The organism is Phenylobacterium sp. NIBR 498073, assembly GCF_027286305.1.
Classification (GTDB): Bacteria; Pseudomonadota; Alphaproteobacteria; order Caulobacterales; family Caulobacteraceae; genus Phenylobacterium.
The window spans coordinates 384,707-439,126 of the sequence record NZ_CP114599.1; the positions used below are offsets into that span (position 1 = coordinate 384,707).

55 protein-coding genes and 2 tRNA genes (2 of these 57 only partly in view) are annotated in these 54,420 nt (G+C 69.6%); 33 read left to right on the plus strand and 24 right to left on the minus strand.

The genetic code is table 11. From position 1 onward, the window contains the following. Positions 1 to 149, minus strand: the 5' end (the start) of a protein-coding gene (locus O4N75_RS01960; protein WP_269627722.1) for an SRPBCC family protein. 331 nt of this gene lie to the left of the window's left edge; 149 of the gene's 480 nt are visible here — the first part of the coding sequence; the start codon lies at positions 147 to 149; its stop codon lies beyond the left edge, outside the window. A gap of 59 nt (positions 150 to 208) precedes the next feature. Here O4N75_RS01960 and O4N75_RS01965 point away from each other — a divergent pair, with 59 nt between their 5' ends. From O4N75_RS01965 to O4N75_RS01975, 3 genes are all read left to right on the plus strand, one after another. Beyond that, positions 209 to 532: a metalloregulator ArsR/SmtB family transcription factor gene (locus tag O4N75_RS01965; RefSeq protein WP_269627723.1), complete on the plus strand. Its 324-nt coding sequence runs from the start codon at positions 209 to 211 to the stop codon at positions 530 to 532. A 96-nt stretch (positions 533 to 628) separates the two neighbouring features. Then, positions 629 to 1,192, plus strand: a complete 564-nt coding sequence (locus O4N75_RS01970; protein WP_269627724.1) for a carboxymuconolactone decarboxylase family protein — start codon at positions 629 to 631, stop codon at positions 1,190 to 1,192. A 2-nt stretch (positions 1,193 to 1,194) separates the two neighbouring features. Further along, positions 1,195 to 1,992, plus strand: coding sequence for an SDR family NAD(P)-dependent oxidoreductase (locus tag O4N75_RS01975; protein WP_269627725.1), 798 nt, complete (start codon positions 1,195 to 1,197; stop codon positions 1,990 to 1,992). A gap of 150 nt (positions 1,993 to 2,142) precedes the next feature. On the opposite strand, the gene O4N75_RS01980 is transcribed toward O4N75_RS01975, so the two are convergent. The 4 genes from O4N75_RS01980 to purU all read right to left on the minus strand — a co-directional run bounded on the left by O4N75_RS01980 (position 2,143) and on the right by purU (position 5,390). Beyond that, entirely contained in the window at positions 2,143 to 2,592 is a 450-nt protein-coding gene (locus O4N75_RS01980) for a DUF2214 family protein (protein ID WP_269627726.1), read from the minus strand. Between the two features lie 71 nt (positions 2,593 to 2,663). Then, positions 2,664 to 3,491, minus strand: a complete 828-nt coding sequence (locus tag O4N75_RS01985) for an enoyl-CoA hydratase-related protein (protein ID WP_269627727.1) — start codon at positions 3,489 to 3,491, stop codon at positions 2,664 to 2,666. 63 nt (positions 3,492 to 3,554) lie between these two features. Next, positions 3,555 to 4,388 carry an SMR family transporter gene (locus tag O4N75_RS01990; protein ID WP_269627728.1) on the minus strand — a complete coding sequence of 278 codons (834 nt, stop codon included), beginning with the start codon at positions 4,386 to 4,388 and terminating at the stop codon, positions 3,555 to 3,557. Positions 4,389 to 4,547: 159 nt separating this feature from the next. Then, a complete protein-coding gene (gene purU, locus O4N75_RS01995; protein WP_269627729.1) occupies positions 4,548 to 5,390 on the minus strand; it encodes a formyltetrahydrofolate deformylase in 843 nt (280 codons plus the stop codon). A 91-nt stretch (positions 5,391 to 5,481) separates the two neighbouring features. On the opposite strand from purU, the gene argE reads away from it, so the two are divergent. Then, a complete protein-coding gene (argE, locus tag O4N75_RS02000; RefSeq protein WP_269627730.1) occupies positions 5,482 to 6,663 on the plus strand; it encodes an acetylornithine deacetylase in 1,182 nt (393 codons plus the stop codon). Here the strand turns inward: argE and O4N75_RS02005 are convergent. After that, positions 6,623 to 7,711 carry a glycosyltransferase family 2 protein gene (locus O4N75_RS02005; RefSeq protein WP_269627731.1) on the minus strand — a complete coding sequence of 363 codons (1,089 nt, stop codon included), beginning with the start codon at positions 7,709 to 7,711 and terminating at the stop codon, positions 6,623 to 6,625. The genes argE and O4N75_RS02005 overlap by 41 nt on opposite strands. Positions 7,712 to 7,741: 30 nt before the next feature. Between O4N75_RS02005 and rfbC the strand changes: the two genes are divergently transcribed. Both rfbC and O4N75_RS02015 read left to right on the plus strand, forming a co-directional pair. After that, a complete protein-coding gene (rfbC, locus tag O4N75_RS02010) occupies positions 7,742 to 8,296 on the plus strand; it encodes a dTDP-4-dehydrorhamnose 3,5-epimerase (RefSeq protein WP_269627732.1) in 555 nt (184 codons plus the stop codon). 13 nt (positions 8,297 to 8,309) lie between these two features. Then, entirely contained in the window at positions 8,310 to 9,149 is an 840-nt protein-coding gene (locus O4N75_RS02015) for an acyl-CoA thioesterase II (protein ID WP_348649552.1), read from the plus strand. A 131-nt stretch (positions 9,150 to 9,280) separates the two neighbouring features. Here the strand turns inward: O4N75_RS02015 and O4N75_RS02020 are convergent, their stop codons facing one another. After that, complete coding sequence (locus O4N75_RS02020) at positions 9,281 to 10,369, minus strand: NADH:flavin oxidoreductase (RefSeq protein WP_269627734.1); 1,089 nt, start codon at positions 10,367 to 10,369, stop codon at positions 9,281 to 9,283. Continuing rightward, positions 10,366 to 11,517 (minus strand): saccharopine dehydrogenase NADP-binding domain-containing protein, encoded by a 1,152-nt coding sequence (locus tag O4N75_RS02025; RefSeq protein WP_269627735.1) that lies wholly within the window; start codon positions 11,515 to 11,517, stop codon positions 10,366 to 10,368. The genes O4N75_RS02020 and O4N75_RS02025 overlap by 4 nt, the downstream gene beginning before the upstream one ends. A 213-nt stretch (positions 11,518 to 11,730) precedes the next feature. Between O4N75_RS02025 and O4N75_RS02030 the strand changes: the two genes are divergently transcribed. The 4 genes from O4N75_RS02030 to O4N75_RS02045 all read left to right on the plus strand — a co-directional run bounded on the left by O4N75_RS02030 (position 11,731) and on the right by O4N75_RS02045 (position 15,610). Further along, positions 11,731 to 13,155 (plus strand): MFS transporter, encoded by a 1,425-nt coding sequence (locus O4N75_RS02030; RefSeq protein ID WP_269627736.1) that lies wholly within the window; start codon positions 11,731 to 11,733, stop codon positions 13,153 to 13,155. Positions 13,156 to 13,238: 83 nt separating this feature from the next. Continuing rightward, positions 13,239 to 14,141 (plus strand): glutathione S-transferase family protein, encoded by a 903-nt coding sequence (locus tag O4N75_RS02035; protein WP_269627737.1) that lies wholly within the window; start codon positions 13,239 to 13,241, stop codon positions 14,139 to 14,141. Between the two features lie 12 nt (positions 14,142 to 14,153). Beyond that, positions 14,154 to 14,972, plus strand: coding sequence for a crotonase/enoyl-CoA hydratase family protein (locus tag O4N75_RS02040; RefSeq protein WP_269627738.1), 819 nt, complete (start codon positions 14,154 to 14,156; stop codon positions 14,970 to 14,972). Beyond that, positions 14,972 to 15,610 (plus strand): glutathione S-transferase family protein, encoded by a 639-nt coding sequence (locus O4N75_RS02045; RefSeq protein WP_269627739.1) that lies wholly within the window; start codon positions 14,972 to 14,974, stop codon positions 15,608 to 15,610. Before O4N75_RS02040 ends, O4N75_RS02045 begins: the two co-directional genes overlap by 1 nt. 176 nt (positions 15,611 to 15,786) lie before the next feature. On the opposite strand, the gene queG is transcribed toward O4N75_RS02045, so the two are convergent. The 4 genes from queG to O4N75_RS02065 form a co-directional block, all read right to left on the minus strand. Next, positions 15,787 to 16,911: a tRNA epoxyqueuosine(34) reductase QueG gene (gene queG, locus O4N75_RS02050; RefSeq protein ID WP_269627740.1), complete on the minus strand. Its 1,125-nt coding sequence runs from the start codon at positions 16,909 to 16,911 to the stop codon at positions 15,787 to 15,789. Continuing rightward, the gene (locus O4N75_RS02055) at positions 16,892 to 17,578 is read right to left on the minus strand and encodes a glutathione S-transferase family protein (RefSeq protein ID WP_269627741.1); all 687 of its coding nucleotides are present in this window, start codon (positions 17,576 to 17,578) and stop codon (positions 16,892 to 16,894) included. The genes queG and O4N75_RS02055 overlap by 20 nt, the downstream gene beginning before the upstream one ends. A 17-nt stretch (positions 17,579 to 17,595) precedes the next feature. Next, on the minus strand, positions 17,596 to 18,549 hold the full coding sequence (locus O4N75_RS02060; RefSeq protein ID WP_269627742.1) for a cation diffusion facilitator family transporter: 954 nt from the start codon (positions 18,547 to 18,549) through the stop codon (positions 17,596 to 17,598). 92 nt (positions 18,550 to 18,641) lie between these two features. Then, the gene (locus O4N75_RS02065; protein WP_269627743.1) at positions 18,642 to 20,207 is read right to left on the minus strand and encodes an ATP-binding protein; all 1,566 of its coding nucleotides are present in this window, start codon (positions 20,205 to 20,207) and stop codon (positions 18,642 to 18,644) included. A 130-nt stretch (positions 20,208 to 20,337) separates the two neighbouring features. Between O4N75_RS02065 and O4N75_RS02070 the strand changes: the two genes are divergently transcribed. Next, positions 20,338 to 20,832, plus strand: a complete 495-nt coding sequence (locus tag O4N75_RS02070) for a LysR family transcriptional regulator (RefSeq protein ID WP_269627744.1) — start codon at positions 20,338 to 20,340, stop codon at positions 20,830 to 20,832. Here the strand turns inward: O4N75_RS02070 and O4N75_RS02075 are convergent. Further along, on the minus strand, positions 20,829 to 21,914 hold the full coding sequence (locus O4N75_RS02075; protein WP_269627745.1) for a citrate synthase/methylcitrate synthase: 1,086 nt from the start codon (positions 21,912 to 21,914) through the stop codon (positions 20,829 to 20,831). The two genes, O4N75_RS02070 and O4N75_RS02075, sit on opposite strands and share 4 nt — an antisense overlap. Before the next feature lie 76 nt (positions 21,915 to 21,990). Between O4N75_RS02075 and O4N75_RS02080 the strand changes: the two genes are divergently transcribed. Further along, positions 21,991 to 23,166, plus strand: a complete 1,176-nt coding sequence (locus O4N75_RS02080) for a citrate synthase (protein ID WP_269627746.1) — start codon at positions 21,991 to 21,993, stop codon at positions 23,164 to 23,166. A gap of 116 nt (positions 23,167 to 23,282) precedes the next feature. Here the strand turns inward: O4N75_RS02080 and O4N75_RS02085 are convergent, their stop codons facing one another. From O4N75_RS02085 to O4N75_RS02095, 3 genes are all read right to left on the minus strand, one after another. Beyond that, positions 23,283 to 23,642, minus strand: coding sequence for a DUF559 domain-containing protein (locus O4N75_RS02085; RefSeq protein ID WP_269627747.1), 360 nt, complete (start codon positions 23,640 to 23,642; stop codon positions 23,283 to 23,285). A gap of 170 nt (positions 23,643 to 23,812) precedes the next feature. Next, positions 23,813 to 28,354: a glutamate synthase large subunit gene (gene gltB / locus O4N75_RS02090; RefSeq protein ID WP_269629422.1), complete on the minus strand. Its 4,542-nt coding sequence runs from the start codon at positions 28,352 to 28,354 to the stop codon at positions 23,813 to 23,815. Between the two features lie 106 nt (positions 28,355 to 28,460). Next, positions 28,461 to 29,897, minus strand: a complete 1,437-nt coding sequence (locus O4N75_RS02095) for an NAD(P)-dependent oxidoreductase (RefSeq protein ID WP_269627748.1) — start codon at positions 29,895 to 29,897, stop codon at positions 28,461 to 28,463. 224 nt (positions 29,898 to 30,121) lie between these two features. On the opposite strand from O4N75_RS02095, the gene O4N75_RS02100 reads away from it, so the two are divergent. Further along, positions 30,122 to 30,928, plus strand: coding sequence for an undecaprenyl-diphosphate phosphatase (locus tag O4N75_RS02100; RefSeq protein ID WP_269627749.1), 807 nt, complete (start codon positions 30,122 to 30,124; stop codon positions 30,926 to 30,928). Positions 30,929 to 31,093: 165 nt separating this feature from the next. Here the strand turns inward: O4N75_RS02100 and O4N75_RS02105 are convergent, their stop codons facing one another. After that, a complete protein-coding gene (locus O4N75_RS02105; protein WP_269627750.1) occupies positions 31,094 to 32,062 on the minus strand; it encodes a complex I NDUFA9 subunit family protein in 969 nt (322 codons plus the stop codon). Between the two features lie 157 nt (positions 32,063 to 32,219). Between O4N75_RS02105 and O4N75_RS02110 the strand changes: the two genes are divergently transcribed. From O4N75_RS02110 to O4N75_RS02135, 6 genes are all read left to right on the plus strand, one after another. Then, positions 32,220 to 32,306, plus strand: a tRNA-Leu gene (locus O4N75_RS02110). 168 nt (positions 32,307 to 32,474) lie between these two features. Continuing rightward, positions 32,475 to 33,092, plus strand: coding sequence for a ribonuclease D (locus O4N75_RS02115; RefSeq protein ID WP_267230900.1), 618 nt, complete (start codon positions 32,475 to 32,477; stop codon positions 33,090 to 33,092). Positions 33,093 to 33,099: 7 nt separating this feature from the next. After that, a complete protein-coding gene (gene lptC / locus O4N75_RS02120; RefSeq protein ID WP_267230899.1) occupies positions 33,100 to 33,717 on the plus strand; it encodes an LPS export ABC transporter periplasmic protein LptC in 618 nt (205 codons plus the stop codon). An 81-nt stretch (positions 33,718 to 33,798) separates the two neighbouring features. Continuing rightward, positions 33,799 to 34,341, plus strand: a complete 543-nt coding sequence (locus O4N75_RS02125; protein ID WP_267230898.1) for an LptA/OstA family protein — start codon at positions 33,799 to 33,801, stop codon at positions 34,339 to 34,341. A gap of 29 nt (positions 34,342 to 34,370) precedes the next feature. Further along, positions 34,371 to 35,111: an LPS export ABC transporter ATP-binding protein gene (gene lptB, locus O4N75_RS02130; protein ID WP_183772402.1), complete on the plus strand. Its 741-nt coding sequence runs from the start codon at positions 34,371 to 34,373 to the stop codon at positions 35,109 to 35,111. Between the two features lie 101 nt (positions 35,112 to 35,212). Further along, positions 35,213 to 37,255 (plus strand): S9 family peptidase, encoded by a 2,043-nt coding sequence (locus O4N75_RS02135; RefSeq protein WP_269627751.1) that lies wholly within the window; start codon positions 35,213 to 35,215, stop codon positions 37,253 to 37,255. A 16-nt stretch (positions 37,256 to 37,271) separates the two neighbouring features. Here the strand turns inward: O4N75_RS02135 and O4N75_RS02140 are convergent, their stop codons facing one another. Continuing rightward, positions 37,272 to 38,018, minus strand: coding sequence for a YafY family protein (locus O4N75_RS02140; protein WP_269627752.1), 747 nt, complete (start codon positions 38,016 to 38,018; stop codon positions 37,272 to 37,274). A 102-nt stretch (positions 38,019 to 38,120) separates the two neighbouring features. On the opposite strand from O4N75_RS02140, the gene O4N75_RS02145 reads away from it, so the two are divergent. The 3 genes from O4N75_RS02145 (at position 38,121) to O4N75_RS02155 (ending at position 40,660) form a co-directional block, all read left to right on the plus strand. Next, positions 38,121 to 38,864, plus strand: coding sequence for a glutathione S-transferase family protein (locus O4N75_RS02145; protein WP_269627753.1), 744 nt, complete (start codon positions 38,121 to 38,123; stop codon positions 38,862 to 38,864). 81 nt (positions 38,865 to 38,945) lie between these two features. Beyond that, a complete protein-coding gene (rpoN, locus tag O4N75_RS02150; protein WP_269627754.1) occupies positions 38,946 to 40,436 on the plus strand; it encodes an RNA polymerase factor sigma-54 in 1,491 nt (496 codons plus the stop codon). A 29-nt stretch (positions 40,437 to 40,465) separates the two neighbouring features. Further along, positions 40,466 to 40,660, plus strand: coding sequence for a hypothetical protein (locus O4N75_RS02155; RefSeq protein WP_269627755.1), 195 nt, complete (start codon positions 40,466 to 40,468; stop codon positions 40,658 to 40,660). 4 nt (positions 40,661 to 40,664) lie between these two features. On the opposite strand, the gene O4N75_RS02160 is transcribed toward O4N75_RS02155, so the two are convergent. Further along, entirely contained in the window at positions 40,665 to 41,216 is a 552-nt protein-coding gene (locus O4N75_RS02160) for a TetR/AcrR family transcriptional regulator (RefSeq protein WP_348649516.1), read from the minus strand. A 156-nt stretch (positions 41,217 to 41,372) separates the two neighbouring features. On the opposite strand from O4N75_RS02160, the gene O4N75_RS02165 reads away from it, so the two are divergent. The 4 genes from O4N75_RS02165 to O4N75_RS02180 all read left to right on the plus strand — a co-directional run bounded on the left by O4N75_RS02165 (position 41,373) and on the right by O4N75_RS02180 (position 45,241). Next, positions 41,373 to 42,698: an oxygenase MpaB family protein gene (locus tag O4N75_RS02165; protein WP_269627757.1), complete on the plus strand. Its 1,326-nt coding sequence runs from the start codon at positions 41,373 to 41,375 to the stop codon at positions 42,696 to 42,698. A gap of 84 nt (positions 42,699 to 42,782) precedes the next feature. After that, positions 42,783 to 43,760, plus strand: coding sequence for an ATP-binding cassette domain-containing protein (locus O4N75_RS02170; RefSeq protein WP_269627758.1), 978 nt, complete (start codon positions 42,783 to 42,785; stop codon positions 43,758 to 43,760). A gap of 2 nt (positions 43,761 to 43,762) precedes the next feature. Further along, on the plus strand, positions 43,763 to 44,419 hold the full coding sequence (locus O4N75_RS02175; protein WP_269627759.1) for a methionine ABC transporter permease: 657 nt from the start codon (positions 43,763 to 43,765) through the stop codon (positions 44,417 to 44,419). Positions 44,420 to 44,437: 18 nt separating this feature from the next. Next, the gene (locus O4N75_RS02180; protein WP_269627760.1) at positions 44,438 to 45,241 is read left to right on the plus strand and encodes a MetQ/NlpA family ABC transporter substrate-binding protein; all 804 of its coding nucleotides are present in this window, start codon (positions 44,438 to 44,440) and stop codon (positions 45,239 to 45,241) included. 256 nt (positions 45,242 to 45,497) lie between these two features. Here O4N75_RS02180 and O4N75_RS02185 read toward each other — a convergent pair whose 3' ends face one another. Continuing rightward, positions 45,498 to 46,541 (minus strand): aspartate-semialdehyde dehydrogenase, encoded by a 1,044-nt coding sequence (locus tag O4N75_RS02185; protein WP_269627762.1) that lies wholly within the window; start codon positions 46,539 to 46,541, stop codon positions 45,498 to 45,500. A gap of 294 nt (positions 46,542 to 46,835) precedes the next feature. Between O4N75_RS02185 and O4N75_RS02190 the strand changes: the two genes are divergently transcribed. The 3 genes from O4N75_RS02190 (at position 46,836) to ptsN (ending at position 48,657) form a co-directional block, all read left to right on the plus strand. Continuing rightward, positions 46,836 to 47,453, plus strand: coding sequence for an exopolysaccharide biosynthesis protein (locus O4N75_RS02190; RefSeq protein ID WP_269627763.1), 618 nt, complete (start codon positions 46,836 to 46,838; stop codon positions 47,451 to 47,453). A 31-nt stretch (positions 47,454 to 47,484) separates the two neighbouring features. Then, on the plus strand, positions 47,485 to 48,123 hold the full coding sequence (gene raiA / locus O4N75_RS02195; RefSeq protein WP_267230885.1) for a ribosome-associated translation inhibitor RaiA: 639 nt from the start codon (positions 47,485 to 47,487) through the stop codon (positions 48,121 to 48,123). A gap of 69 nt (positions 48,124 to 48,192) precedes the next feature. Next, positions 48,193 to 48,657, plus strand: a complete 465-nt coding sequence (ptsN, locus tag O4N75_RS02200) for a PTS IIA-like nitrogen regulatory protein PtsN (protein ID WP_269627764.1) — start codon at positions 48,193 to 48,195, stop codon at positions 48,655 to 48,657. Between the two features lie 56 nt (positions 48,658 to 48,713). On the opposite strand, the gene O4N75_RS02205 is transcribed toward ptsN, so the two are convergent. Both O4N75_RS02205 and O4N75_RS02210 read right to left on the minus strand, forming a co-directional pair. Beyond that, complete coding sequence (locus tag O4N75_RS02205) at positions 48,714 to 48,968, minus strand: DUF1150 family protein (RefSeq protein WP_183772404.1); 255 nt, start codon at positions 48,966 to 48,968, stop codon at positions 48,714 to 48,716. A 44-nt stretch (positions 48,969 to 49,012) separates the two neighbouring features. Beyond that, complete coding sequence (locus O4N75_RS02210; protein WP_269627765.1) at positions 49,013 to 49,429, minus strand: Hsp20 family protein; 417 nt, start codon at positions 49,427 to 49,429, stop codon at positions 49,013 to 49,015. 187 nt (positions 49,430 to 49,616) lie between these two features. On the opposite strand from O4N75_RS02210, the gene O4N75_RS02215 reads away from it, so the two are divergent. After that, entirely contained in the window at positions 49,617 to 50,018 is a 402-nt protein-coding gene (locus O4N75_RS02215; protein ID WP_269627766.1) for an aldehyde-activating protein, read from the plus strand. Between the two features lie 64 nt (positions 50,019 to 50,082). Here the strand turns inward: O4N75_RS02215 and O4N75_RS02220 are convergent. Then, positions 50,083 to 50,158, minus strand: a tRNA-Ala gene (locus tag O4N75_RS02220). A 119-nt stretch (positions 50,159 to 50,277) separates the two neighbouring features. Further along, a complete protein-coding gene (locus O4N75_RS02225) occupies positions 50,278 to 50,745 on the minus strand; it encodes a TIGR02300 family protein (protein ID WP_269627767.1) in 468 nt (155 codons plus the stop codon). A gap of 122 nt (positions 50,746 to 50,867) precedes the next feature. Between O4N75_RS02225 and aroA the strand changes: the two genes are divergently transcribed. The 3 genes from aroA to rpsA form a co-directional block, all read left to right on the plus strand. Continuing rightward, positions 50,868 to 52,190 (plus strand): 3-phosphoshikimate 1-carboxyvinyltransferase, encoded by a 1,323-nt coding sequence (gene aroA, locus O4N75_RS02230; RefSeq protein WP_269627768.1) that lies wholly within the window; start codon positions 50,868 to 50,870, stop codon positions 52,188 to 52,190. Next, on the plus strand, positions 52,187 to 52,837 hold the full coding sequence (cmk, locus tag O4N75_RS02235) for a (d)CMP kinase (protein ID WP_269627769.1): 651 nt from the start codon (positions 52,187 to 52,189) through the stop codon (positions 52,835 to 52,837). The genes aroA and cmk overlap by 4 nt, the downstream gene beginning before the upstream one ends. A 178-nt stretch (positions 52,838 to 53,015) precedes the next feature. Further along, positions 53,016 to 54,420 carry the 5' portion of a 30S ribosomal protein S1 gene (rpsA, locus tag O4N75_RS02240; protein ID WP_269627770.1) on the plus strand. The gene runs 305 nt beyond the window's last position, so the window shows 1,405 of its 1,710 coding nt (coding positions 1-1,405); the start codon lies at positions 53,016 to 53,018; its stop codon lies off the right edge, out of view.

A 54,420-nucleotide genomic window follows, 5' to 3' on the forward strand; every position in this document is an offset into this window, starting at 1 on the left:
TCCCAGTAGACCGTGGCGCCGGTCTCCAGCCGGCCCTTGGCGCCGCCGGTGGTGAAGTACTGCGACAGCTGGTCCGGATTGGCGACGGCCTCGAACACCTCGGCGAGCGGCTTGGCGATGCGGGCGGTCACGCGAAAGGTCAGATCCATGGTCCTGCTCCTGTGAGCTTTCACTTGTCTGACGGGCATTTGTGTTATAAATTTATAACATGTCAAGCGACGACGAAAACGACCTGATTTTCAAGGCCTTGGCGTCGTCTACGCGGCGGCGGATGCTGGACGAGATCAAGGATCAGCCGCTGACCACCGGCGAGCTGTGCCTGCGCTTTCCGCAGCTCGACCGCTGCACGGTGATGCAGCATCTGAAGGTGCTGGAGGCCGCCGACCTGGTGATCGCCCGGCGCGAGGGGCGCGAGCGCTGGAACCACCTGAACTCGATGCCGATCAAGCAGATCCACGACCGCTGGCTGGGTCCCTATGCGGAACGCGCGGTCACCCTGCTGGAGCGGCTGAAGACCGACCTCGAGGCCTAAGCATACCGCCTGCTTGAAGGCTTGCGCCCAGGCGCTGAGCCCTGTTTGCTGGTCGCCAAACCAGAACCGAAAAACAGAACCCAAGGGGGAAACGCCATGCGCCTCACCAAGCCGCGAATCGCGCCGGTCCAGGACGCTCAGCTGAACGACGAGCAAAAGGAGATCCTGGCGCCGATGGGCGATCGGGTGCTCAACATCTTCCGCACCATGGTGGGGGCGCCGAAGGCGGCCAAGGGCTTCCTGGCCTGGGGCAACTATGTGCTGTCGAAGAAGAACGACCTGCCGGCCCGCGAGCGGGAGATCGTGATCCTGCGCATCGGCTATCTCTGCAAGTCCGGCTACGAGTGGACCCAGCACGTGCCGATCGGCCAGCGGGCCGGGCTGACCGACGACGAGGTCGCGCGCATCAAAGGCGGGGCCGACGCCGGCGGCTGGAGCGCGGCCGACCAGGCGCTGCTGGCGGCCAGCGACGAACTGCACCACGACCAGTTCATCACCGATGCGACCTGGAGCGCGCTGAAGGCGCACTTCAGCGACAAGCAGTGCATGGACGTGGTGTTCACCGCCGGCCAGTACACCCAGGTCTCGATGATCCTGAATTCGTTCGGGGTGCAGCTGGACGCCGGCCAGACCCTCGATCCCGACCTGAAGGGCTTTTAGGCGTGCGGCTGGCGGGCAAGAGCGCCATCGTCGTCGGGGCCGGCCAGACGCCGGGCGAGACGATCGGCAACGGCCGGGCGATCGCCATGCTGTTCGCCCGCGAGGGCGCGCAGGTGCTGTGCGTCGACCGGCTGATCGACCGGGCGCAGGAGACGGTAGCGCTGATCGAGGCCGATGGCGGCCGGGCCAGCGCCGTGGGGGCCAACATCACCAAGGCGGCCGACTGCGAGGCGATGGTGGCGACGGCGCGCGAGCGGTTGGGCGCCATCGACATCGTGGTCAACAATGTCGGCATCGGCGGGGGCGGCGACGGTCCGGCGCACAGGCTGACCGAGGAGGCCTTCGACCGCATCCTGGCGGTGAACCTGAAGGGCGCCTGGCAGGTCTCCAAGGCCGTGCTGCCGACCCTGCGCGAGCAGGGCAGGGGCTCGATCGTCAACATCTCGTCGCTGGCCTCGATCGCCGGCGGGAACCAGACCGCCTACGAGATCTCCAAGGCGGCGCTGAACCGGCTGACCACCAGCGTCGCCCAGGCCAATGCGGGCAAGGGCGTGCGCTGCAACGCCATCGCCATGGGGCTGCTGGACACGCCGATGGCGGTGGCCGGCATCGCGGCGGCCAGCGGCCAGGAGCAGCAGGCGGTGCGCGAGGCCCGCAACGCCCGGGTGCCGCTGGGCGGCCAGATGGGCACGGCCTGGGACACCGCCTATGCGGCGCTGTTCCTGGCCAGCGACGAGGCGCGGTTCATCACCGGGACCGTGCTGTTCGTCGACGGCGGGATGTCGAGCCGGGTGGGCTGAAGCAAGACATTTGCTCCCTCGCCCCCTTGGGGGAGAGGGTTGGGGTGAGGGGGTTGCGGCCTTAGCAGCAGTGCGCCGCTTCGCGCCGCTGACCCCTCACCTAACCTCTCCCCTCGAGCGGGGAGAGGGACGGTCCCAGGCAGGCGGCTCCTACAGCCCGATCCCGCGGGCCATCATCGCGGCGAAGACCGGGATCAGGGCGAAGACCGCGAGTTCGGCGATCAGGAACGGGCGGACGGCCTTCACGTCGGCCGCGCCGAGGGCGAAGCCCGGCTCGGCGCGGGCGCGCTTGCGCCATTGCAGGATGCGCAGGGTCGGCGGGGCCGACAGCAGGCCGACGAGGGCGAAGGCCCCGACCTTGGCCCAGAACGTCCAGGCGCCGAGATAGGCCTCCGGGCCCTTCACGCCCATGTAGACGCGCGCGAAGCCGACGATGAGGATCAGCGCCGCGATCAGCCCGTAGTGCAGGTCGACGATCCCCAGCCGGCGCAAGGACGCCCCGCCCAGGCCGGGACGGATCGTGGCGAGCTCGACGGCCAGGATGGCGGCGAGGCTGAAGACCAGCAGGTGGTGGGCGATGGCGAGGAGGAGGTCGGTCACGGCGCGCTCCGATCGATTGCGCCGCGACTGTGGAACCTTTGACTTACAATGTAAATACTAAGTCTCGAACCCTAGGTCTTGGGGCCGGTCCGGTAGTCGTCGAACTTGCCGTCGCGCTCGCTGAGGGCGGCGGTGACGCCCTCGCGCAGCCGGGCCATGTAGTCGCGCGAGGCCCTGGTGCTCCAGCCGAGGGCGTGAAGGTCGGTGCCGGCGCGGATGCCCTGGCGCATGCCCATCACCTCCATCTGGCGATGCACGAGGCGCTTGTTGAGCTGGGCCAGCTCCGGATCGACCTTGGCGATGCGCTGGGCCATGGCCAGGACCGCCGGCTCCAGGTCGTCCAGGGGGTAGGCGCGGTTGGCGAAGCCGAGGCGGACCGCCTCGTTTCCGTCGATGGAATCTCCGGTCAGCATCTGCTCCATGGCCGCGCGCATGCCCATCAGCCAGACGTGATAGTGGTTGTCGGGCGGGCTCATGGTGCGCACGGCGGGATAGCCGATCTGGGCGTCCTCGGCGACGTAGACCAGGTCGCAGGCGACGGCGAGTTCGGAGCCGCCGGCCAGGCACCAGCCGTGCACCTGGGCGATCACCGGCTTGGCCAGGTCCCAGACCCGGAAGCAGCCGTCGACGACATGGCGCGCCCACTGGCCCTGGTTCCCGGCCGTGTGCCAGGGGAGCTCGCCGACCCCGGCCAGGTCGTAGCCGGACGAAAAGCAGGTCCCCGCCCCGCGAATGATCATCACCCGCACGTCGGGGTCGGCGTCGCCAGCCTCCAGCGCTGCGAAGATCTCGGCCCGGAGCGCATTGGAGAGGGCGTTGCGCTTGGCGGGGCGGTTGAGGGTGATGCGGCGCACGTGCGGCGCCGGATCGTCGGTCAGCAGGATCGGCGCGTCGGCCATGGGGTCCTCCTCCGGGTTTCGGAGGAGGGTCGGCGCTTGACGCCGCGACAGTCAAAGCCGTGCTCAGGCCAGGCGCAGGACCACGGCGCCGGCGGCGATCAGCAGGGCCGCGAGAATGCGGCCAGGGGTCGGACGCTCGCGCAGCACGAAGACCGCGATGGCGGTGGCGAACAGGATCGAGGTCTCGCGCAAGGCGGCGATCACCGCCACCGGCGCGTAGGTCATCGCCCATAGCGCCAGGCCGTAGGAGGTCAGCGTCCCCAGCCCGCCGACCACGCCGAGCGCAAGGTGCGTGCGGGCATAGGGGATGAAGGTGCGCCAGCGGGCGGCCAGCACCCAGATCAGCAGCGGCGCGCCCGAGAGCAGGTTGAGCCAGAGGGTGTAGGCGGCGGGCGTCCCCGAGGCCCGGACCCCGGCCCCGTCGATCAGGGTGTAGCTGGCGATGACCACCGCGTTGAGCAGGGCCGCGCGCACGCCGGCGCCGCTGGTCCCGCGCGCGCCGAGCGCCAGGCTGAGCACCCCGCCGCAGATCAGGGCTATCCCGACGGTCGCGACGGCGGACAGCTGCTCGCCCAGCCAGAAGCGGCTGACCAGGGCGACGATCAGCGGCGCGGTCCCGCGCATCAGCGGATAGGCCTGGCTCATGTCGGCGCCGCGATAGGCGCGGGCGACCAGCAGGTAGTAGCCGACCTGCAGCACGGTGGAGGCGGCCAGGAACGGCCAGCTCTCGCGCGCCGGCTGGGCCAGGAACGGCAGGGCCAGCGCCGAGATCACCGCCGCGGCGGCGGCGACCAGGATGGTGGTCAGCAGCTTGTCCGGCGCCAGCTTGACGATGGCGTTCCAGCTCGCATGCAGCAGGGCCGCGAAGAGAACGATGCCGAAGACGCTGAGGGGCATGGGGCGCGCGTGTCATCCCGGTTTCGGCCGCAGGCCGAAGACCGGGACCCATGAACACCAGATCCTACAGGATGCGGCGCCGGCCCGGCCAAGATTTCCTTCGCCGACGCAAATGGGTCCCGGTCTTGCTTCGCAAACCGGGATGACACGTGATGCAGTTTAGTCCGTGAACACCACGGTCTTGGCGCCGTTCAGCAGCACGCGGTCTTCCAGCCGCCAGCGGACGGCTCTCGCCAGGACCCGGCGCTCGATGTCGCGGCCCTTGCGGATCAGGGCGGCGGGGGTGTCGCGGTGGCTGATGCGCTCGACGTCCTGCTCGATGATCGGGCCTTCGTCGAGGTCGGCGGTGACGTAGTGGGCGGTGGCCCCGATCACCTTCACGCCGCGCTCGTGGGCCTGGTGGTAGGGCCGCGCGCCCTTGAAGCCGGGCAGGAACGAGTGGTGGATGTTGATGCACCGCTCCTCAAGCTTGGCCGCCAGGCCGTCGGACAGCACCTGCATGTAGCGGGCGAGGACGACGAGTTCGGTGTCGGTGTCCTGGATCAGCTTCCAGATCGCCGCTTCCTGCTCCAGCTTGGTCGAGCGCTTGACCGGGAGGTGGTGGAACGGCACGTCCGAGAGGTCGAGGTTGGCGTAGGTCTCGATCGGGTGGTTGGAGACCACGGCGGTGATCTCCATCGGCAGTTCGCCGCGCCGCCAGCGATAGAGCAGGTCGGCCAGGCAGTGGTCCTGCTGGCTGGCCAGGATCATGACCTTGCGCTTGACCTTCGGGTCACGCAGCGACCAGCGCATGGAAAAGCCCTTGGCCAGTTCCTCGAACTGTCCGCGCAGGGCGGGCAGGTCCGCGCCCTTGGCGTCGAAGACGACGCGCATGAAGAACTTGCCGGTCTCCTGGTCGTCGTACTGCTGGGCGTCGAGGATGTTGGCGCCGCGCTCGAACAGGAAGGCCGAGACGCGCGCGACGATGCCCGGCTGGTCGGGGCAGGAGAGGGTCAGGATCATGGCGCCTGTCTAGGCCGCGATCATGATCAATACGTCAAGGCTGGAGGCTCGCGGCTTGGAGGTCGGCGGCGGGCGGGCTTAGGTTGCGCCCATGCCCACGCCCCAAGCCCTGACCGCCCGCGCGCTGGAGATCCTCGAGACGCTCGTGGCCTTCGACACCACCTCGCGCCTGTCCAACTTGGCCCTCATCGAGTGGGTGGAGGCCTATCTCGACGGTCACGGGGTCGCGCACCGGCGGGTTCCGAACCATGACGGCAGCAAGTCGAACCTGATCGCCAGCATTGGGCCAGCCGAGGCCGGCGGGGTGGTGCTGTCGGGCCATACCGACGTGGTGCCGGTCGACGGCCAGGCCTGGACCAGCGATCCCTTCGTGCTGACGCCCAAGGACGACGGGCGGATCTATGGCCGCGGGACGTGCGACATGAAGGGGTTCCTGGCCCTGGCGCTGGCGGCGGTTCCGGGCCTGGCCGCGGCGAACGCGAAGAAGCCGGTGCACCTGGCGTTTTCCTACGACGAGGAGATCGGCTGCCTGGGCGCGCCGGACATGATCGCGGTGATCGCCCGCGAACTGCCGCGCCCGGCGCTGGTGGTGGTCGGCGAGCCGACGATGATGGAGGCGGTGCGCGGCCATAAGGGCATCTCGACCTTCACCGTCACGGTGACCGGCAAGGAGGCCCATTCCAGCCAGACTCAGCTGGGGGTCTCGGCGATCATGGAGGCGATCCCGCTGCTGGCGTCGCTGAAGGCGCTGGCCGCCCGGCTGGAGGAGGAGGCCGATCCGGCCTCGCCGTTCACGCCCAGGCACGCGACCCTGACCGTCGGCCTGCTGAACGGCGGCACGGCCGGCAACATCCTGGCGCGGGAGTGCGCGTTCCAGTTCGACCTGCGCTGCCCGCCCGGCCAGGACCCGCTGGCGCTGCTGGCCCCGTTCCGGGCGCAGGTGGCGGGGCTGGACGCGCGGCTGAAGGCGCTGTTCCCGCAGGCCGGGGCGAAGATCGTGCAGCGCTCGGGCACCCCGCCGCTGTCGCCGGAGGAGGACGGAGCGGCCGAACTGTTCGCCCGGCGGCTGGCCGGCGACAACGGCCCGGCCCGGGTGGTGCCCTATGCGGCCGAAGCCGGGCAGTTCCAGGAGGCGGGCTTCTCGACCGTCATCTGCGGCCCCGGCTCGATCGACCAGGCCCACCAGGCCGACGAGTATGTCGACCGCGCCCAGATGGAGCGCGGCGCGGCGTTCATGGCGCGGTTGATCGATTGGGCCGCAGCGGGCGAATGACCGCCCGCCGCCCGAACAGGTCGTAGGGGTTCCAGGTCATGGCCCGGGCGATCTGGGCCGTCGAGGCGCGCCGCCGCTTCTGGACCTGTCGGCGGCTCTTGAGGATGGTCGGCAGCCCCTTGAGGGACTCGGTGAACGCCCGCCAGACGATGTGGGCGTGCGGATGGTTCTCGCGCCGGCTGGAGATGTAGGCGACCGCCACCAGGTGCAGCGGCACGACGATCGGCAGCAGCGGCCAGGGCGTGTCCTTGTAGACCACGTAGAAGCGGTTGCGGGTGCCGTGGAAGACGGCGAACTCCGACTTGCGCCCGCCGGTAGAGGCCGAGCCGACATGGTGGATGGTGGCGGCTGGGACCAGCACGGTCGGCTCGCCGGCCAGCTGCAACCGGTAGCCGAGGTCGACGTCCTCGGAATAGCAGAAGAAGAACTCGTCGAAGCCGCCGAGCTCTAGGAACAGCTCCCGGTCGATCATCATCGCCGCGCCGCAGGGCGAGAACACCTCGCCCTCGGGGGTGTTTCCGGGATCGGGGGCCAGATAGCCGCCGCGGTAGGGGATGCCGTAGCCGCTCATGACGTCGCCCAGGCCGTCGAGATGGGTCGGGTCCTCGGCCATCACCTGGCGCGAGGTGAAGGAGCGCACCTGCGGATGGCGCCCGGCGGCCGCGACCAATTGTTCCAGCCAGTCGGGCTCGGCGTAGGCGTCGGGGTTGAGCAGCACGAACCAGCGGCCGCGCCCCAGCCGCGCGGCCTGGTTGCCGGCCCCGGAGAAGCCGAGGTTCTCGGCGTTCTCGATCAGCCGCACGAACGGAAACTCGCGCGCGATCGCGCCGTCGCCGGGATCGGGCGAGGCGTTGTCGATCACCAGGGTCTCGAAGTCGCGATAGGTCTGGTCGGCCAGGTGCTGCAGGCAGGCGCGCAGGGTCGGGCCGGAATTGTAGGCGATGACGCAGACTGTGATCTGAACCGCGGTCTCGACTGATGATGCGACTGGGGACTTGGCTGGGCTTTGCGGCGCTGGCGACTTGTGTTCCTGCGCGTGGTCGTTCATGCGGGGGCGGTTCCAAACTTGCAGGCAGCCATGACGTCGATCACGCCGCTCTCCATTCCTGAGGTCCTGCTTATCACGCCCAAGCGCCATGGCGATGCGCGCGGCTGGTTCGCCGAGACCTGGAGCCGCCGTTCGCTGGCGGCGGCCGGCGCCGACCACGACTTCGTGCAGGACAACCAGGCCTTCAACGCCAAGGCCGGCACAGTGCGCGGGCTGCACTTTCAGAACGCGCCGCATCCCCAGGCCAAGCTGGTGCGGGCGCTGCGCGGCGAGATCTTCGACGTGGCGGTCGACATCCGTCCCGGCTCGCCGACCTTCGGCCAGTGGGTGGGCGCGAGACTGACCGCCGAGGGCGGCGAGCAGCTGCTGGTGCCGCGCGGCTTCGCGCACGGCTACCAGACCCTGACCGACGGCTGTGAGCTGGCCTACAAGGTCGACGGCGACTACGCGCCGCAGACCGAGGGTTCGCTGCTGTGGAACGACCCCGAGGTCGCCATCGCCTGGCCGTGGGACGGAGAGGTCATCCTCTCCGACAAGGACCGCGTGGCGCCGCGGCTGAAGGACATGCCGGCGGCGTCGTTCTGAACGACCGCCCGGACTGAAACGAGTGACGGAAATGAGTGAGCTGGTCCGCATCCTCGACATCGAGGCGATCGACCTGGACATGTTCCGGGGCCACACGCCCCCGGGCGAGACGCGGCGCATCTATGGCGGCCAGGTGGTGGCCCAGGCGCTGGCCGCGGCCTATCGCACCGTCGACGGGCGGGTCTGCCACTCGATGCACGCCTATTTCATCCGCGGCGGCGATCCGAAGATTCCGATCCTGCTGAAGGTCGAGCGGGTGCGCGACGGCGGCAGCTTCACCATGCGGCGGGTCACCGCCCTGCAGCACGGCCAGCAGATCTTCAACCTGTCGGCCTCGTTCCAGGTCCCGGAGGCGGGGCTGGAGCACCAGATCGCGATGCCGGCCCTGCCGGGACCGGACGGCCTGCTCGACGAGGACGAACTGCGCGCGGCCGGCGGCGAGACCGAGACGCGGCGGACCTGGCCGGTCGAGGTGCGGCCGATCGATCCGCCGCCCTATGGCACCGCGCCGGTGATGGACCCCGAGCAGGCGATCTGGTTCCGGGCCCGTGAGCCGCTGGGCGCCGACCCGATGATCCACCAGTGCGCCCTGGCCTATGCCACCGACATGACCCTGCTGGACACCTCGCTGCGCCCGCACGGCATTCCGTGGAGCGAGGGGCGGCTGCAGGTCGCCAGCCTCGACCATGCGCTGTGGTTCCATCACGCCACCGACTTCACCCAGTGGCACCTCTATGTGCAGGACAGCCCTTCGGCCTCGGGCGGGCGCGGCTTCAACCGCGGCTCGATCTTCGACCAGAGCGGCAAACTGGTGGCCTCGGCCACGCAGGAAGCGCTGATCCGCTATCGGTAGCAGCAAATCCTCCCCTCTTGGGGGAGGTGGCGTCCCGTGAGGGACGACGGAGGGGGACCGCTCCTGGAGTCCAAGTCCCCCTCAGTCAGCTTCGCTGACAGCTCCCCCAGAGGGGGAGCAACTCGTGGGCGCTAGACCGTCTCTTGCTGGGCGACGAAGCCCTTCCAGCCGTTCATGTAGTCGACGAAGGCCGGGCCCAGGCGCTCGTTTCGCAGGTGCTCGCGCGTGACCGGCAGGGCGATCGAGACGAAGTCCGGGTCGGCGGCGACCTTCTGCGGGAAGTCGTGGTGCAGGATGGCGGCGCGGCCGATCAGGACGTAGTCGGCGCCGTCCGCCAGGCACTGGCGCGCGGTCGCGCCGGACATGATCTTGCCGGCGACCCCGAGCCGGACCTGCCCGCGGTCAAGTTCGGTGAAGTAGGACATCAGGCTGCGGCCCTGGAACGCTTCCTCGACCGGCTCCTTGGCCACGTCCCACAGCGACATGTCGAGATAGTCGATCTTGCCGTCGGCCAACACCTGGCGGGCGACCTCGATGATCTCGGCCAGCTCCAGGCCGAAACGCTCGGGCGACAGGCGCAGGCCGAGCTGGAAGTTCGCGCCGCAGCGGGCGCGGATCCCGTCGATGATCTCGAAGACAAGGCGGGCGCGGTTCTCCGGCGAGCCGCCGTAGCGGTCCTCGCGCCGGTTGAGGGTCGGCGACAGGAACTGGCAGAGCACGTAGCCGTGGGCGCCATGGATCTCGACCCCGTCGAAGCCGGCCTTCTCGGCGCGGACGGCGGCGGCGATGAAGTCCTCGCGCAGCTGCTCGACCTCGGCCAGGGTCAGGGCTCGGGCGCCGGTCTCCGGATCGTCCGAAGGGCAGACCGGCGCCTGGCCGATGAGCTCCTGGGGCGAGCGGTTGCCGGCGTGGTGCAGCTGCAGGGCCGCGATGCTGCCCTTGGCCTTGATCGCCGCGGCCAGGCGGGTGAGGCCGGGCAGGTGCTGGTCGCCGAACACGCCGAGCTGGCCGGGAAAGCCCTGGCCGATGGCCTGGACGTGGGCGGCGCAGGTCATGGTCAGGCCGAAGCCGCCCTCGGCCCGATAGGTCAGCCAGGCGAACTCGTCGTCGGACAGCGTGCCGTCGGGGTGGCTCTGGGTGTTGGTCAGCGGAGCCAGCATGAAGCGGTTCTTCATCGCCGGGCCGTGCTGGAAGCTAAGGGGGGTGAACAGGTCGGTCATGCTTCCACCTCGAACTTGAGGCCTGCGTTCTTCTGCAGGCGCGCGATCAGCTTGTCGCCCAGGGCCGCGCCCGGGACCCAGAGGCCGCCGGGAACGTCGGCGGCTTCCTTGACGAGACAGATGGCGGTCTCGGCGATCATTTTCGAGGTCGAGCCGTAGCCAGGGTCCTTGTCGCCCTTGACCGAGACCACGACCTTGCGGCCGTCGGCGGCGATGCCGATGAAGGCCGCGTCATAGAAGCCGGTCTCGCGCTCTTCCTTGCTGGGGCCCTCGCCCGGCTGCGGGCCGGCACCTTCCTCGAGGGCGAAGCTGGCCGGAGCCTTGGGGTCGACCACGGCCATTTCGTCATAGACGAAGTCCTGCCCGTAGGCGTGGCCCTGCAGGAAGTTCGAGCGGTGGACGTTCTTGGTGTTGATGGCGGCCATCATGAACGGCCCGACGTCGGCGTTCAGGTCCTCGTCGTGCTCGACGGCCTGGCCGGCCGGCTGCTCGGGGCCCTTGAAGCCCGGGGTCAGGGCGAACGGGTCGACCATCAGGGCGAACAGGCTGGGGTCCTTCTGGATCGCGGCCATGGTGGCGCGGCCGCTGGCGGCGGTGCCGCCCGAGAGGCCGCCCTTGAGCTGGCGCATCCGGCCCTTCACCCGTGGGACCACGCCGCCGAGTTTCTGGCGGGCGGTCGCCTGCGCGAAGTAGACGCCCAGTTCGAACGGGATGGAGTCGAAGCCGCAGGAGAACAGGATGCGCGCGCCGCTCTTCTGGGCGGCCTCGTGGTGCTGCCTGATCATGGCGGCCATCCAGTTCGGCTCGCCGCAGAGGTCGAGATAGTCGGTTCCGGCCGCGACGCAGGCGGCGACCAGGTCCGAGCCATAGAGTTGGTAGGGGCCGACGGTGGTGAGGATCGCCTTGGCGCGCTCGACCATCGCCTTGACCGAGGCCGGGTCGCCGGCGTCGGCGACGATCAGCGGCGTGTCCTTGGGAGCGCCGATCTCGTCGCGGACCTGCTGCAGCTTCTCAAGGCTGCGTCCGGCCATGGCCCACTTCACCTCGCCGCCGACGCCGTACCGCCCGGCCAGGTGTTCGGCCACCAGCCGGCCGGTGAAGCCGGTCGCGCCGTAGACGATGATGTCGAATTCCGCGCCGCTGTTCATGGCGTCTGTCTCCGCTTTCCGTCCCCTTGGAAGGGGCGGACCTTGCCGGAAAATCAGCGAGGCGCAAACGGGTGTTTGAAAATTGCGCGTGTCGAACGGCGTCCGAGGCGCTTTTCTCGCCCGTAGTGCTTCTCGCCCTTGCCCTGACCGTGGGGAAGCGGGTGAATGGGGGCATCCGACGTCGGCGGCGACCGGCGCGAAGGGAGATGCCGAGTGACCCAGAACGCGCAGGCCAGCGGGCCTCGGCCGTTGTCGACCCCGACTGCGCTCTCCTTTTCCACGCTGGCGTTTCCGCTCGGGGCGCTGGCGGTGGCGGTTTCGGTCTACATCCCGCCGTTCTTCGCCAGCCACCTTGCGGTCGACCTGACCTTGATCGGGGTCGCCTTCTTCGTGGTGAGGATGCTCGATCTCGGGGTCGACCCGGTGCTCGGCCTGGCGATGGACCGCACGCGCACACGGCTCGGCCGCTACCGGGTCTGGGTGCTGATCGGCGGGCCGATCCTGATGGCGGCGGTCTACGCGCTGTTCGAGGCGCCCAGCGGGATCGGGCTGCCCTACCTGATCTTCTGGCTGCTGGTGTTCTATCTCGGCAATTCGATCCTCGGCCTCGGCCATTCGGCCTGGGCTGCGACCCTGGCCACCGAGTACCACCAGCGCTCGCGGATCTTCGGCATTTTGGCGGCGGCCGGCGTGATCGGGGCGATGACCGTACTGGTGATCCCGATCGGGGCGGCGCATGTCGGGCTGTCCGAAGCCGAGGGCGTCAAGGCCATGGGCTGGTTCATCTTCGCGATGATCCCGGTGGTGGTGGCGCTGGTCTGCCTGCGCACGCCCGAGCACATCGTGAAGACCGCGCCCGAGCACTTCGCGCTCAAGGACTACCTGTCGCTGATCACCAAGCCGGACCTGCTGCGGCTGTTCCTGGCCCAGATGGCGCTGACGCTCGGCCCGGGCTGGATGAGCGCGCTCTACATGTTCTTCTTCACGGACTCGCGCGGGTTTTCGACAGAGCAGGCTTCGGCCCTGCTGTTGGTCTACGTGGTGGCCGGCATCCTGGGCGCGCCGCTGACCGCGCGCCTGGCCATGCGGTTCTCCAAGCACCGCACGCTGATGGTCACCACCACCGCCTACTCGCTGGGCCTCTGCACCGTGATGTTCCTGCCCAAGGGGGACATGGCCTTCGGGATCCCGATGATGTTCTGGCAGGGCTTCATGGCGGCCGGCTTCGACCTGATGATCCGCGCCATGCTGGCCGACGTCGCCGACGAGGTGCGGCTGGAGCAGGGCCAGGAGCGCTTAAGCCTGATCTATGCGCTGAACGCCCTCGCCAACAAGATCGCCTCGGCCTTCGCCATCGTGCTGACCTTCCCGCTGCTGGCGCAGATCGGTTTCAATCCTGCCGACGGAGCGGTGAACACCGAAAGCGCGATCCGCGGGCTGGAGCTGGCCTTCATCGTCGGGCCGATCGTCTTCGTGATGCTGGGCGGGGCCTGCGTGCTGGGCTGGAAGCTCGACGCGGCCAAGCATGCATCGATCCGCGAGGAGCTGGAGCGGCGCGATGCGCTTTATGCCGAGGCTCCGATCCTCGAGAGCTTCGCCCCCGACGTGGCGCCGGCGGTGACCAACGATCGCCCGTGACGCGGGGTCATGGTGGGCGGCGAACCAATTCCGTGACAGCGTAAGCTCCACGGCCCAGCAAGAGGCCGGGTTTGGAAACGCCTATGAGCGGGTTGATCCTTCATCACTACGACACCTCGCCGTTCTCGGAGAAGGTCCGCCTGCTGCTGGGCCTGAAGGGCCTGGCCTGGGACTCGGTCCAGGCGCCGGTGATCATGCCCAAGCCGGAGCTGACGCCGCTGACCGGCGGCTATCGGCGCATCCCGGTGCTGCAGATCGGCGCCGACATCTATTGCGACACCCAGGTGATCCTGGCCGAGATCGAGACGCGGGCGCCGTCGCCGCGCGCGATCGGGGGCGCGGCGTGGGCGGTCAACGCCTGGGCCGACCGGCAGTTCTTCGGCCTCACCGTGCCGATCATCTTCGGGGCGCTGGGCGACGCGACGGCGCCGGAGTTCATCGCCGACCGCGAGAAGCTGACCGGGCGGCCGTTCAACGTCGCGGCGATGAAGGCCGCCGCGCCGCTGATGGCGCCGCAATGGCGGGCGCAGGCGGCGTGGATCGAGGAGGGGCTGGCGACCTCCGACTGGCTGGCCGGCGAGGCGCCGGGCCTGGCCGACGTCGCCGCCTACATGAACATCTGGTTCCTGGCGCGGAACCTGCCCACCGTGGCTGACGAGCTCTTGGCCGGGCTGACGCGGACGCAAGGCTGGCGCGAGCGGGTGGCGGCCATCGGCCACGGAACCCGCCGCGAGATCAGCGGCGCCGACGCCCTGGCCGCGGCGCGCGAGGCCGAGCCGGAACTCGCGCCGGCCCACGACCCGACCGCGGCGTTGGCGCCCGGAACCGCAATCACCGTCGCCGCCGACGACTATGGCCGCGACCCCGTCGAAGGGACCCTGGTCGCGGCGACGCCGGGCCGGATCGTCCTGGCCCGCCAGACCCCTGACCTGGGCAGGACCCAGGTTCACTTCCCACGCGCCGGCTACGTCGTCGGCAAGGCCTGAAGGAGCGCCACCATGGAAGACCGCATCACAGTCGAGATCAGCGAGGGCGTGGCCGATGTCCGCCTGGTCCGCACCGACAAGATGAACGCCTTGGACGACGCCATGTTCTCGGCCCTGATCGAGACCGGCGAGCGGTTGAAGGCCGAGGCGGGCGTGCGGGCCATCGTGCTGTCGGGCGAGGGCCGAGCGTTCTGCGCCGGCCTGGACATGGGCAACTTCGGCAAGATGGCCTCGGGCGAGCGCAAGGGCGGCCAATCCTCGACCGGGGAATCGCTGCTGACCGACAATCGCACGGCCGGCGGCTCGAACCGCGCTCAGCACGCGGTGATGGTCTGGAGCGAGCAGGTGGTCCCGGTGATCGCCGCGGTGCACGGCGTGGCGTTCGGCGGCGGCTTCCAGCTGGCCCTGGGCGCGGACCTGCGCTTCGTCACCGCCGATACGCGGATGTCGGTGATGGAGATCAAGTGGGGCCTGGTGCCGGACATGGCCGGCATGGTGCTGATGCGCGGGCTGGTGCGCGACGACGTCGCCCGCGAGCTGACCTATACGGGCCGGATCTTCGACGGCGAGGAGGCTGCGCGCCTGGGCCTGGCGACCCGCGTCTGCGCCGACCCGCGGGCCGAAGCCCTGGCGCTGGCGGCCGAGATCGCGGCCAAGAGCCCGACCGCGATCCGCGCGGCCAAGCGGCTTCTGGACATGGTCGCCGACGCCGACCAGCACGCGATCCTGAAGGCCGAGAGCGTCGAGCAGGCCGCCCTGATCGGCTCGCCCAACCAGGTCGAGGCGGTGATGTCGAACATGCAGAAGCGCGCCGCCGCCTACGCCGACTGATGCCGACGCTCTATCATTGCCAGGACGCCCGCTCGTTCCGCGCCCTCTGGGCCATGGAGGAGCTCGGCGTCCCCTATGACTTGAAATTGCTGCCGTTTCCGCCGCGGGTGCGGGCCCCGGAGTACCTGGAGGTCAACCCGCTGGGGACCATCCCGTTCTTCGTCGACGGGGAGACGAGGATGACCGAATCCTCGGCCATCCTGCAGTACCTGGCCGTTCGGCACGGCGGGCCGCTGAACGTGCCGAACGACGATGGCGACTACGGCGCCTGGCTGAACTGGCTCTATCTGGGCGAGGCGACGCTGACCTTCCCGCAGACCCTGGTGCTTCGCTACACGCGGCTGGAGCCGAAGGAGCGGCGCAACCCGCAGGTCGCCGAGGACTATGCCAAGTGGTTCGCGGCCAGGCTGCGGGCGGTCGATAGGGCCTTGGAAACGCGGGACTATCTGGTCGCCGGACGGTTCACGGCGGCGGACATCTCGGTGGGCTACGCGCTGCTGCTGGCGAGCACGCTGGGACTTTCGGAGCGGTTCAGCCCGGCGGTGGGCGCCTACTGGGCGCGGCTGCAGGCCCGCGAGGGGTTCCAGCGGGCCAAGGCCGCGCAGGCCGCCGATGGGACGCCGGAGTGGCAGGTTTAGCGGGCCGGACTGCAGGAAGGGGCCGATAGAAAGGGTGTCATCCCGGAAGTCGCGCAGCGGCTGTCCGGACCCATTCGCGCCGCGCCCTCGGAGTGAGACGCGGCCGAGCAAGTTTTGATCGATCAGGTGTTCATGGGTCCCGGTCTTGCTTCGCAAACCGGGATGACAGCTCGAGGTCAGGCCTCCGCCCACTCAGCGAGGACGTCGGGGTCGGTTTCGTCTGAGGCGGCGCGGAGGCTCGCGAAGGCGGCCGGCGGCAGCAGGCGCGAGAGCGCCCAGACGGCGGCGCCGCGGACGACGGGGGCGGGGTCGGCGAGCAGGGCCTGGGCGTGGGCGGCCAAGGCCGGTTCGCCGGAGTTGCCGATGGCGTAGAGCACGTTGCGGACGAAGCGGTCGCGGCCGATGCGCTTGACCGGGCTTTTCGAGAACAGGGCGCGGAAGGCGGCGTCGTCGAGGCCGGCGAGGTCGGCCAGCGCCGGCTCGCGCAGGGCCTCGCGGGCGTGCAGCCGTTGCTCTCGCGACTGGGCGGCGAACTTGTTCCACGGGCAGACCGCCAGGCAGTCGTCGCAGCCGTAGATGCGGTTGCCGAGCAGGGGCCGGAACTCCTGCGGGATCGGGCTCTTCAGCTCGATGGTCAGGTAGGAGATGCAGCGGCGGGCGTCGAGCTGGTAGGGCGCGGGGAAGGCGTTCGTCGGGCAGATGTCCAGGCAGGCGCGGCACTGGCCGCAGGAGCCGCCGCTGGGGCCGTCGGCCGGCAGTTCGAGCTCGGTGAGGATCGAGCCGAGGAACAGCCAGGAGCCGAACTCGCGGCTGACCAGATTGGTGTGCTTGCCCTGCCAGCCGAGGCCGGCGCGCTCGGCCAGCGGCTTTTCCATCAGGGGCGCGGTGTCGACGAAGACCTTCAGCTCGCCGCCGAAGCGGGCGACCAGCCAGCCGGCTAGCTGCTTGAGCCGGCCCTTGATCAGCTCGTGATAGTCGTCGCCCTGGGCGTAGACCGAGATCGCGCCGCGGTCCTTGCGGGCCAGGGTCTCCAGCGGGTTGTGGTCGGGGCCGTAGTTGACGCCGAGCATGATCGCCGAGCGGGCGTGGTCCCACATGGCGGTCGGGTGGCGGCGGCGGTCTTGCGTCTCCTCGATCCAGCCCATCTCGCCGTGTCGGCCGAGCTCGACGAACTCGCGCAGGCGGCCCGAGGCGGCCCACTGCGCGCGGGCGTCGGCGATTCGGCAGACGTCGAAGCCGAGCTCGGCGGCGCGCTGGCGGATCAGGTCGGCTGTTCGAGGATCAGAAGTCGAGGTCGTCATAATGCTGCGCCGGCGCGAGGCCGGGCCAGCGATCGGCCAGCAGCGGCCGGAAGCACGGCCTCGATTTCAGCTTCATGTACCACGTCTTGACCGCCGGGAAGTCGCGCCAGGGCACGTCGCCGAAATAGTCGATCACCGACAGGTGGGCGGCGGCGGCGAAATCGGCCATCGAGAGGCGGCGGCCGGCCAGCCAGTCGCGGCCCGACAGCAGGGTCTCGACATAGACCAGGTGCGCGCGCAGCGCCTCGCGGCCGGCGCGCATGGCGGCCAGATCCGGGGCCCCGAGCCCGAGCAGGCGCTTTTCCATCTTCTCGTGCAGCAGGAAGCCGCCGACCTCGTAGTCGAACTTGCGGTCGAACCATTGCAGCAGGCGGCGCGCCTCGGCCCGCTCGGCCGGGTCGCGGCCGAGCAGCGGCGGCTCGGGATGGGTCTCTTCCAGGTGGTCGAGGATGGCGCGGCTTTCGCACAGCACCAGCGGCTCGCGACCGCCGCCCACGACCAGCACGGGCGTCAGGCCCGAGGGGTTGAGCCTCACCAGCGCCTCGGGCCGCTCCCAGTAGCGGGCCGCCTCCTCGGCGAACGGCAGCCGCTTTTCGCCCAGCGCGAGGCGGACCTGCCGAGAGGCGGGATCCAGGGGGAAATGAAGGAGGGTGAGGTCGAGGCTCATCAGGCGACCGAGTATCGCTAGTCCTCGTTAAGGCCACGTTTACCGAGGGCGGTCTCGGCGAAGGCGCCGCCGTGCGGTTCGGCCGCGCCGCGCGGGTCCGGATGGATGATGATGTCGGCGCTGGGGAACTCAGCCAGGATGCGCTTTTCGGCCGCGACCATGGCGGCGTGGGCCTGTTCCAGCGAGAGGGCGGGGTCGAGGTCGACGTGCATCTGCATGTGAACGTACGGACCCGAGGCGCGGGTCCGCAGCTGATGCACGTCGGTCAGCGCCGGGTCGTGGGTGACCAGGGTCTTGATCCGCTCGCGCTCCTCGTGCGGCAGTTCGCGGTCCATCAGCTGGTTGGCGGCTTCGCGGAACACGCTGATCGCACCCCACAGCAGCAGGCCGGTGACCACCAGGGCGGCCAGCGCGTCGAGGCCGGAGAGCCCCAGCCAGGCGGCCGCGGCGATGCCGACCAGGGCGGCGATGTTGGAGGCCAGGTCCGTCGCGTAGTGGGCGCGGTCGCCGGCGACGGCCACCGAGGCGGTGCGCTTCAGGACCCAGCTCTGGGCGCTGATCAGGCCGAAGGTCAGGGCGGTGGAGACCGCCATCACGATCACCGCCAGACCCTCCTGGCGGACCGGCTGGGGATCGATCAGGCCCATGACCGCCTCGCGGCCGACCAGGGCGGCGGAGGCGAACACCAGGCCGCCCTGCATCAGGCTGGCGAAGGCCTCGGCCTTGCCGTGACCGAAGCGGTGCTCGGCGTCGGGCGGGCTGGCGGCGTAGCGGACGGCGAAGAAGGTGACCAGCGAGGCCAGCAGGTCGAGGGCGGAGTCGGCGGCCGAGGCGAGCAGGGCGATCGACCCGCTCATCGCCCAGACCAGCGTCTTGATCGTCACCAGCAGCAGCGCCACGCCGGTCGAGGCGAGCGTGATGCGGCGGGTCAGCATGGCCGATTCGGCGGCGGAGAGACGAGGTTGGACCATGGCCCGTCATACCGTCCCACGCCGGGCGACCCCAGCGCGAACGACTCGCGGCCGGTGCCGCGGGGCGGGGCTTGTTCGCGCTCCGCTTCCGATCAGGCCCCGGCCAGCGCCGCCTCGATGCCAGCCAGCAGGCTGGAGGCGGTGATCGGCTTGGCGACGTGCAGGTCGGCACCGGCGGCGCGGGCCTCGTCGAGGTGCTCGGCCATGGCGTTGGCGCTGAGCATGACGATCGGCACGGGCGCGGCGCCGCGCTCGGCCTCCAGGGCGCGGATGGCGCGGGTGGCGGCCAGGCCGTCCATGTGCGGCATCTGCATGTCCATCAGCACCAGGTCGAAGGCGCCGGCGGCGAAGGCCTCGAGCGCCTGGGCCCCGTCCTCGACGATCACCAGTTCGGCGCCCTGGCTGGCGAGGATCAGCTGGACGACGCGCTGGTTGGTCGGATGGTCCTCGGCCAGCAGCACCCGCAGGGGGCCGGCGGCGCGGCAGGCCGGCGCGGGGGCGGGGACGGGGCGGACGCCGCGCGTCTCGTCCGCGGGCTCGGCGCGGACGAGCGGCAGGGCGACCACGAAGCGGCTACCGACGCCCGGCTGGGAGGTCGCGGCGATCTCGCCGCCCATCATCTCAGTCAGCGAGCGGCAGATCGACAGCCCCAGGCCCGTGCCGCCGAAGCGGCGGCTGATCGAGGCGTCGGCCTGGCTGAAGCGGTTGAACAGCCGGCTGGCGTGCTCGGCGTCGAAACCGACGCCGGTGTCCTCGACGACCAGGGTCAGGCGGCCGTCGTCGGCGAGGTCCAGCCGCAAGGCCACGGTCCCGCTGGGGGTGAACTTGATGGCGTTGGAGAGCAGGTTGGCGACGATCTGGGCGATGCGGGCGCCATCGCCGACGAACAGGCCGCGCGCGCCTGGGCCGCGGGCCAGTTCGAAGGCCAGGCCCTTGTCCGCGGCCCGGTAGCGCATGACCTCGATGCAGGGGCCGAGCGCCAGTTCGAGGTCGAACGGCGCGATCTCCAGCGGCAGTTCGCCGGCCTCGATCTTGGAGACGTCGAGGATATCGGAGACCAGGCGCTCCAGCACCGTGCCGGAATTGCGGATCAGGTCGACCATCTCGGCCTGATCGACGGCCAGCGGCGTGCGGGCCAGGGCGTCGACGATGCCGATGACGCCGTTGAGAGGGGTGCGGATTTCGTGGCTCATATTGGCCAGGAAGTCGGACTTGGCGCGGCTGGCCGCCTCGGCGGCGACCTTGGCCTCGCGCAGTTCGCGTTCGGCCGCGACGCGCTCGGTGACGTCGCGGGCCACGCCGTAGATGCGGTCGCCGAACCGCTGGGCCCGCCATTCGAGGGTGAGGTAGCGGCCGTCCTTGTGCCGGTAGCGGTTGGTGAACCCGAGCACCGGTGCGCCGGGCCGGCGGTTCTCGACCTCCTCGACGCTCTCCAGGGTGCCGGGCATGTCGTCGGGGTGGACCAGGCCCAGCAGCGGCTGGCCGCGTAGCTCCTCCGGATCGTGGCCGAGAAGGGTGCGCCAGGAGGAGCTGGCCTTGAGCACGCGGCCTTCGAGGTCGCGGATCACCAGCAGGTCGAGCGAAAATTCGAAAAAGGCCCCGACATCCACGAGCGGGTCGTCGCCAGACCAGGGAGCGGCGAGCGGCTCAGGGGGCATGGGACGAATCCTCGAAAGCAGGGGAACTGGCCAGGTGGATAGTCCGGTAGGGTTAAATCCGCATTGCGGCGAGCGGCGGCTCGGCGCGAACAGGCGCCCGTCGCGGCGGAAAGTGGCTTAGCTTCCGGCCATGGATCTGAAGCACCTGGAACAGATCGTAGCGATCAGCCGGCACGGCGGGTTCAGCGGCGCGGCCCGTCGGCTGGGCATGGCGCAGTCGACGCTGAGCAAGAACATCGCCCGGCTGGAGGCCAAGCTGGGGGTGGAGCTGTTCGCGCGCGAGGCTGGCGCCGCCCAGCCGACGTCCTATGGCCGGTTCCTGGTCGCCCGGGCCGAGGCGGTGCTGCGCGACGTCGAGGCCCTGAACCACGATTTCGACAAGCTGATGCACGGCGAGCGCGGGCGGCTGCGCATCCGGGTCGGGCCGGCCCCGCGGCACGGGCTGCTGGGCCCGATCGTCACGGCCATGGCTCAGCGCTATCCGGAGCTGTCGCTGCGCACCGCCCAGGACAACGCCCAGCGGCTGGTCAGCGACCTGGCCGAGGGCGCCTATGATGCGGTGTTCGTCCACCAGGAGGCGGCCGCGCCGTTCGGCGACCAGCTGCATCGCGCTGAAGTAGGCTAGGCCGCCTTCAGCGGGGCCGGGCCGACATAGACCGACTGCGGGCGGATCAGGCGGCCGCCGGCCACCTGTTCGCGGGCGTGGGCGATCCAGCCGGCGACCCGGCCCATGGCGAAGACGCAGGTGAAGGCGCCGGGCGGGAAGTCGAGCGCCTCCAGCAGCAGGGCCGTGTAGAACTCGACATTGGTGTCGAGCGGCCGGTTCGGCTTGTGCTCCTTGAGGATCGCCAGGGCCGCGGCCTCGACCGCCTCGGCGAAGGCAATGCGGCCGGGGCGGACGTTGGAGCCGTCGCCTAAGCGCCGGACGGCGGCCTTCAGGGCGTCGGCGCGCGGGTCGCGGACCCGATAGACCCGGTGGCCGAAGCCCATCAGTCGATCGCCGCGGGCCAGGGCCTGCTCGATCCAGGCCCGGGCGTTGGCGGGCGCGCCGATCTCGTCGAGCATCTCGATCACCGGGCCGGGCGCGCCGCCGTGCAGCGGGCCCTTCAGGGCGCTGATCCCGCCGAGCACGGCCGAGGTCAGGCCGGCGCGGGTCGAGGCGATCACCCGGGCGGCGAAGGTCGAGGCGTTGAGGCCGTGATCGCTGACCGTCACCAGGTAGGTGTCGAGGGCGTCGGACTGGGCCTTGGCCGGAACCTGGCCGGAGATCATCCGCAGGGCGTCGGCGGCGTGGCCGAGCGCCGGGTCAGGTGCGATCGGAGCCTGGCCCTGGTGGGCGCGGACCACGGCGGCGGTGAACACGGCCGGGGCCGCGATCAGCCGCAGGGCGGTGGCCAGGTCGTCGCCGTCGGGCAGACGGGCGGTCAGGGCGCGCATCGCCTCCACCGGGGTCAGGTCGAGCAGGCCGGGATCGAGGGCGGCGACCTCGGAGAACACCTCGGCGCGGGCCGCGCCCAGGGCCGGGGCCAGATCGGCCGGCAGCGCGTCGAAGAATCCGTCGAACAGGGTGCGGACCAGATCCTCGAACCGCGTGGCGCCGGCCAGTTCGTCGAGCGAATGGCCGCGGATGATCAGCACGCCGCGCTGGCCGTCGACTTCCGACATCACGGTGTTGGCGGCGACGACGTCTTCAAGGCCATCGGACATGGCGGGAACTCCTCTTGCTTGCCGCGATATTTGCCCGCAAGCTGGAAGCGTCAATCTTGATCAATATAATCAACATATGACTGCATCGGCCCCCGCCAGACCGCCCGAATGGATCGCCGCCGAGGAGGCCCGCGCCCGGCTGGGCGTGCGCTCCCAGACGCTCTACGCCTATGTCAGCCGCGGGCGGGTGCAGGTGCGGCCCGATCCGCGCGATCCGCGCCGCAGCCTCTATCGGGCCTCGGACATCTCGGCCCTGACCGACCGCAAGAGCCGCAGCCGCAAGGTGGCCGAGGTGGCGGCGGGGGCGATCACCTGGGGCGAGCCGGTGCTGACCTCGGCGATCACCACGGTGTCCGGCGGGCGGCTGTTCTATCGCGGCCGCGACGCGGTGGAGCTGGCGGAGACCGAAACGCTGGAGGCCACGGCGCGGCTGCTGCGCGGCGGCCACGGGGCGGCGCTGAAGCGCACCGACCGGCCAAGGCCGCCGGAGGGGCCGGACATGCGCTCGCGCGCGTTCCTGGCGCTGGCGGCGCGGGCCGGCCAGGATCCGCCGGCCCGCGGGCGCAATCCGCTGGCCCTGGCGGTCGAGGCCGCGACCTTGCTCGACGTGCTGACCGACGCCGTCGCCGGCCAGCAGGGCGGCGGGGCGATCGCCGGCCGGCTGGCGCTGGCCTGGGGGCAGGGGCCGGGCGGACCGGGCGCGGACCTGATCCGCCGGGCGCTGGTGCTGCTGGCCGACCACGAGCTCAACCCGTCGACCTTCGCAGCAAGGGTGGCGGCCTCGACCGGCGCCTCGCTGGCGGCCTGCGCCCTGGCCGGGCTCTCGGCGCTGTCGGGACCCAGGCACGGCGGGGCCGCGGCGGCGGTGCAGGGCCTGGCGCGCGAGGCGGCCGAGGTCGGCGCGCGGGCGGCGGTCAATGCGCGGCTGGCCGAGGACCGGCAGATCCCGGGGTTCGGACACAACCTCTATCCTGACGGCGACCCGCGGGCCGCGGCGCTGCTGGAGCGGTTCGAGCCGGATCCGGAGATGGCCCGCCTGCAGGCGACGATCGGCGCGATCACCGGCCTGGCTCCGAATGTCGACTTCGCCCTGGTGGCGATGGCGCGGGCCCTGCGCCTGCCCGACGACGCGCCGTTCGCGCTGTTCGCCGTCGCCCGCTGCGCCGGCTGGATCGCCCACGCCATCGAGCAGGGCCAGGGCGGGGGGGTGATCCGCCCACGGGCGCGTTATGTCGGCGAGGTGGTGGGGTAGTCCTCGCCCTCGCGCGCGGCGGCGAGCCTCCCCTCACCCTAACCCTCTCCCCCAAGGGGGCGAGGGGACGTGATGTGCGGGCTGCTCGACCTGTTCCCTCTCCCACGGGGAGAGGGCTAGGGTGAGGGGGGGCGCTCGCCGCCGCACGAGGCGAGGATCGCGTCGCACACGCCTTCGCGGCCTTCGAGGACGCCGTGGTTCCAGAAGCGGATGACGCGTAGGCCGTGCGCGCCGAGCATGGCGGTTCTGAGTGCGTCGTGCTCGCGCCGTTCAGCATGGCCGCTGCCGTCGAGCTCGATGACGAGCCCGGCCTCGATACAGAGAAAGTCGACGACGAAGGGGCCGACGCCGACCTGACGCCGCCACTTCCAACCGCCGAGCTGGCGGTTGCGGAGCGCGGCCCAGAGGTAGGCCTCGGCGTTGGTTTGCCTGGCGCGGAGCGAGCGGGCTTGTGCTGTCGAGGCGTTGCGCGGCATCGGGGTCCCCCTCACCCTAACCCTCTCCCCCAAGGGGGCGAGGGAACTTATCGTGCAAGCTGCTTTGGCGGTTCTCGCCATTTTGTTCTTGATATGTTCATATCGAGTTAGCGGCGATGCAAGCGCCTTTCCCTCTCCCCGCCGGGGAGAGGGTGGGGGAGGGGGCGGCGCTAGGCGCGGTGATGCACCGCCTCTTCCTCGGCGAGCGGCTTGTCGAGGCGGTGGACCATTTCCTTGGGAACGACCTGCCAGAACTTGGCGAGGTGGCGGTCCCAGTCGCGCAGGATGGTCTGGGCCAGGACCGAGCCGGTCTCGCGGGCGTGTTCCTCGACCAGGGCCTTGAGCTCGGCTTCCCAGTGGCGGGTCCCGATGCGCTCGACCACCACGCTGTCGCGGTTGAGCATGGTCAGGAAGCGGTCGTCGAGGTCGAGCACATAGGCCATGCCGCCGGTCATCCCGGCCGCGAAGTTGAAGCCGACCGGGCCCAGCACCACGGCGACGCCGCCGGTCATGTATTCCAGGCCGTTGGTTCCGCAGCCTTCGACGACGGTGACGGCGCCGGAGTTGCGCACCCCGAAGCGTTCGCCGGCCAGGCCGGCGGCGAACAGCCGCCCGCGGGTGGCGCCGTAGAGCACGGTGTTGCCGATGATGGCGTTGGTCTGTGGAGACGCCAGCTGCGGGGCGGGCCGCACGACCAGGGTCGCGCCCGATAGGCTCTTGCCGACATAGTCGTTAGCCTCGCCGGTCAGCTCGATGCGCAGGCCCTGGACCGCGAAGGCGCCGAGGCTCTGGCCGGCCGAGCCCTTGAGCTGGACGGTCAGGTGGCCGGGCGGCAGGCCGTCCATGCCGAACTTGCGGACGATGTGCGAGGAGGTGCGCGAGCCGATCGCCCGGGCGGTGTTCCGCACGGTGTAGGTCAGCTGCATCTTCTCGCCGCGCTCAAGCAGCGGGGCGGCGTCGCGGACGATCTGGGCGTCGAGGGTGTCTGGCACCTCGTTGCGGCCCTCCACCGTGCAGAACGGGGCATGGTGGCCGGGGTCGGCACGGACCAGCAGCGGGTTGAGGTCGAGGTCGTCGAGGTGCTCGCCGCCGCGGCTCACCTGCTGCAGCAGGTCGGTGCGGCCGACGATCTCGTTGAGGCTGCGGAAGCCCAGGCCCGCCAGGATCTCGCGCACCTCCTCGGCGATGAAGGTGAAGAGGTTGATGACCTTTTCCGGACTGCCCGAGAACTTCTCGCGCAGGGCCTCGTCCTGGGTGCAGACCCCCACCGGACAGGTGTTGGAATGGCACTGGCGGACCATGATGCAGCCCATGGCGATCAGGCTGGCGGTGCCGATGCCGAACTCCTCGGCGCCGAGCATGGCGGCGATGACCACGTCGCGGCCGGTGCGCATGCCGCCGTCGGCCCGCAGGCGCACCGAGTGGCGCAGGTTGTTCAGGGTGAGGACCTGGTTGGCTTCGGACAGCCCCATCTCCCACGGCCCGCCGGCGTACTTGATCGAGGTCTGCGGCGAGGCGCCGGTGCCCCCGACATTGCCGGAGATCAGGATCACATCCGCTTTCGCCTTGGCGACCCCGGCGGCGATGGCGCCGATGCCGGTCATGGCCACCAGCTTCACGCAGACCCGGGCTTCCGGGTTGATCTGCTTGAGGTCGTAGATGAGCTGGGCCAGGTCCTCGATCGAATAGATGTCGTGGTGCGGCGGCGGCGAGATCAGCATCACGCCGGGCGTCGAGTGGCGCAGCTTGGCGATCAGCTCGGTGACCTTGAAGCCGGGCAGCTGGCCGCCTTCGCCGGGCTTGGCGCCCTGGCTGACCTTGATCTCGATCTCGCGGCACTCGTTCAGGTACTGGGCGGTGACGCCGAAGCGGCCCGAGGCGATCTGCTTGACCGCCGAGTTCGGGTTGTCGCCGTTGGGCAGCGGGGTGTAGCGGGCCGGATCCTCGCCGCCCTCGCCGGACACCGACTTCGCGCCGATCCGGTTCATGGCGATGTTGAGCACGCCGTGCGCCTCAGGCGACAGGGCGCCCATGCTCATGCCGGGGGTCAGGAAGCGCTTGCGGATCTCGTTGACGCTTTCGACCTCGTCGAGGCTGACCGCGCGCTCGGGCGAGCGCAGGTCGAGCAGGTCGCGCAGCTGGATGGTCGGCATCCGCCGCATGCCCTCGGAGAAGGTCTTGTAGGCGGCGTACTCGCCGGTGTCGCAGGCGCGCTGCAGGGTGTGGATCATCCGCGCTTCGAAGGCGTGCGCCTCGCCGGCGCGGCGGGCCTTGTAGAAGCCCCCGACCGGCAGGGTTATGGCGGCGGCGTCCCAGGCCTTGCGATGCAGCTCGAGGGCCTTGACTTCGATGCCGGCCAGGCCGATGCCGGAGATGCGCGAGGGCATGCCGGGGAAGAACTCGGCGACCAAGGCCCGCGAGAGGCCGAGGGCCTCGAAGTTGTAGCCGCCGCGATAGGACGAGATCACCGCGATGCCCATCTTGGCGATGATCTTCAGGAGGCCGCCTTCGATGGCGTGCTTGTAGTTGAGGCAGAGGTCGCGCAGCGACAGCTCGCCGGTCAGGCCGCGGTCGAGCCGGTCCTGGAAGCTCTCCTGGGCCAGGTAGGCGTTGACCGCCGTCGCCCCGACCCCGACCAGCACCGCGAAGTAGTGGGTGTCGAGGCATTCGGCCGAGCGGACGATCAGCGAGACGTAGGAGCGCAGGCCCTTGGCGACCAGCGAGGAGTGCACCCCGCCGGTGGCCAGGATCATCGGCAGGGCCAGGCGGCCAGGGCCGCTCGCCTCGTCGGTCAGCACGATGGTGGCGCAGCCGCGCAGGGCCGCGTCCTCGGCCTCGGCGCGGATACGGTCGAGGTTGGCGCGCAGGGCGTCGCCGTCGCGGCTCTCGGGCGCGGGCAGCGGCATGGTGCAGTCGATGACCGCGACGTTCTTCTCGCCGATGAACTCGACGACGCGGTGGTACATGCCGGTGGTCAGCACCGGGCTTTCCAGCACGAAGACGTCGGTCTGGGCCTCGTCCTGGGCCAGGATGTTGCCGAGGTTCTTGAACCGGGTCTTCAGGCTCATCACCGAGGTCTCGCGCAGCGAGTCGATCGGCGGGTTGGTCACCTGGCTGAAGTTCTGGCGGAAGAAGTGCGACAGCGGCCGGTACTGGTCGCTGAGCACGGCCAGCGGGGTGTCGTCGCCCATCGAGCCGACCGCTTCCTTGCCGTCCTCGACCATGGGGGCGAGGATCAGCTCGATGTCCTCCAGGCTGAGGCCGGCGGCGACCTGACGGCGGACCAGCTCCTCACGCGAGTAGGCGCGCGGCTCCGGCCCCGGGGCGATGGTCTTCTCCAGGTCGACCATGTTGCCGAGCCACTGGTCGTACGGGTGGCGGACGGCGAGCTCGTCGACGATCTCGTCCTCGCCGTAGAGCCGGCCCTCGGCCAGGTCGACGGCGATCATCCGGCCGGCGGAGATGTGGGTCTTGCGCACGATGCGCGACTCTTCCACCCGGCACATGCCGGCCTCCGAACCCATGATCAGCAGGCCGTCGTCGGTATAGGCCACGCGCAGCGGGCGCAGGCCGTTGCGGTCCTTGCCGGCGACCACCCAGCGGCCGTCGCTGGCGCAGATCGCGGCCGGGCCGTCCCACGGCTCCATCACCGAGTTGCAGTAGGCGTAGAGCGCCTTGTGCGCCGGCTTGATCTGTTCGTCGGAGCGGGCGTTCCAGGCCTCGGGCATCAGCAGGGCCTTGGCCATCGGTGCGTCGCGGCCGGCGCGGACCAGCACCTCGAAGGTGTTGTCGAGCGCCATGGAGTCCGAGCCGTGCGGGTCCTGGATGACCGGCTTCACGTCGTCGCCCATCTCGCCGAAGGCGTCGGCCGCCATCCGGATCTCGTGCGACTTCATCCAGTTGACGTTGCCCTTCTTGGTGTTGATCTCGCCGTTGTGGGCGAGCATCCGGAAGGGCTGGGCCAGGCGCCACTCGGGGAAGGTGTTGGTCGAGTAGCGCTGGTGGAAGATCGCCACCGCGGCGGCGAAGCGTTCGTCGCGCAGGTCGGGATAGAACTCATCAATGTGCTGAGCGAGGAACATGCCCTTGTAGATCAGCTGCCGGGCCGAGAACGAGCACAGGTAGAAGTGCTGGATGCCGGCGGCGGCGACGCGCTTCTCGATGCGCTTGCGGCACAGGAACAGGGCGCGCTCCAGCGCCTCGCCGGTCAGGCCGGCCGGCGGCGAGAGCATGATCTGCTCGATCTCGGGACGGGTGGCGTTGGCCTTCTCGCCGATCACCGAGGTGTCGACCGGCACCTGGCGCCAGCCGTAGATGTAGAAGCCGAAGCGCAGGGCCTCGGCCTCGACGATGGTGCGGGCCGCCTCCTGATTGCCGAGGTCGTTGCGCGGCAGGAAGACTTGGCCGACGGCGATCGGGCCGGGGCGTAGCACGTGGCCGATGCGGGTCACCTGGTCGGCGAAGAAGTCCTGCGGCACCGAGAGCAGCACGCCGGCGCCGTCGCCGGTCTTGCCGTCGGCGTCGACCGCGCCGCGGTGCCAGACGCTCTTGAGCGCGGTGATGGCCAACTCGACCACCTCGCGGCGCGGCTTGCCGTCGAGGGCGCAGACCAGGCCGACGCCGCAGGCGTCGCGCTCGTCGCTGGGGGAGTAGGCGTGGGCGGCGGTCAGGGCGGCGCGGTTGGCGGCGTACCGGTCCAGTTCCTCGCTCACCCCGGCGAAGGCCGGGGCCCAAGCCGAGGTCTGGTTCGGCATGGCTTGAGGGGCTTGGAGGCTGTTTGGGTCCCCGCCTTCGCGGGGATGAGCGGTCTTCATGTGATCACTCCGCGGCCAGCAGCGCGCGCTGCGAGAGGTGTTGGTGGATGGCGTCGGCGGCGTCGCGGCCGTCGCGGATGGCCCAGACGACCAGCGAGGCGCCGCGGACGATGTCGCCGGCGGCGAAGACGCCAGGCAGGCTGGTCTGCATGGTCTTGAAGTCGGCCTTCACCGTGCCCCAGCGGGAGACCGCGAGGTCGGGCGCGGACAGCAGGTTCGGCAGGTCTTCCGGATCGAAGCCCAGGGCCTTGATGACCAGGCCGGCGGGCAGGTCGAAGTCGCCGCCCTCGACCTCCTCGGGGGCCTGACGGCCGGAGGCGTCGGGCGGGCCGAGCCGCATGCGGATGGCGCGCAGGCCGTCGGCGTGGCCGGCGTCGCCGAGCACGGCGCGGGGCGCGGCCAGCCATTCGAACACCACGCCTTCCTCCTCGGCGTGGGCGACCTCGCGGGCCGAGCCGGGCATGTTGGCGCGGTCGCGGCGGTAGAGGCAGGTGACGGACCTGGCGCCCTGGCGCACGGCGGTGCGCACGCAGTCCATGGCGGTGTCGCCGCCGCCGACGACGACGACGTCGCGGCCGGCGGCGTTGAGTTCGCCGCTGTCATAGGCCGGGACGCTGTCGCCGAGGCCGATGCGGTTGGAGGCGATCAGGTAGTCGAGGGCCGGGGCGACCCCGGCCGAGCCGGAGCCCGGGGCGATCAGCTCGCGGGCCGCATAGACGCCGGTGGCGATCAGGACCGAGTCGTGGCGGGCGCGCAGCTCGTCCAGGCCGGCGTCGCGGCCGACCTCGAAGCCGAGCTTGAACTCGACGCCGCCATCGGCCAGGCGGGCGGTGCGCCGCTCGACCACGTCCTTTTCCAGCTTGAAGCCGGGGATGCCGTAAATCAGCAGGCCGCCGGCGCGGTCGTGGCGGTCGTAGACGGTGACCTCGTAGCCCATTTCGCGCAGGCGCTCGGCGGCGGCCAGGCCCGCCGGCCCGGCGCCGATGATCCCGACCGACTGGCCGCGGGCGGGCCCGGCGCGCAGAGGTTGGACCCAGCCTTCTTCCCAGGCCTTGTCGGTCAGGTAGCGCTCCACCGCGCCGATGGTGACGGTGCCGTGGCCGGATTGCTCGATGGTGCAGGAGCCCTCGCACAGGCGGTCCTGCGGGCAGATGCGGCCGCAGATCTCCGGCATCGAGTTGGTGGCCTGCGACAGGGCGTAGGCTTCCTCGAGGCGGCCCTCGGCGGTCATCCGCAGCCAGTCGGGGATGTTGTTGTGCAGCGGACAGTGGGTCTGACAGAACGGGATGCCGCATTGCGAGCAGCGCGAAGCCTGCTCGCTGGCCTTCGCGTCGATGAAGTCGGCGTAGATCTCGTGGAAATCGCCCGAACGGGTTTGTGCGGCGCGCTTGGCGGGCGTCGTGCGTTCGACCGTCGTGAACTTCAGCATGCGCTCGGCCATGGCCGCAAAACCTCCATACCCGGATGTTAGGCAGGCTCGTGTAGCGGCGAATGCGCGCCGACAAAAGTTGATGGTAAAATTATGAGACCAATTGAGCCGTCGCGATGTCGCGCTACGCCAGAAGCACTGCGAGACTTCTTCTAAATAGTCCCAAAAATGGATGAACTGGAAATTTACCCTGTTCATCGCCCTTGATCGCTCAATCTCGTTCCATGGAGTCGCCAGTGTCAGACTGGATCGCCGCCGTCATTCTCGGCCTTGTCGAAGGCCTGACGGAGTTCATTCCAGTCTCGTCGACGGGGCACCTGCTGCTGACCAAGAAGCTGCTGGGCCTGCCGAGCGGCTTCTGGGACACCTTCAGCGTCATGATCCAGCTGGGCGCGATCCTGGCGGTGGTGGTGATCTACTTCCAGCGGCTGTGGGGAGTGTTCATCCGCCTGCCGAGCGACCCGAAGGCCCGGTGGTTCGCCGCCAGCGTGCTGATCTCAGTGCTGCCGTCGATGGCGGTGGCGTTCTTCGCACACGACTTCATCAAGACCGTGCTGTTCGAGAGCATCGGCCTGATCTGCGTGATGTTGATCGTGGGCGGGGTGATCCTGTTGCTCGTCGACCGCTGGGCGCCGACGCCCAAGGAAGACGACGCCATGAACCTGAGCTGGAAGCGGGCGCTGGGCGTCGGCTTCTGCCAGATCCTGGCGATGGTGCCGGGGGTGTCGCGCTCGGGCGCGACCATCGTCGGCGGCGTGATGATCGGCATCGACCGGCGCGCGGCGGCCGAGTTCTCGTTCTTCATGGCCATCCCGACCATGGTCGGGGCGTTCGTCCTGGACTTCTGGGAGAACAAGGACGTGCTGACCAGCGACAATCTGGGGATCATCGCCATCGGCTTCGTGGTCGCGTTCCTGTCGGGCCTGGTTGTCGTGAAGACGATGCTCGACTTCATCAACCGCTTCGGGCTGGCGCCCTATGGCTGGTGGCGGATCGGCGCGGGCCTGGTCGGGCTGGGCGTGCTGTATCTCCACGGGGGCTGAGGCGAACCTCGCGCCCCCTGTCATCCCGGTTTGCGCAGCAAGGCCGGGATCCATTAGCGCCGTGACGGCGGAATGGGCGCGGCCTGGCCATAGCTTGCCAGATCAGGTGTTCATGGGTCCCGGTCTTCGGCCTGCAGCCGAAACCGGGATGACACGTCTAGGCGATCAGGCCGCGGTGAGGGCCTGATCGGCGAACTGGCCGCCCTTGCGGAAGCGGTAGAGATAGGTCGGGGCGATCGCTTCCAGCGTCATGGGCGCGGTGACGCCGAGGTCGGACAGGCCCGGCAGGGCCGGGTCGGCGACGTTGTCGGTCTTCAGGATCTCGACCTGGCCGGCGGTGATAGGCGGCGACAGCGGGGTGATCAGGCCGATCGGGGCGCTGAGCTTGGCCAGCAGGCCGGCGACGCCGAACGGCACCGGGACCATGCCCCGGCGGCGGCCGGTCTCGGCGATCACCAGCTCGACGATCTGGCGCACGGTGAAGACGCCCGGGCCGCCCAGCTCGTAGGTGCGGCCGGCGCAGGCCGGATCGGTGACGGCGGTCGCTGCGGCGCGGGCCAGGTCGCCGACATAGATCGGCTGCAGGCGGGTCTCGGCGCCGATCAGCGGCAGCACCGGGCTGTAGACGGCCATCTGGCCGAAGGTGTTGAGCAGCTTGTCGCCCTGGCCGAACACGACCGAGGGCCGCAGGATGACGGCGTCGGGGAACTCGGCGCGGGTGACGGCCTCGCCGTCGGCCTTGGAGGCGACGTAGTCGGCGGCCCCGGGGGCGTGGGCGCCGATCCCGGAGATCAGCACCAGACGCTCGACGCCCAGCTCGCGAGCGGCGCGGGCGACGTTGCGGGCGCCGTCGACATGGACGTCGGCCAGCTTCTGGCGGCCGGTGTCGTGGAAGATGCCGACCGCGTTGATGGCGGCCTGGGCCCCGGCCAGGGCGCGGCGGACCGAGGCCTCGTCACGGATGTTGGCCTGCACGACCTCGACCTGACCGACGTCGCCCATCAGGCGCATGGTGTGGGCCAGGTGCGGCTGACGGACGGCCACACGGATGCGCAGGCCCTGCTTGGCGAGGGCCCGAACGATCTGGGTTCCGATGAAGCCTGATCCGCCGAAGACCGTGACCAGATCCTGCATGCCGTGCGTCCGCATATGAAAACAAAGAAGGTTCCGAGCCGCCCGGATAGACGAAGCCGCCGGGCGCTGCAACGAGACTTCGAATAATGCGACAGAGCGTGTTGACCGCGGCCGAGCGGCGCCCTAAAGAGCGCCCTCCCCGATCCGAAGGGACCGGGCCCAGGTGGCGGAATTGGTAGACGCGCTGGCTTCAGGTGCCAGTGGCCGAAAGGTCGTGGAGGTTCGAGTCCTCTCCTGGGCACCACTCTCGTAGCAGAGTGGCGCCTGTTCAGCTCCCAGACATCATGGTTCCTGCAGGTTGCGCCAGCGTTGCGCGGCCGCGACAGGTGTACGTCCATCGCGTGTCTGCGCCTGTGCGGCGCAGATCGCGCGCTATATAGGGTGGCGCGACTTGAAGTTTCGGAGACGGCCCTTGGCCAACCATCTGCATATTGGCGATCTTCCCGAGGGCGTGTTCGCCGACGCCGAGGCCGTAGCGGTCGATTCGGAGACCATGGGCCTGGCGCTGGGCCGCGACCCGCTGTGCGTGGTGCAGCTGTCGGACGGCAAGGGCGACGCCCACCTGGTCCAGCTGGATCGCTCGACCTATGACGCGCCGAACCTGAAGCGGGTGCTGACCGATCCGAAGATCCTGAAGATCTTCCACTTCGGGCGGTTCGACATCGCCATGTTCCACCTGCACCTGGGGGTGGTCACTGCGCCGGTCTACTGCACCAAGATCGCCTCGAAGCTGGCCCGCACCTATACCGACCGTCATGGTCTGAAGGACGTCAGCAAGGAGCTGCTGGGCGTCGACATGTCCAAGGCCCAGCAGAGCTCGGACTGGGGCGCGGCCAAGCTGTCGGACGAACAGATCGCCTACGCCGCCTCGGACGTGCTGCACCTGCACGCCCTGCGCGACAAGCTCGACGCCATGCTGGCGCGCGAAGGCCGCGACGGCCTGGCGCGCGCCTGCTTCGACTTCCTCCCGCACCGCGCCCTGCTGGACGTGAGGGGCTGGGAAGAGGTCGACATCTTCGCGCACGCCTGAGACGCCGATGACGTCGCTCGCCGCCACAGTCCAACCGCCGGTCCGCAGCGACTTCGAGCGCTGGCGGCGGCGTTCGCGGCTGATCCGGCGGCTGCGGGTCATCCTGCCGGCGCTGATCGTGGCGATCCTGGCGGCGCTGCTCGGCTTCATCGCCCACACCACCTTTCTTGGCCGCGACGCCAAGCCGCGCGAGGCCGACGCCCCCATCGAGCTGGTCAATCCGCGCTTCGTCGGCAAGGACGACAAGGGGCGGGCTTTCGTGCTGACCGCATCGACCGCGGTGCGCGACGAGAACGACTATCAACGGGTGCTGCTGGACAAGCCGGCGCTGATCCTCGACGCCGAGGGGGTGAACCCGACGCGGGTGACCGCCAAGTCCGGCGTCTACAGCGAGGACCGGCGGGTGCTGAACCTGGACGGCGGGGTGAAGATGAGCGGCGGCGACGTCACCTTCGACACCGCCAGTTCGATCTTCAACACCGCGACGGGCGAACTCGAAGGCGAGGGTCTGATCTCCGGCGCCTCGTCGCTTGGCGAAATCACGGCGAAGTCCTATGGCGTGTACGACAAGGGCGAGCGCCTGGTCTTCAAGGGCGGGGTGCGCGGACGCATCGATTCGAAGTAGAGCTTGCGGACTCGATCTTTTCGCACTCGACTTTCGGACCGGGCTTCCCAGATGGGCTTCATGAGCATGAGCGGGCTTGAAATGACGAAGCTGGCGGCGATGGCCGTAGTCGCATTGACGCTGGGCGCGAGCCCGGCCGCCGCGCAGCTGAGCCAGAGCTCGGATGCGCCGGTGGACATCACCGCCGACGCGCTGGAAGTCATCAACAACGAGTGCGTGTCGATCTGGAGCGGATCGGCCGAGGCGCTGCAGGACCGCACGCGGCTGCGCGCCGACGTGATCAAGACCTTTTCCAAGAAGGGCGCGGGCCGTCCCGGCGCGGCCGGCGGATCGTGCGGCGCCCTCGACCGCATGGAGGCGATCGGCAACGTCTACTACGTGACCCCGCAGCAGAAGGTCCGCGGCGACAACGCCAACTACGACGTCACCGCCGAACGCATCGTCATCACCGGCGACGTGGTCGCCGTGTCGGGTCCGAACGTGATCCGCGGCGACCGGCTGGTGGTCAATGTCGCGACCGGCGATGCGCAGATGCAGTCGGGCGCCAAGGGCCCCGGCAAGGCGCGTCCGCGCGCCGTCATCTATCCGAACCAGCAGGCGGGCCAGCCCGCCGCCCGCCGCTAGGAGTTCACTTGGCCGAGGCCGAACAGTCGTTGCCGGGCCTGGCCGGCGAGGGTCTTGTCGTCGACAATATCGGCAAGTCCTTCCGCAAGCGTGCGGTGGTCAAGGGCGTGTCGCTGCGCCTGGCGCGCGGCGAGGTCGCGGGCCTGCTCGGCCCCAACGGCGCCGGCAAGACCACCTGTTTCTACATGATCACCGGCCTGATTCCGGCCGACTACGGCTCGATCTATCTCGACGGCGAGAACATCACCCGCCAGCCGATGTACCAGCGCGCCCGCATGGGCGTCGGCTACCTGCCGCAGGAAACCTCGATCTTCCGCGCCATGACCGTGGAAGAGAACGTCATGGCCGTGGTCGAGCTGCGCGAGCGCAGCCAGGCCCGCGCCAAGCAGACGGTGACCGAGCTGTTGCAGGAGCTGCGCATCGAGCATCTGCGGACCTCGCCGGCGGTGTCGCTGTCGGGCGGCGAGCGGCGCCGGGTGGAGATCGCCCGGGCCCTGGCCAGCGAGCCGTCGTTCATGCTGCTGGATGAGCCGTTCGCCGGTATCGATCCGCTGGCCATCGCCGACATCCGCGAGGTGATCACCTATCTCAAGGGCCGCGGCATCGGCATCCTGATCACCGACCACAATGTCCGCGAGACCCTGGACATCATCGACCGCGCCTCGATCATCCATGCCGGCGAGGTGCTGTTCGAGGGCACCCCCGACCAGATCGTCGACGATCCGGAAGTGCGCCGGGTCTATCTCGGCGAGCGCTTCGGCCAGGACTGATCGCGTCGGGTCCGAGGCGAGTTAGTCCGCGCCTGGACAATCGCCGCGCAAGTTCCTTCTATGGCGCCGCCGCGATGGGGCGGTCGGGGAACTTCGTCCTTATGCGTTACGCCAGTCTGATTCTCGCGGCCTGCGCCGCGCTTTCCGTGACGCCCGCCGCGGCCCAGGTCGCCGACGCCCCGTCGCGGGTGTTTGGGCCGCGCGACCTGTTCGGACTCGAGTACGCATCCGATCCCCAGTTCCGCCCCGACGGCGGCGCCATCGCCTATGTGCGGGTCGCGAACGACATCATGACCGACCGCGGTCGCCGCGCGATCTGGCTGATCGATCCCAAGACCGGCGCGCAGAGTCCGTTGATCGCCGACGATCGCTCGAACAGCCGGCCGCGTTGGTCGCCGGACGGGCAGCGCCTGGCCTATGTCGTGTCGGGGCCGGGCGGCCCGCAGATCCACGTCCGCTGGATGACCAGCGGGCGCTCGGCCCAGGTCGCCACCCTGGAGCAGGCGCCGAGCGACCTGGCCTGGTCGCCGGACGGCAAGTCGCTGGCGATCCTGATGCTGACCGCCGATGAGCCGGCCAAGCTGGGCGCGCCGCTGGCCAAGCCTGAAGGCGCGAGCTGGGCGCCGCCGCTGAAGGTCGAAGACCGGATGACCTGGCGCGCCGACGGCGACGGCGAACTGAAGCCCGGCTTTTCCCACGTCTTCGTGGTCTCGGCCGACGGCGGCGCGCCGCGCCAGCTGACCTTCGGCAAGTTCGACGCCAACGGGCCGCTCGCCTGGAGCGGCGACGGCGGCAAGGTGCTGTTCTCGTCCAACCGCAACAAGGACTGGGAGCGCAATCCAAACGAGAGCGAACTCTTCAGCGTCTCGGCGACCGACGGCGCCCTGACCCAGCTGACCCGGCGGTTGGGGCCCGACGCCTCGCCGGTGGTGTCGCCCGACGGGCGACAGATCGCCTATCTCGGCTATGACGACGCCGCGCGGCGCAGCTACGAGAACGCGCAGCTCTATGTGATGGGTGCGGACGGTCAGGGCTCGCGGTCGCTGACCGCCGGCCTGGACCGCAGCATCGACGGCGCGCAATGGTCGCGCGACGGGCGCAGCCTGGTGGTCTCCTACGACGATCACGGCGTGAAGAAGCTGGCCAAGGTGGGGCTGGACGGGAGGATCCAGGTCCTGGCCGAGGGCTTGGCCGGCCCCGCCCTCGACCGGCCCTATACCGGCGGGGACTTCTCGCTGGCGCGGGACGGCGCCGTGGCGTTCACGCAAGGGTCGCCCGAGCGGCCGGCCGACATCGCAGTCGCCGGCAAGGGGCCGGCGCGGCGGCTGACGGCGCTGAACGCCGACCTGTTCGCCGGCAAGACCTTGGGCAAGGTCGAAAAACTGGCGGTGACTTCAGCCTATGACGGCAAGCCGATCGACGCGTGGATCGTCACGCCGCCGAATTTCGACCCGTCGAAGAAGTATCCGCTGGTGCTGGAGATCCACGGCGGGCCGTTCTCGGCCTACGGTCCGTACTTCTCGAGTGACAACCAGCTCTATGCGGCCGCCGGCTACGTGGTGGTCTACTCGAACCCGCGCGGCTCGACGTCATACGGCGCGGCCTTCGCCAACGAGATCGACAAGACCTATCCCGCCCACGACTACGACGACCTGATCAGCGTGGTGGACGCGGGGGTGGCCAAGGGCTTCGTCGACCCGGGCCGGCTCTATGTCACCGGCGGCTCGGGCGGCGGGCTGCTGACCGCCTGGATCGTCGGCAAGACCGACCGGTTCAAGGCCGCGGCGACCCAGAAGCCTGTGATCAACTGGACCAGCCAGGTGCTGACCGTCGACGGGGCCAACTTCATGGCCGACTACTGGTTCGGCAAGATGCCGTGGGAAGACCCGCAAGGGTACTGGGCGCGTTCGCCGCTGTCGCTGGTCGGCCATGTGAAGACCCCGACCCTGGTGCTGGTCGGCGACCGCGACCTGCGCACGCCCGTGGGCGAGTCCGAGCAGTACTATCAGGCCCTGCGCCTGCGCGGGGTGCCGACGGCTTTCGTCCGCGTGCCCGAGGCCTCGCATGGGGGGCTGGCGGTGCGCCCCTCGCAGTCGGCGGCGCGGGTCCAGGCGATCCTCGCCTGGTTCGAACGCTACAAGTAGGTCACGCGGCTAGGCGCTAGGCGCTAGGCGCGGCCCGCTGGTCGCGCTGCGCCTCGTACTGTTCGTGGTGGCGGCGACGTTCCTCCTCCAGCGCCTGGCGCCAGCGGGCCCGCAGCAGGGACGGACGGTCGGGATAGCGGTCTTCGAGGAACTCGGCGGCGACCACCCGGTCGGTGCGGAAGTTGCGGAAGTCGGTCCGCAGTTCGCACCAGGCGACCAGCATCCGCACCGTCTCGTGATAGCCGACGGTGACCGGCCAGACGGTGCGGCGGCTCTCGCGGTCCTGCTCGTCGCGATAGTGCAGGGTGATCTTGCGGCCGGCGCGGATGGCGGCGCGGACCTGGGCCATGTCGAGCTGGTCGGGCGGGGCGGTGCGCCAGCCTGGAACGGCGCGGCCGGCCGGCTCCAGCACGTAGGGGCGCAGGCGTTCGGGCACCGAGGCGCCGATTTTGGCGATCAGGTCCTGGGCGGCGCGGGCCAGGGAGGGGTCGCCGCGGCTGGCCACCCACTGGGCCCCGAGCACGGCGGCCTCGATCTCGTCGGGGGTCAGCATCAGCGGCGGCAGGTCGAAACCCTGGTCGAGGACATAACCCATGCCGGCCTCGCCGCGGATCGGCACCCGCTGGCCCATCAAGGTGGCGATGTCGCGATAGACCGTGCGCTTGGAGGTCTCGAGCTCCTCGGCGATGGCGTCGGCGGTGATCGGCGCACGCGCCCGGCGCATGATCTGGATGATCTGAAACAGGCGATCGGCGCGACGCATGGAGATCCGTTTCATGGGGCTGGAGCATCGGCCGGCGATGCTGACAGCATGGTGGCAGTAGCCGGGTTCTAAGCCAACGGAGTTCTTTCAGGGAGAGACTCCATGATCACGCTTTACGGAGCCGGCGCGAACTTCGGCGTGCCCGAGGTCAGGCCCTACGTCACCAAGACCGAGGTCCATCTGCGGATGGCGGGCCTGCCCTATGTGAAGGAAGCCGCCATGCCGCAACTGTCCCCCAAGGGCCAGCTGCCCTGGCTGGACGACGACGGCGAACTGATCGCCGACAGCCACTTCATCCGCCTGCATCTGGAGAAGAAGTACGCCGTCGACTTCGACGAGGGCCTGAGCCTGGCCGAACGGGCCCAGGCCTGGGCCATCGAGCGGATGGTCGAGAATCACTTCGGCTGGACGCTGGCGCACGTGCGCTGGCTGATCCCCGAGAACTACGCCAAGGGCCCGGCGCAGTTTTTCGCCGCCCTGCCGCCGGCCCTGCAGGAGGACATGCGCCGGGACATCCAGGGCCGCGTCGCCGAGAACATCCGCGCGGCGGGCGTGGGCCGCCACTCGGAGGCCGAGATCCTGAGCCTGGGCGTACGCTCGCTGGCGGCGCTGTCGGCCCTGCTGGGGGCCAAGCCGTTCCTGATGGGCTGCCGGCCGAGCGGGGTGGATGGGGTCGCCTTCGGCATGCTGGCGGGGCTGATGGCGCCGTATTTCGACGCCCCGATCCGCGAGCGGGCGATGAGCTTCGGCAACCTCGTCGCCTATGTCGATCGGATGATGGCCGGGGTCTATCCGGAGTTCGACTGGGCGCCGCTGGCCCCCGCACGGGAGACCATGGCCGCTTAATCAAGCTGCGCCGTGCGGTTAACACTTCGGTTGGGATGAGCGCGCTAACCTCGCCAGCAAGAAACAGGCCAGGAGGCGGATTTGGCGCTCGGCGCGCGTTTGGAGCTGAGGCAAGGGCAGGGGCTGGTCATCACGCCCCAACTGCAGCAGGCGATCAAGCTGCTGCAGCTCTCGAACCTTGAGCTCGAAGCCTTCGTCGAGGGCGAGCTGGAGCGCAATCCGCTGCTGCAGCGCGACGAGCGCGAATCAGAGCCCGACCGCGACGAGGCCCCGCGCGAATCGGACGACGGCGTCAGCGAACATCTGGCCGACCACGCCGCCGCGGCCGACATGGACGCCGCCCACGACCAGGCCTCGCCCGGCGAGCACGCCACCGGCGACGCCCAGGAAGCCCAGCATGCAGGCGGGGCGGTCGACTGGTCCAAGGCCGGCAAGGGCGGCTCGTTCGAGGACACCGAGGACTTCGAGGGGCGGCTGACCCGCGAGAAGACGCTGGCCGAACATCTGCACGACCAGCTGGCGGTGGCCCGGCTCAGCCCGACGCAGAACGCCATCGCCGCCATCCTGATCGATGGGGTGGACGAGGGCGGATACCTGCGCATCGACCTTTTGGAGACCGCCGAGCGGCTGGGCTGCGAGCTGGCCCCGGTCGAGGACGTGCTGACCACGCTGCAGGGCTTCGAGCCGACCGGGGTCTTCGCTCGCGACGTGCGCGAATGCCTGATGCTGCAGCTGAAGGAGCGCGATCGCTGCGACCCGGCGATGGTGGCGCTGCTCGACAATCTGGAACTGCTGGCGCGACGGGATATGAACGCGCTGCGCCGCGTCTGCGGCGTCGACGACGAGGACCTGCGCGACATGGTCGCCGAGCTGCGTGGCCTGACCCCGCGGCCGGGCGCGGCGTTCGGCGGCGAGCCGAGCCAGCCGGTGGCGCCGGACGTCTTCGTGCGCGAGGGCCTGGGCGGCCTGTGGCACGTGGAACTGAACACCGACACCCTGCCGCGGCTGCTGATCGACCAGCGCTATCACGCCCGCGTCGCCGGCGGCGCGCGCACCGACCAGGAAAAGGTCTTCGTCTCCGACTGCATGGCCAGCGCCAACTGGCTGGTGAAGAGCCTGGACCAGCGGGCCAAGACCATCCTGAAGGTGGCCAGCGAGATCGTGCGTCAGCAGGACGGTTTCCTGGCCTTCGGGGTCGAGCACCTGCGGCCGCTGAACCTGAAGACCGTGGCCGACGCCATCGGGATGCACGAATCCACCGTCAGCCGGGTGACCTCGAACAAGTACATCGCCACTCCGCGCGGCATGTTCGAGCTGAAGTTCTTCTTCACGTCCTCGATCGCCTCGACCTCGGGCGGGGAAGCGCACTCGGCCGAGAGCGTGCGCCACAAGATCAAGCAGCTGATCGACACCGAGCGCGGCGAGCGCGACGTGCATTCCGACGACCGGATCGTCGAGATCCTCAAGGAAACCGGCGTCGACATCGCCCGCCGCACCGTGGCCAAGTACCGCGAGGCGATGCGCATCCCCTCGTCGGTCGAGCGCCGGCGGATGCTGAAGGAAGCGGTCTAGGCGCGCGCCTGCAGGCGAAGGGACGGGCGATGAGCGAGAACGCCAAACAGTCGCTGATCGCGGTCGTGGTCGCCGTGGTGTTCATCGGCGGCGGGCTGCTCGCCGTCCACCTGACCCGGGATGTCGATCTGCCGGCGTGGGGCAAGTGGGCCTGGATCGCCACCGGCCTGATCGTGATCGTGCGCCTGGCGCTGGCTTGGCGACGGCGGCGCCGGCGGCGCTGAGCCCTCAGCGCGCGGCGGGCAGGGCCGCCAGATAGGCCTCCAGCAGCCGGACCAGTTCGTCCTCCAGCGCTTGCGGATCGAGCCCCAGGCCCGGCTCGGCCGCAGCGGCGCGCAGCAGACTGACCGGCGCGTGGGTGAGCACGAAGGCGCGCTCAGGCGTCAGCTCGGCGTGGAGTTGGACCTTGCCGTCGATGGCGGCGAGAAACGCCTGATGGTGCTGCTGCAGGCCGCCGTCGTCGCGCCCGCGGTACATAGCGTCGAGCAGGGCTGCGCGGGCGCGCGGGGCGTCGTCGAAGCTGCGGGTCAGGGCCTGGACGATGGCGCGCACGGCGTTCGCGCCCGGCGGGCTGATGACCAGCTGGGCGATGTCGTCGCGCACTGCGCCGGCCCGCTGCTGCGCGAGGGCGGCCAGGATGTCGTCCTTGTCGCGGAAGTACTGGTAGACGGTGCCGATGCTGACCCCGGCGCGGGCGGCGATGTGATTGGTGGTCAGACGCTCGACGCCCTCGGCCTCGAGAAGTTGAAGGGCGGCGCCCAGGATCACCTCGACGGTCAATCCGGCCCGCGCCTGGCGCGGCGTTCTTCGTTTTCTTTCAGACATTTGTCGAGGCCGTGAAGCGCGCGCAGGGGGCTGCGCGAACGCGAGTAGGAATGTGAGGAATGCTTACATATCGTTTCCGGCAGACCAAGACCGCATTGCCTGGAGACGTCCATGACCCCCGCCGTCGAGCGCGCCCGCCAGCGGATCGCCGCCCAGAAGGCCCTGCTGCCGCAGATGTATGCGAGCGTGGATTTCGACCGCCAGCCCGAGCGGTTCAATGACGAGGCGACTGCGGTCATGGTGCGCGACTGCGGGCCGCCGGAGCTGCGGGTCACCGACGAGGAGTTCGAGCTGGTCCGCGCCTACACCATGCTGGGCGACGTGGTGGCCGACGCCTATGCGGGCTTGATCCCGCAGTACGGCTTCAAGCGGCTGATCGCCATGTTGGTCCAGGCCTGCGACCAGGGGATCGCGGCGGTGGAGGACGCGCCGCCGGAACTGGCCGCTTTCATCGGGGCGATGGAGGCGACGCCGGACTGGGTGGACATGGAGCTGGTCGCCGAGGGCGCGCGGATCGACCGCAACGCCACCGCCAACCTGGCGCCGTTCGCGATCCGCGGGGCGTTCATCGCCACCTTCCTCAACAAGTATTCGGCCCTGCCGATGGCCCTGACCGGGACCTTGAGCAACGACTCCGCCGCGCGGCGGGTCAACGAGACGGCGACCTTCTTCGCCACCACCGTTCTGCCGGGCGCGCTGGAGCGGCACGGAGAGGGTTTCAAGGCCGCGGCCATGGTGCGGCTGATGCACTCGATGGTGCGATTCAACGCCCTGCGCAGCGGCCGCTGGGACAGCGCCGTCTACGGCGTGCCGATCCCCCAGGTCGACCAGATGCCGGCCGGGCTGATCCCGATCTTCCTGATGGCCTTCAAGATCGTCGGCCAGGGCCGCCGGACCTTCACCGCGTCCGAGCGCGCCCAGGTGGAGCTGGCCCGCTACCGCTGCTTCCTGCTGGGTCTGCCCGAGGAGCTGCTGGCCACCACGCCCGAGGGGATCGTGCGGATCATGACGGCGCGCAATTCGACCCTGCGCCAGGGGTTCGACGACGAGACCTGCGGCGAGCTGATCCGCGCCACCCTGTCGGCCTATCTGCCGGCCAGCCGCTCGCCGGCCGCGCGGCTGCACAACGTCATCGAAAAGAGCTTCGCCAAGGGGTTCTTCCTGCGCCAGTTCCTGAAGGGCGACCAGGCCGCGGCGCAGCGGATGGGCGTGCCCGTCAGCGGTCTGGACCGGGCGGTGTTCGCGCTGGTGGCGGTGGCCGTCGGCCTGCGGATGGGGGCCTATCGCTGGGCGTCGCGCACGCCGCTGCTGCGCGGCGCGGCGGACGCGATCCTGGTGCGCAAGATCCGCGCGCTGCTTCAGCGGTATGGCCATGCCGAGTTCACGAGCGACGCCGGCGCCTATCGGCCGACCCCGGGCGTGCGCGCGGCGGCCTGATGTCGGCAAGAACGCGCCCGGACCTGCGGGCTTTGCGAGAAATTCTGTCTTGAGCCTGGCGGGCGTCCGGATAGGGATGCCCGCGTGATCAGCTTTCAATCCGTCGGCAAGACCTTTGCGCGCGCGCCTGCGCCTGCGCCTGCGCTCCATGACGTCACCTTGCAGGTCGCGGCCGGCGAGGTGTTCGGCGTCATCGGTCAGTCCGGGGCCGGCAAGTCGACCCTGATCCGGCTGATCAACGGCCTGGAGCGGCCGAGCGCGGGCAAGGTGGTCACCGACGGCGAGGACGTCGGGGCGCTGGACGCCGCGGCGCTGCGGGCCCTGCGCCGGCGGGTCGGGATGATCTTCCAGCACTTCAACCTGCTGTCGTCGAAGACCGTCGCCCAGAACGTCGCCTATCCGCTGAAGGTGGCGGGCGTGCCGAGCGCGCGGATCGGGCCGAAGGTGAGCCAGCTGCTGGCGCGGGTCGGCCTGGCCGACCAGGCGCCCAAGTATCCGGCCCAGCTGTCGGGCGGCCAGAAGCAACGGGTCGGCATCGCCCGGGCGCTGGCCAACGGCCCGAAGATCCTGCTCTGCGACGAGGCGACCAGCGCGCTCGACCCGCAGACCACCGAACAGATTCTCGACCTGCTCAGCGAACTGAACCGCGAGCTTTCCCTGACCATCGTGCTGATCACCCACGAGATGGAGGTGATCCGCCGGGTCTGCCATCGCGTCGCCGTGCTCGACGCCGGATCGGTGGTGGAGAGCGGCGAGGTGGCGCAGGTGTTCCTGCATCCGCAGCATGCGGTGACCCGGGCGCTGGTGGCCGACGCCGCCGGCCTGGGCGCTGCGGCGACGCCGGGGGCGCTGCGGCTGACCTTCCGCGGCCAGGCGACCTACGAGCCGATCCTGGGGCGCATCGCCCGCGACACCGGGGTCGACTACTCGATCCTGGCCGGACGCATCGACCGCATCCGCGACGAGCCCTACGGCCAGCTGCTGGTCAGCCTGGTCGGCGGCGACGTGGCCGCCGCGCGCGAGCGGCTGAGCGCGGCCGGCGTGCGGGTCGAGGAGGCGTGAGCATGTTCGCCAACATCAACTGGGCCGACATCGGACAGGCCAGCCTCGACACGGGCGTCATGCTGGCCGGGTCGCTGGGGTTCTCGGTGCTGCTGGGCCTGCCGCTCGGCGTGATCCTGTTCCTGACCGGCAAGGGCCGGCTGCTGGAGAACGGCCCGGCGCATGGCGCGCTGTCGTTCGCGGTCAATGTGCTGCGCTCAGTGCCGTTCGTGATTTTGCTGATCGTGATGATCCCACTGACCATGCTGCTGGTCGGCACTTCGCTGGGCGTGGCCGGGGCCATTCCGCCGCTGGTGGTCGGCGCCGCGCCCTTTTACGCCCGGCTGGTCGAGACCGCCCTGCGCGAGGTCGACAAGGGCGTGATCGAGGCGGCCCAGGCGATGGGCGCCAGTCCGCGGCAGATCGTGTTCGGGGCGCTGCTGCCCGAGGCGCTGCCGGGGATCGTGGCCGGCGCCACGGTGACGGCCATCGCGCTCGTCTCCTACACGGCCATGGCCGGCGTGGTCGGGGCCGGCGGCCTCGGCGACCTCGCCATCCGCTTCGGTTACCAGCGGTTCCAGACCGACGTCATGGTCGTGACGGTGCTGCTGCTGCTGGCCCTGGTGCAGGGGCTGCAATGGGCGGGCGACCGCCTGGTCATCAAGCTCAGCCGCCGCTGAGCCGAGAGGTTTTTCCAGATGTTGAACAAGCGCAACCTGATCCTGGCCGCCGCCGCCCTGGCGTTGGCCGCTTGCGGCCAGAAGCCCGCCGCCACGGCGGCCTCCGACACCCTGGTGATCGCCGCCACCCCAGTGCCGCACGCTGAGATCCTGGAGGTCGTCCGTCCGATCCTGGCCAAGGAAGGCGTGAAGCTGGATGTGAAGGTGTTCAACGACTACGTGCAGCCCAACCTGCAGGTGGCGCAGAAGCAGCTGGACGTGAACTACTTCCAGACCGCGCCCTATCTCGACGAGTTCAACAAGGCCCGCGGCGTCAATCTGGTGAAGGTGGTCGGCGTGCACATCGAGCCGATCGGGGCCTATTCGAAGAAGATCAAGTCGCTGGCCGAGCTGCCGCAGGGGGCGAGCGTGGCGATCCCCAACGAGCCGAGCAACGGCGGGCGGGCGCTGCTGCTGCTGCAGAAGGGCGGGCTGATCACCCTGAAGGATCCGGCCAATCCGCTCTCGACGCTGAACGACATCGTCGCCAACCCCAAGGGGCTGAAGTTCAAGGAACTGGAGGCCGCGACCCTGCCGCGGGTGCTGGGCGAGCTGGACCTGGCGGTGATCAACACCAACTACGTGCTCGACGCAGGCCTGAACCCAGCCAAGGACGCGTTGATCCTGGAGGACGGGAACAGCCCGTATGTGAACCTGCTGGTCGCCCGGCCGGACAATAAGGACGACCCGCGGGTGCAGAAGCTGGCCAAGGCCCTGACCGGACCGGAAGTGAAGGCGTTCATCGCCCAGAAGTACGCCGGCGCGGTGCAGCCGGCGTTCTGAGCCAACTCTCCTCTCCCCGCTTGAGGGGAGAGGTCAGGTGAGGGGTTCGCGACGCGAAGCGGCGCATTGCGGCAGATATCGTAGATCCCCTCACCCCAACCCTCTCCCCCAAGGGGGCGAGGGAGCGAGCGGGCGCCTCCTGAGCCAATTGCTCCCCCTTTGGGGGATCTGACGGAGGGGGACTGCTGACTCAGCAGGCCCCCTCCGTCGCGCTTCGCGCGCCACCTCCCCCGGCGGGGGAGGAATTGCTCGGCGCTTAGGCCGCCACGACCTCGGCGATCTGGACGGCGTTGAGGGCCGCGCCCTTCAGCAGCTGGTCGCCGACCACAAAGATGCTGAGCGTTCGGCCGGTGGGGTCGGAGAGGTCGGCGCGGATGCGGCCGACCAGCACGTCGTCGCCGCCCGAGGCCTCGTTCGGCATCGGGAAGTGGTTGCGCAGGGCGTCGTTGACCAGCTTCACGCCCGGGGCGGCGGCCAGCCACTCCTCGGCCTCCTGCGGCGTGATCGGGTTCTCGAACTCGACGGTCAGCGACATCGAGTGGGCGCGCAGCACCGGCACCCGCACGCAGGTGAACGACAGGCGCAGGTCCGGCGCGGACATGATCTTGCGGATCTCCTCCATCGCCTTGAGCTCCTCGCCGTTGTAGCCGGTCTCGGCGTCGATCCCGGCGTTGTGGCTGAACAGGTTGAAGGCGTAGGGGTGCGGCAGCACCTTGGGCTCGAAGGCCTCGCCGGCCAGGTAGGCGGCGGTCGACTGCTCGAGTTCGGCCATGGCCGCGGCGCCGGCGCCCGAGGCCGACTGGTAGGTTGCGCCGATCACCCGCTGGACCTTGTTGTTGGCGTTCAGCGGGGCCAGGGCCATCACCGCGATGGCGGCGACGCAGTTCGGGTTGGCGACGATGCGTGGCTGCTCGCCCAGCAGGGCGCCGTTCACCTCCGGCACCACCAGCGGGATCTCCGGCTGCATGCGGAAGGCCGAGGAATTGTCGACCACGACGCAGCCCTTGGCCGCGGCGATCGGCGCGAACTCGCGGCTGATGCTGGCGCCGGCCGAGAACAGGGCGATGTCGACGCCGGTGAACGACTCGGCGGTCAGCGCCTCGACGGCCACCTGGCGCCCCTGGAAGCTGTAGGTGCGGCCGGCCGAGCGCGGCGAGGCCAGCAGCTTCAGCGAGCGGACCGGGAAGTTGCGGCGCTCGAGGCATTCCATGAGCTCGACGCCGACGGCGCCGGTGGCGCCGACGATGGCGACGTTGAACAGGCGTTGGCCGGCGGGGCGGGCGACTTGCGTGGAAAGCATGACTCTATCGTCTCCGGTGGGTGAGTTCCGGAAGGCCGAGGTCTTTCGCTTTTCGAGATTGCGACCCCAGCCTGCCGGCGGGGTCCTTGGGGTCTTACGCGGCGAGCACGCGCGAACCCCCAAGCCCCGCGGGCATGGTGGTTTTAATCGCGCTTTTAATGGTCGAACGACGCATGGCGCTCCGATATGGCAAGAAGCGCCTGCTTGTAAATGAAGAAATGCAGGCCAAATCCAATTCACGTCCTGGGCGTTGTGGTCACGCTGGGCGACTGCAAGGGGCCGTGACGGCGAGGCATGATCGAGGACGACAACGGCCACACCTCCATCTCGGCGATCGTCCGTGAGCTTGGCGCGCGCGACAGCGTGAGCGTCGGCGAGATCGTCGACCGGTTCGGCACCCGCGCCTTCGGGGCGCTGCTGTTCATCTTCGCCCTGCCCAACCTGCTGCCGCTGCCGCCGGGCTCCTCGACGGTGCTGGGCGCGCCGCTGCTGCTGCTGGCGCCGCAGGTGGCGCTGGGGGTGGACGCGCCGTGGCTGCCTCGGTCGGTCGACGGGCGGAGGATCAGCGGGGCGGACCTCAACAAGGTGTTCGGGCCGCTGCTGCCGTGGGTGGAGCGGTTCGAGAAGATCTCCCGCCCGCGGATCGCGGTACTGTTCAGCGCCTGGGGCCAGCAACTGATCGGCGTGATCTGCACGCTGCTGGCCTTCGTGCTGATTCTGCCGATCCCGCTCGGCAACCTGTTGCCGGGGCTGACCATCGGCGTTTTCGGGTTTTCGCTGTTCCAGCGGGACGGCTTTTTTGCGGTCGCCGGCTACGTGTTGGCGGGGTTCAGCGCCTTTCTTTTGTACGTCGCGGCGGACGCGGTGATCGCCGGAGTTCGCCTTCTCGTGAACTGGCTCGGGGGTGCTTGACACCGGCGCCGCTCGGGCGCGTTGTTAGCTCATGCAAGTCTTAGTCTCTGGCAAGCATGTCGCCGTCGGGGAGGCCCTGCGAGAGCGGGTCACCGACGAAATCACCGGTTCCATTGGCAAGTACTTCGAACGTGGCGGAGACGCCGACGTCGTGGTCAGCCGCGAGGGCCATTCCTTCCGAGTCGACTGCGCGGTGAAGCTGGCCTCCGGCCAGGCGTTGCAGTCCCACGGCCTGGGGAGCGACGCGCACGGCGCGTTCGATGCGGCGCTCGCCAAGATCGAGACTCGCATCCGCCGCTACAAGCGCCGGCTGAAGAGCCACTCGGCTGCGGCCAACGCCAAGCAGGCGGAAACGGCGTCCTATTTCGTCATCCGTGCGCCGGAGGGCGAGGAGGACGTCGACTGGGACGACGGCGAAACGTCGCACGCCGCCCACGCCCCGCCTTCGGCGATGGTGATCGCGGAAACCGAAAAGCCTGTTCGCGAAATGACCGTTTCCATGGCGGTCATGGAGTTGGACTTGACGGAATCTCAGACAATCGTGTTTAGGAACGCCGCTCACGGAGGCTTGTCCGTGGTGTACCGCCGGCCGGATGGGAATATCGGCTGGATCGATCCCGAACGTACGAAAACGCTCGATGGGAACGGCGTAAACGGAACCAGCGTCTAGGCGCTGGATCTCGCCGTCCCCGAGCCGGACGTAAGTCGGGCTTTGTTCGAGTTTGGGCGTCACGAGATTATGCAAATAGGCGACATCCTGGACCGCGCGGCGATCGCGGCGCGTGCGAGCGCGCCGAGCAAGCGTCAGGCCCTGGCCGTGGTGGCGGAAATCGCCGCGCGGGGCTTCGGGCTTGACGCGGGCGTCGTGCTCGACGCGCTCATCGAGCGTGAGAACGCCGGCTCGACCGGCGTCGGCCATGGCGTGGCCGTGCCGCATGCGCGGCTTGAGGGCCTGACCCAGATGCGCGGCGTGTTCGTGCGCCTGGACCAGCCCGTCGCTTTCGAGTCGGTGGACGAGCAGCCGGTGGATCTGATCTTCGCGCTGTTCGCGCCGCCGAACGCCAGTTCGGAGCACCTGCGGGCCCTGGCCCGGGTGTCGCGCATGCTGCGCCAGGGCGACCTGCGCGAGCACCTGCGCCAGGCCAGGACGCCCGACGCCATTCATGCGCTGCTGGTGCAGGAGCGGCCGTCCGCGGCCGCCTGATACGGCGCCCGGCCAGGCCCCGCAGGGCCCGACCGGCGCAATCTGCTATCGATGATCTAGTGGACCGAGACCGGCGCCAGTTCGTGGGCCAGCGCCGCAGCCACGGCCGAGTCCTTGTCAGTCAGCACCGCCAGGCGTTCGCCGTCGGCGCGGTGGACCGCATACAAAATCTGATCGGGATCGAGCTGAAACCCCTGGATCTGTGCAGCGGGCGTGCTCGCCATGATCTCAGCGGCCTTGATCGGACGGACATAGACCAGGTCCGGGGCGCCAAGAGCGGCGAAAGCTTCAGTCGTAAGATTGGGCGTCATCATGACCACCTCCGTAAAACTCAACGCGTCGAACGGCCGCCGGTTCAGCCGGCCGTCTTGATCGGGATCCGCTGAACGAGGCGCTCCGGTTCCGGGCGGATCAGGTCGATGTGCAGCAGGCCATGGGCCAGGAGGGCCCCTTCGACCTTCATGCCGTCGGCCAGGACGAACGTGCGGATGAAGCCCCGCGCCGCGATGCCGCGGTGCAGGTAGGCCTCCTCCGAGCCGCCCTCGCGCTTGCCGGCCACGACCAGTTGGCGGTCGTCCTCGACCGTCACCTGCAACTGGTCGGGGGTGAACCCGGCCACCGCCAGGGTGATCCGCAGGGCGCCGTCGCCGCGGTCTTCCACGTTGTAGGGCGGATAGCTTTCGGCGGCGGCCTTGGCCGCACGCTCGATCAGGCTGCGGGTATGATCGAAACCCAGCAGGAAGGGGCTGTCGAAGACAAGCGACCGGTTCATTCCAGAGTCCTCAGCTTAAGCGACTCCCCGGAACCCCCGCCCAAGGTTCGGCGCGGCGGCCCGGTTGGATTTCATGTGGCGATTGGCGGGCGCGATTTCAACGGCGCGGCGAGTCGGCCGGCTGCTGACAGGTTTCGGCCGCTTGCGCGTTAGGGGACAGGTCCTGTTGCTTAAGGAGCCCTGCCCGATGTCCCTGACCGCTTCCTGCCATTGCGGCGCCACCAAGATCCAGGCGCCGGTCCCGACCAGCGCCACGGAGTGCAACTGCACCTACTGCGCGCGTACCGGCGCGGTGTGGGCCTATTACAAGCCCGGCGAGCTTGCGATGCTCTCGCAGGACGACGAGCGCACTTACTCGGCCACCGAGGCCGACAACCGCCACCACTTCTGCGGCCGTTGCGGGATGCAGACCTGGGGCGACTCGCCGGACTGGGGATCGGTCTACGATACGGATGGGACGCCGAAGCCGGGGTTCGAGGCCGGCGCCATGCCGAGCGCCTGCATCCATGCGCTGAACCTGCGGCTGGTGGACGACCTCGATTGGTCGGCGATCACGGTCGAGAAGGTTGACGGGCGCAACAGCTGGTGAAGTGGTCCGGCCCGGTCGGACCCCAGATAAGGCGAAGGCCCGCAGGGTGTCCTGCGGGCCTCCATGGTGGAGCTAAGGAGAGTCGAACTCCTGACCTCTTGAATGCCATTCAAGCGCTCTACCAACTGAGCTATAGCCCCGAGGTCTCGGGTCTCTTCAGTGGTCGCCCCCCGAAGAGGCGCGGAACCTAGTCTGAGAGTTTCGTGCGATCAACCCACCCTGAAAGAAAAATTTGAGCGGGTTGTCGCACCCCTGATTTTTACCGGTCGTCGTCGTTCCCTTCGCCCGGCAGACCCTCGATTTCGGTGTCGTCGAAATCGTCCTCGTCCTCGTCCTCGAGGAACGGAACGTCGTCGCTTTCCTCGTCTTCGAGTTCGTCCTCGCTGAACTCGGAGAGTTGGTCTTCCGGCGTGGCGTCCGGCGCCTCGTCGTCGTCGTCCGAGACCAGCGGCGGCTCGTCGCTGACTTCGTCGAGTTCGGGGGTGACCGCCTCGTCCTCGTCTTCTTCGTCTTCGTCCTTAGCCTTGCCGCGGACTTGATCCTCGGCGTCCTCGTGATCGTGGTCGACGGTCGAGGTCCGGGCGCGAACCCGGCGGTTGCGGACGGCTTCGTCCGGGTCGAACTCAGTGCCGCACTTGGGGCAGACGGCGGGCCGGCGGGTCAGGTCGTAGAATTTTGCCTGACAGTTGGGGCAAATCTGCTTTGCGCCCAGTTCTGGATTGGCCAAGGGGCGTAGCCTCTTAGAGAGGTTGGAATTGAAGCGGGCTCCCTTGCCATGGGCGGGGAGCGCTGTCAAAAGCAATCCCCTTTTCGAAAAACAGCAAGCCCTCAAGGAGGCTTGGACATCCCATGACGTCGGCAGGACTGACCGCGAAACGCGGCGGCCCGCTGCGGGGTCGCGTGCGCGCCCCAGGCGATAAATCGATCTCTCACCGCTCACTAATTCTCGGCGCGCTGGCGCGGGGAACGACGCAGATCGAAGGGCTTCTCGAAGGGGACGACGTGCTGCGCACGGCCGCGGCGATGCGCAGTTTCGGGGCCAAGGTCGAACGGCTCGGCGAGGGCCGCTGGCGAGTCGAGGGCGCGGGCGGGTTTTCCGAACCCTCGGACGTGATCGACTGCGGCAACGCCGGCACCGGCGTGCGCCTGATCATGGGCGCGATGGCGGGCTTTCCGTTCGCCGCCACCTTCACGGGCGATGAGTCCCTGCGCGGGCGGCCGATGCGCCGGGTGCTGGGGCCGCTCGGCCAGATGGGCGCGCGTTTCATGGGCCGCTCGAACGGGCGTCTGCCGCTGACCCTGGAAGGCGGGGCGCTACAATACCTCTCCTATCGGCTGCCCGAGCCCTCGGCGCAGGTGAAGTCGGCGGTGCTGCTGGCCGGCCTGCATGCGCAGGGCGGCGCGCAGGTGATCGAGCCGGAGGCCACGCGCGACCACACCGAGCGGATGCTGCGGGCCTTCGGGGCGGTGGTCGAGGTGGAGGACAAGGCCGACGGTCGCTGGATCACCCTGCCGGGCGGCCAGGCGCTGACCGGGACCACGGTGCGGGTGCCGGGCGATCCGTCCTCGGCGGCCTTCCCGCTGGTGGCCGCACTGGTCACGCCGGGATCTGAGGTGACGGTCGAGGACGTGCTGCTCAACGAACTGCGCATCGGCCTTTTCACGACCCTGCAGGAAATGGGCGCCGATCTCGTCATCACCAACGTGCGCGAGGAGAGCGGCGAGCAGGTCGGCGACATCACCGCCCGTCATTCGGCGCTGAAGGGCGTCGCGGTGCCGCCGGAGCGGGCGCCGTCGATGATCGACGAATATCCGATCCTGGCCGTGGCCGCCGCCTTCGCGGACGGTTCGACCGCCATGCGCGGCATCGGCGAGATGCGGGTCAAGGAAAGCGACCGCATCGCCCTGATGGCGGCGGGGCTGGCGTCCTGCGGCGTCGGGGTCGAGGAGGAGCCGGAGGGGCTCATCGTCGTCGGCTCGGCGCGGGGCAACCATCCGGTCGCCGGCGGCGCGCGGGTGACGACCAAGGGCGACCATCGGATCGCCATGTCGCACCTGGTCATGGGCCTGGCCTCGGACGCGCCGGTGGCGGTCGACGAGCCCGGCATGATCGCCACCAGCTTCCCCGGCTTCGTGGAGCTGATGCGCGGCATGGGCGCGGAGATCTCGTGAAGACGCCGTTCGTCATCGCGGTCGACGGGCCGGCCGCCTCGGGCAAGGGCACGATCGCCAGCCGGCTGGCCGGCGCCTACGATCTGCCGATGCTGGACTCCGGCCTGCTCTACCGGGCGGTCGGGGTGCTGCTGGCCCGGCACGGCGGCGATCTGGACGATGTCGCGGCCGCTACCCAGGTCGCCCGCGACCTGACCGCCGAGATGCTGACCGACCCGGCGTTCCGCACCCGCGAGGCCGGCGAGGCCGCCAGCCGCGTCGCCGTCCATCCGCCGGTGCGCGAGGCGCTGCGCGACATGCAGCAGGACTTCGCCCGCCGGCCGGGCGGGGCGGTGATCGACGGGCGCGACATCGGCACGGTGATTGCGCCCGAGGCCCCGGCCAAGCTCTACGTCACCGCCACGCCCGAGATCCGGGCCGAGCGGCGCTGGAAGCAGCTGCAGGGCCAGGGCGAGGCGGTCGCCTACGAGGACATCCTGGGCGACATCCGCAAGCGTGACGCCCGCGACGGCGGCCGGGCCGACAGCCCGATGCGGCCGGCCGACGACTCCGTCTTGCTGGATACCAGCGAAATGACTATAGAGCAGGCCACCGATGCGGCCCGCCGCATCGTCGAGGCGGCGCGCGCGCGCTGGGAGAATTCCTAGCCCGCAAATCCAACCGCGCCTTTCCCTCGCACGGCTGCGGGCAAATCACCGGCGCGGGGTCTCCCGCGTCATCGGTCGCAACCCTCAACCTGACGCCGGGACTCCGTCCGAACTCCGTTCGGCTGGAGCCATGCCCTTTCCGAAGGGCGCCGACGCCATTCAAGACGAAAGAACATCAATGGCTGACGATCTTAGCCTGAACCCCTCGCGTGACGATTTCGCCGCGCTGCTCGACGCCTCGATGGGCGGCCGTGACTTCATGGAAGGCACCGTCGTCAAGGGCGCCGTGGTCGGCATCGAAAAGGACTTCGCGATCATCGACGTCGGTCTGAAGACCGAAGGCCGCGTGTCCGTGAAGGAATTCGGCGTCGACGAAAGCGGCAAGCCGACCCTGAAGGTCGGCGACACCGTCGAAGTCTTCCTGGAGCGCGTCGAGAACGCCATGGGCGAAGCGGTCATCAGCCGCGACAAGGCCCGCCGCGAAGAAGCCTGGACCCGTCTGGAAGGCGTCTACGAAAAGAACGAGCCGGTCATGGGCTCGATCGTGGGCCGCGTTAAGGGCGGCTTCACCGTCGATCTGGGCGGCGCCTCGGCGTTCCTGCCGGGTTCGCAAGTCGACATCCGCCCGGTGCGCGACGTCGGCCCGCTCATGGGCAAGGAACAGCCCTTCGCCATCCTCAAGATGGACCGTCCGCGCGGCAACATCGTCGTCTCGCGTCGCGCCATCCTGGAAGAAGCCCGCGCCGAACAGCGCACGGAGCTGGTCAGCCAGCTGCAAGAGGGCGAAGTCCGCGAAGGCGTGGTCAAGAACATCACCGACTACGGTGCGTTCGTGGACCTGGGCGGCATCGACGGCCTGCTGCACGTCACCGACATGAGCTGGAAGCGCGTCAACCACCCGAGCCAAGTGCTCGCGGTCGGCGACACCGTGAAGGTCCAGATCGTGAAGATCAATCCGGACACCCAGCGCATCAGCCTCGGCATGAAGCAGCTGCAGTCCGACCCGTGGGACGGCGTGGAAGCCAAGTACCCGGTGGGCGCCAAGTTCACCGGCCGGATCACCAACATCACCGACTACGGCGCCTTCGTGGAGCTGGAGCCGGGCGTCGAAGGCCTGGTCCACGTCTCGGAAATGTCCTGGACCAAGAAGAACGTCCATCCGGGCAAGATCGTCTCGACCTCGCAAGAAGTCGACGTGGTCGTGCTGGACGTCGATCCGTCGAAGCGCCGCGTTTCGCTGGGCCTGAAGCAGGCCATGGCCAACCCGTGGGACGCCTTCGTGGCCGCTCACCCGATCGGCTCGACCGTCGAGGGCGAAGTCAAGAACGCCACCGAGTTCGGCCTGTTCATCGGCCTGGACAACGACATCGACGGCATGGTGCACCTGTCCGACCTCGACTGGTCGGTGCCGGGTGAAGAAGCGATCGCCAAGTACAACAAGGGCGACGTGGTCAAGGCGCGCGTTCTCGACGTCGACGTCGAGAAGGAACGCATCTCGCTGGGCATCAAGCAGCTGGCCGGCGACCCGATGGAAGGCGACACCTTCCGCCGCGGCCAGACCGTGACCGTCACGGTGACGGAAG

Coding starts and splice junctions, on each gene's coding strand:
- O4N75_RS02105 (WP_269627750.1), bottom strand. CDS start 32,062: ATGCAGGATCTGGTCACGGTCTTCGGCGGATCAGGCTTCATCGGAACC.
- O4N75_RS02005 (WP_269627731.1), bottom strand. CDS start 7,711: ATGAACGACCACGCGCAGGAACACAAGTCGCCAGCGCCGCAAAGCCCA.
- O4N75_RS02075 (WP_269627745.1), bottom strand. CDS start 21,914: ATGTCCGATGGCCTTGAAGACGTCGTCGCCGCCAACACCGTGATGTCG.
- argE (WP_269627730.1), top strand. CDS start 5,482: ATGCCCACGCCCCAAGCCCTGACCGCCCGCGCGCTGGAGATCCTCGAG.
- O4N75_RS02165 (WP_269627757.1), top strand. CDS start 41,373: ATGACCCCCGCCGTCGAGCGCGCCCGCCAGCGGATCGCCGCCCAGAAG.
- O4N75_RS02205 (WP_183772404.1), bottom strand. CDS start 48,968: ATGACGCCCAATCTTACGACTGAAGCTTTCGCCGCTCTTGGCGCCCCG.
- O4N75_RS02045 (WP_269627739.1), top strand. CDS start 14,972: ATGCCGACGCTCTATCATTGCCAGGACGCCCGCTCGTTCCGCGCCCTC.
- queG (WP_269627740.1), bottom strand. CDS start 16,911: ATGACGACCTCGACTTCTGATCCTCGAACAGCCGACCTGATCCGCCAG.
- rfbC (WP_269627732.1), top strand. CDS start 7,742: ATGACGTCGATCACGCCGCTCTCCATTCCTGAGGTCCTGCTTATCACG.
- ptsN (WP_269627764.1), top strand. CDS start 48,193: ATGCAAATAGGCGACATCCTGGACCGCGCGGCGATCGCGGCGCGTGCG.
- O4N75_RS02065 (WP_269627743.1), bottom strand. CDS start 20,207: ATGCCCCCTGAGCCGCTCGCCGCTCCCTGGTCTGGCGACGACCCGCTC.
- purU (WP_269627729.1), bottom strand. CDS start 5,390: ATGATCCTGACCCTCTCCTGCCCCGACCAGCCGGGCATCGTCGCGCGC.
- O4N75_RS02040 (WP_269627738.1), top strand. CDS start 14,154: ATGGAAGACCGCATCACAGTCGAGATCAGCGAGGGCGTGGCCGATGTC.
- lptC (WP_267230899.1), top strand. CDS start 33,100: ATGACGTCGCTCGCCGCCACAGTCCAACCGCCGGTCCGCAGCGACTTC.
- O4N75_RS02080 (WP_269627746.1), top strand. CDS start 21,991: ATGACTGCATCGGCCCCCGCCAGACCGCCCGAATGGATCGCCGCCGAG.
- O4N75_RS02145 (WP_269627753.1), top strand. CDS start 38,121: ATGATCACGCTTTACGGAGCCGGCGCGAACTTCGGCGTGCCCGAGGTC.
- O4N75_RS02125 (WP_267230898.1), top strand. CDS start 33,799: ATGACGAAGCTGGCGGCGATGGCCGTAGTCGCATTGACGCTGGGCGCG.
- O4N75_RS02155 (WP_269627755.1), top strand. CDS start 40,466: ATGAGCGAGAACGCCAAACAGTCGCTGATCGCGGTCGTGGTCGCCGTG.
- O4N75_RS02190 (WP_269627763.1), top strand. CDS start 46,836: ATGATCGAGGACGACAACGGCCACACCTCCATCTCGGCGATCGTCCGT.
- O4N75_RS02025 (WP_269627735.1), bottom strand. CDS start 11,517: ATGAACAGCGGCGCGGAATTCGACATCATCGTCTACGGCGCGACCGGC.
- O4N75_RS02085 (WP_269627747.1), bottom strand. CDS start 23,642: ATGCCGCGCAACGCCTCGACAGCACAAGCCCGCTCGCTCCGCGCCAGG.
- O4N75_RS02020 (WP_269627734.1), bottom strand. CDS start 10,369: ATGACCGACCTGTTCACCCCCCTTAGCTTCCAGCACGGCCCGGCGATG.
- raiA (WP_267230885.1), top strand. CDS start 47,485: ATGCAAGTCTTAGTCTCTGGCAAGCATGTCGCCGTCGGGGAGGCCCTG.
- O4N75_RS01985 (WP_269627727.1), bottom strand. CDS start 3,491: ATGGCCGACGCGCCGATCCTGCTGACCGACGATCCGGCGCCGCACGTG.
- O4N75_RS01970 (WP_269627724.1), top strand. CDS start 629: ATGCGCCTCACCAAGCCGCGAATCGCGCCGGTCCAGGACGCTCAGCTG.
- O4N75_RS02185 (WP_269627762.1), bottom strand. CDS start 46,541: ATGCTTTCCACGCAAGTCGCCCGCCCCGCCGGCCAACGCCTGTTCAAC.
- O4N75_RS02070 (WP_269627744.1), top strand. CDS start 20,338: ATGGATCTGAAGCACCTGGAACAGATCGTAGCGATCAGCCGGCACGGC.
- O4N75_RS02180 (WP_269627760.1), top strand. CDS start 44,438: ATGTTGAACAAGCGCAACCTGATCCTGGCCGCCGCCGCCCTGGCGTTG.
- O4N75_RS02060 (WP_269627742.1), bottom strand. CDS start 18,549: ATGGTCCAACCTCGTCTCTCCGCCGCCGAATCGGCCATGCTGACCCGC.
- O4N75_RS02135 (WP_269627751.1), top strand. CDS start 35,213: ATGCGTTACGCCAGTCTGATTCTCGCGGCCTGCGCCGCGCTTTCCGTG.
- O4N75_RS02055 (WP_269627741.1), bottom strand. CDS start 17,578: ATGAGCCTCGACCTCACCCTCCTTCATTTCCCCCTGGATCCCGCCTCT.
- O4N75_RS01990 (WP_269627728.1), bottom strand. CDS start 4,388: ATGCCCCTCAGCGTCTTCGGCATCGTTCTCTTCGCGGCCCTGCTGCAT.
- aroA (WP_269627768.1), top strand. CDS start 50,868: ATGACGTCGGCAGGACTGACCGCGAAACGCGGCGGCCCGCTGCGGGGT.
- O4N75_RS02210 (WP_269627765.1), bottom strand. CDS start 49,429: ATGAACCGGTCGCTTGTCTTCGACAGCCCCTTCCTGCTGGGTTTCGAT.
- O4N75_RS01965 (WP_269627723.1), top strand. CDS start 209: ATGTCAAGCGACGACGAAAACGACCTGATTTTCAAGGCCTTGGCGTCG.
- O4N75_RS02175 (WP_269627759.1), top strand. CDS start 43,763: ATGTTCGCCAACATCAACTGGGCCGACATCGGACAGGCCAGCCTCGAC.
- O4N75_RS02140 (WP_269627752.1), bottom strand. CDS start 38,018: ATGCGTCGCGCCGATCGCCTGTTTCAGATCATCCAGATCATGCGCCGG.
- O4N75_RS02035 (WP_269627737.1), top strand. CDS start 13,239: ATGAGCGGGTTGATCCTTCATCACTACGACACCTCGCCGTTCTCGGAG.
- O4N75_RS02095 (WP_269627748.1), bottom strand. CDS start 29,897: ATGGCCGAGCGCATGCTGAAGTTCACGACGGTCGAACGCACGACGCCC.
- O4N75_RS02215 (WP_269627766.1), top strand. CDS start 49,617: ATGTCCCTGACCGCTTCCTGCCATTGCGGCGCCACCAAGATCCAGGCG.